Below are 41,146 nucleotides of genomic sequence, written 5' to 3'. Positions count from 1 at the left end.
CGGCGGCACTGTCAGCATTGATGGTGACTGACCCACCGCCATCGCAGCCTCGCCGGGGCTCGACAGCTCTCACCTTTGATCTTTGCTGCCTTGAGTAATGTGTCGGTTAGAACTCGATGCTCGCCGACAGCTTGGCCACCCGTGGGTCGCCCTGGGTCAGCTCAATGGCGCTTTACAAACTAGTGTGTGAGGTACGACGTATCTGAAGGCCAGAAATTTCTATTAAGGCCTGATGGCGGATGCCGAGTAGAATCACGCCCTGAAAGCGATTCCTGAGGTGCGGCAAGGTGGATTTACAGCAGGGTTTTGTCCTGACCCGGCATTGGCGCGACACCCCGGCGGGCACGCAGGTCAGCTTCTGGCTGGCGACCGACCAGGGGCCGCGGTATATCCGTCTTCCGGTGCAGCCTTCGGTGATGTTTATTCCGCTGGCCCATCGTGAGCACGCACAACGGGTGCTCAAAGGCGAGCGCGAGGTGGAACTGCGCCCGCTGCAACTGTGCGACTTCCATCACCGCCCGGTCCTGGGCCTCTATACCCGCCAGCATCGCCAGGCGATGGACCTGGAAAAGCGCCTGCGCCAGGCCGGTGTGGATGTCTACGAAGGCGATGTGCGTCCGCCCGAGCGCTATATGATGGAGCGCTTTATCACCGCGCCGGTGGCGTTTGGCGGCACGCCGGGCGAGGACGGGATGTTGCTGGAGGCGCAGATGAAACCGGCGCCCGACTACCGCCCGGCGTTGAAGCTGGTGTCCCTCGACATCGAAACCACCGCGCGCGGCGAACTGTATTCCATCGCCCTGGAAGGCTGCGGCGAGCGCCAGGTGTACATGCTCGGCCCGCCGAACAAAACCTGCGCGGTGGATTTCAAGCTCGACTACTGCGACAGCCGCGCCCAACTGCTGGAGCGCCTGAACCAGTGGCTGGCGCAACACGACCCCGACGCAATCATTGGCTGGAACCTGGTGCAGTTCGACCTGCGGGTCCTCCACGAGCATGCCCAACGCCTCAAGGTGCCATTGTTGCTTGGCCGTGGTGGCGAGGCCATGGCCTGGCGCGAACACGGCAGCCGCAACCATTACTTCGCCGCCGCTGCCGGGCGGCTGATCATCGATGGCATCGAAGCCCTGCGTTCGGCGACCTGGAGCTTTGAGTCATTCAGCCTGGAAAACGTCGCCCAGACCCTGCTTGGCGAAGGCAAGTCGATTTCCACACCCTACCAGCGCATGGATGAGATCAACCGCATGTTCGCCGAGGACAAGCCTGCCCTGGCGCGCTACAACCTCAAGGACTGCGAGCTGGTGACGCGGATTTTTGCAAAGACCGAACTGCTCAAGTTCCTGCTGGAGCGGGCCAGCGTCACCGGCCTGCCGGCGGATCGTAACGGCGGTTCGGTGGCGGCGTTCACCCATTTGTACATGCCGCTGATGCATCGCCAGGGCTTTGTCGCGCCCAACCTGGGGGACAAGCCGCCCCAGGCCAGCCCCGGCGGTTTTGTCATGGACTCGCGGCCGGGTTTGTACGAGTCGGTGCTGGTGCTGGACTACAAAAGTCTGTATCCGTCGATTATCCGCAGCTTCCTGATCGACCCCGTGGGCCTGATCGAAGGCCTGCGCCACCCTGACGACAGCGCGTCGGTGGAAGGCTTTCGCGGCGCGCGGTTTTCCCGCACCCGGCATTGCCTGCCGTCGATTGTGGCGCGGGTCTCCGAAGGCCGCGAGGTGGCCAAGCGCGAACATAACGCGCCGTTGTCCCAGGCCCTGAAAATCATCATGAATGCCTTCTACGGCGTGCTGGGCTCCAGCGGCTGCCGGTTCTTCGATACGCGGCTGGCCTCGTCCATCACGATGCGCGGCCACCAGATCATGCGCCAGACCCGCGAGCTGGTCGAAGCCCAGGGGTATGAGGTGATCTATGGCGATACCGACTCCACCTTTGTCTGGCTTGGCAGTGCCCATTCCCAGGAGGAGGCCACGCGCATCGGCCAGGGCCTGGTGCAGCACATCAACCACTGGTGGCGCGAACGCTTGCACAGCGAGTTCGGCCTGCAAAGCGCCCTGGAGCTGCAATACGAAACCCACTTCAGCCGCTTCCTGATGCCGACCATTCGCGGGGCGGAGGAGGGCAGCAAGAAGCGCTATGCCGGCCTGGTCAGCCATGCCGATGGCAGTGAAGAGATGATCTACAAAGGCCTGGAGACTGTGCGCAGCGACTGGTCGCCCCTGGCCCGCCAATTCCAGCAGGAGTTGTACCAGCGCATCTTCCACCGCCAGCCCCACCAGGATTATGTGCGTGACTACGTGCGCCGCACCCTCAGTGGCGAGTTCGATGAGCTTCTGATCTACCGCAAGCGCCTGCGCCGGCAACTGGGCGACTACGAACGCAACGTGCCGCCCCATGTACGGGCCGCGCGCCTGGCGGATGAATACAACGACCGCCAGGGCCGCCCACGCCAGTATCAGAACGGTGGCTGGATTCGCTACGTGATCACCGTCAACGGCCCCGAACCCCTGGAAGTACGCCAGGCGCCGATTGACTACGACCACTACGTCACCCGGCAATTGCAGCCAGTGGCCGATGCGATCCTGCCGTTTGTCGATGACGATTTCAGCACCCTGGTCGGTGGTCAGATGGGCTTGTTTTAACCTGTGGCTGACGCTTCACCCGGCCCCGGTGCCTGCCTGGCACTGGCCCAAGCCGTAAATCTTGGCAATCAGAAGAAACAATGAGCCCCGAAGCGCCTGAAGCCCTTGCGTCGAGGGCGTCCTGGCCTACTCTTTCTGAAGGTCGCGTAGGAATCATCCTTGAAATTGACTGTCGCAGACATGAAACTCAAACACTCTGCATGGAATTGGAAGGAGGTACGCATGCTTGTCCGGTCGCTGACCCTGGCTACCTTGATGGCGTTTACGGGGCCGTTGTTGGCTGCGGATAACCGAGGCCCGCTGGAACAGGATCAAGGCAAATTCCGCCCGCTGATCGTGATTGCACCCAGCTCCATCGACCCGACTCAGGTCAAGCTCAAGCAAGACCTTGAACAGCCTGAGAACAAACAGAAGTTCACCGAGCGCAACATGGTGCTCTACACCGTGAACTACACGAGCATCGGCACCGTCGGCCAGCGTGACGGCAAGGACCTTGGCGCCCAGGACACCAACGCGTTGATCCGCGCCTTGAAGCTGGGGGCCAGTGCCGGCACCAAAGTAATCCTGGTAGGCAAGGACGGCGAGAAGAAAGTCGAAAAGACCGTCCCCCCCGATACCCTTGACCTTGCAGAGTTCTTTGCGGCCGTCGACAAGATGCCGGCGGCAGAAAAAGAAGCCGCCGCTCCCGCCGAGCCGGAACCCGCCGCCCCGGCAGCGGGCAAACCTGGCGCCAAAGCCAAGCCTGGCAAGCACGCGCCGCAACCGCTGGAAGATTGATGCTCCTTGCTGGCGCCTACAGGGGAGGTGCCAGCGAACCCTACAAGCTGTATGCCACTTGCAGGCATTGCGCCATGAAGCATATGATAACCGTTATCATTTACGGCTTACCTTCTGCGCGCACCCTCCATGCCCCCGAACCCTGCGACAAGCCCTACTGACCTGGCCACCCTGTATCAGCAGCAACACCGCTGGCTGCAGCACTGGCTGTGGCGTCGCCTGAACTGTTCGCAGAGCGCCGCCGACCTGGCCCAGGACACGTTCCTGCGTCTGCTGGCCAAGAACCAACCCCTGGAAGTCCAGGTGCCTCGCAGCTTTCTGGCGAAGGTTGCACAGAGTGTGCTGTCCAATCACTTTCGGCGGCAGAAGCTAGAAAAGGCCTACCTGCAAGCCCTGGCGCTGTTGCCCGAAGAGGTGGCCCCCAGCGCTGAGACGCAATGGCTGCTCCTGGAAACCCTGATGGCCCTCGACGAAGTGCTCAGCCGCCTGGCATTGCCGGTGCGCCAGGCCTTCCTCTGGTCGCAGCTCGACGGCTTGGGCCACGGCGAAATTGCCGAGCGCCTGGGCACCAGCATCACCACGGTCAAGCGCTACATCGTCAAGGCCGGTGCGCAGTGCATTGTGCTCGACAGCCAGCGCCCATGAATCCCTCGCCCCTGACCCTGGACGCCGCCGAGCAAGCCATGCACTGGCAGTTGGAGTTACAGGCGCCGGACGTCACCGAACAGACCCGCGCGCAGTGGCTGGCCTGGCGCCAGCAGGACCCGCTCAACGAGCAGGCGTGGCAGCATGCCCAGCGATTTTTCCAGCGGATGCACGAGGTGCGCGACCCGGCGCACCAGGCGCTGGTCAGCGCCACCCTGTTGCCGGCGATGTCCCGGCGCCGGGTGCTGAAAAACCTGGCCCTGTTGCTGGCCGCCGGCAGCGTGGCGTGGACCGCCCGGGATAGCGGACTGTTGCAACCCTGGACCAGCGATTTCAGCACCCAGGTCGGTGAGCAATGGCGCATCGACCTGGCGGACAACAGCGAAATCCAGCTCAACACCGACACCGCTGTCGATGTGCACTACAGCCCCGCCCAGCGCCAGATCCACCTGTTGCGCGGGGAAATCCTGGTGCTGCCCAACCCGCTGGACAGCCGCCCGCTGTGGGTGAAAACCGCCGAAGGCCTGACCCAGGCCACGGGCGGTCGTTTCAGCGTGCGCCAGCGTGATGGCTTTACCCAATTGGGGGCCGACCAGCAGCCACTGGCGGCGCAGATTCCATCGCGCAACCTGAGCCTTGCGCCCGGCGAAATCATCAGCTTTGACCAACAGACCCTGCTGGCGCGACGCCCCCAGCGTGCCGGCGAGCTGGCCTGGAGCCGCGGCATGCTCGTCGCCGAAGGCCTGCGCCTGGAAGACTTCCTCAATGAACTGAGCCGCTACCGGCGCGGGCATCTGGATTGTGATCCGAGCGTGCGCGAGCTGCGGGTGTCCGGCACCTATCCGTTGGCCGACACCGACCGTATCCTCGCGGCGCTGCAACAGACCCTCACGTTGGATGTGCAGCATTTCACGCGGTTCTGGGTCACGTTGAAACCGCGTCGGGCGCAGGTCTGAATTTATTTTGCATGCAGGTGGTCCGTTTGCGAATCTCACGAGACTTATATCCCCAGACACTCACTTATCTGGGGAACAGGGCATGCACCCGCAACGCACCATCCGGGCAACACTGAAAAAATCACTGGCCGTGGCCGTCGTCCGCGGCATCGCCAGCTTCGGCGTGGCTGCGCCGTTGTTGCTGGCGCCGGCCTGGGTCATGGCCGCACCGCAGCAGGCCTTCGATATTGCCCCCGGCTCACTGGCCAGCGCGTTGAACCAGTTTGGCCAGGTTACGCAGATCCTGCTGTCCTACCCGGCCGCGCTGACAGAAGGGCAGACCAGCCCGGGCCTGCAAGGGCAGCATGACCTCGACAGCGGCCTGGCGATCCTGCTCAGCAACAGCTCGCTGCAAGCCGTGCGTGGCAGCGGCGATAACTACTCCCTGGAACCCCGTCCTACCGGCGGCGCGTTGCAACTGGGCACCGTGTCGATCTCCGGCAAGGCGCCGGGCTCGACCACCGAAGGCACCGGTTCCTACACCACGCAGTCGTCCAGCAGCTCCACGCGCTTGAACCTGACGCCCAGGGAAACCCCGCAATCGCTGACCGTCATGACCCGCCAGCGCCTGGATGACCAGCGCCTGACCAACCTGTCCGATACCCTGGATGCCACCCCCGGCATCATCGTATTGCGTGATGGCCTGGGTTCGGAAAGCGATAGCTATTTCTCCCGGGGTTTCCAGATCCAGAACTTCGAAATCGACGGCGTGCCCACCGTCACGCGCATGGACAACTACACCCAGAGCATGGCGATGTACGACCGGGTGGAAGTGGTGCGCGGCGCCACCGGCTTGATCAGCGGCATGGGCAACCCCTCGGCCACCATCAACCTGATCCGCAAGCGCCCGACGGCCGAGGCGCGGGCCAGCGTCACCGCTGAAGCGGGCAATTGGGACCGCTACGGCAGTGGCCTCGACGTGTCCGGCCCGCTGACCGAAACCGGCAATGTGCGCGGGCGCCTGGTGGCCGACTACAAGAGCGAACATGCCTGGGTTGACCGCTACAAGCAGCAGACCCAGCTGCTGTACGGCATCACTGAGTTCGACCTGACTGAAGACACCCTGCTGACCCTGGGCTTCAGCTACCTGCGTACCGATGTGGATGCCCCGGCGCGTTCCGGTTTGCCCACGCGCTTTACCGACGGTTCGCGCAGTAACCTCAGCCGTTCCCTGAATACCGCACCGGCCTGGTCCTATAACGACCATGAACAGACCAGTTTCTTTACCTCCATCGAACAGAAGTTCGACAGCGGCTGGAGCGCCAAGGCCGAGTTCACCCATTCGCAAAACAAGTTCGATGAGGTGTTCAACTACGTCAATGGCAGCCTCAACAGCGATGGCAGCGGCACCACGCAGTTGCCGGTGCGTTTCTCCGGTACGCCGCGCCAGGACAACCTCGACCTGTACGCCACCGGCCCGTTCAACCTGCTGGGCCGCGAGCACGAGTTGATCGCCGGCGTGACCCTGTCCAAGTACAAGGAAAACGTGCCCAGCCATGGTGGCTGGAACTATGCGTATTCCGGCTCTCCGGCGGGCGCCATCGACAACCTGTTCGACTGGGACGGGCACTCGGCCAAGCCGGACTTCCCGGTGACCGGCAAATCCTCGGTGGATGAAAGCCAGTACGCCGCCTACCTGAGCACGCGCCTGCGCATGACCGACGACCTGAGTGTGATCCTCGGCAGCCGGGTCATCGACTGGAAGCGCGAAACCGCAGACAGCCCCTATGGCGGCGTCGCCACCCGCACCGATGAATCGGAGACCGGCGTGTACATTCCCTACGCCGGTGTGGTCTACGACCTGACCGACAACTGGTCGGCCTACGCCAGCTACACCAAGATCTTCAATCCCCAGGCCAGTTGGGTGCGCGATATCAACAACAAGGCCCTGGAACCCATGGAAGGCAAGGGCTACGAGCTTGGCTTGAAGGGCAGCTTCTTCGACGAGCAGTTGAACACCAGCCTGGCGCTGTTCAAGCTGGAACAGGACAACCTGGCGATCTGGATCGACACCCCGGGCGGCAACACCTACCGCAACGAGAAGGGCACCACCACCGAGGGCGTCGAGCTGGAACTCAACGGTCAGTTGGCTGAAGGCTGGCAAGCGTCTGCGGGCTATGCCTATGCGGTCAGTACCGATGCCGACGACAAACGCATCGTCACCACCCTGCCGCGCCAGAGCCTGAAGACCTTCACCACCTACCGCCTGCCGGGCGCGTTGAACAAAGTGACCGTGGGGGGCGGGGTGAACTGGCAGAGCAAGGTCGGTGAAGACCTGCACACGTTCAGCCAGGGCAGCTACGCCATCACCAACCTGCTGTTGCGTTATGACGTGACACCGCAGTTGAGCACTTCGGTCAACCTCAACAACCTGTTTGACCGCGAGTACTTCAGCTATGCCGGCAACCACGGGATGTACGGCGCACCGCGTAACCTGATGACCAGCGTCAAATACGACTTCTAGACCCACCCACGACCCCCTGTGGGACCGGGCTTGCTCGCGATAGCGGTAGTTCAGGCACTATTTCTGCTAGCTGACACACCGCCATCGCCGGCAAGCCAGCTCCCACATTTGATTTGTGGCGTGGCACAAATCCTATGCCCAACAGAGCCCCCTTGTGGGAGCGGGCTTGCCCGCGATAGCGGTACTTCAGCCACTATTTCTGCTAGCTGACACACCGCCATCGCAGCTCACGCCTTCCACGGCTTGAACCACAGCCCCAACCCTGCCAATGCCACGATGCCCGCCAAGGTACTCAACCCCAACTGCCAGCCATCGTTGTGCAGCGGGTGCAGCACCAGCGCCGCCGCTGCCAGCAACACCACACTCAGCCCCCACTGCAACGGCCAGCCCAGTTGCCCGAGCAGGTGTTGGCGTTGCATCAGCAGCAGGTTGGTGACGATCACCCCGCCCAGGGCCGCCAAGGCAATCCCCGGCAAGCCCAGGAAGTACGGCAGCAAGACCAGCAGGCCGGCATTGACCAGGCTGCCCAGCAATTCACAGTTGAGCGGCAGGCGTGTGTCGCCGCTGGCGTAGGCATAGCGCGCGAGCATGGCGTTCCAGGCGCCGAACACCAGGGGCGTGGCGAACCAGGCGAGCAGGGCGGGCAGCGGGCCGTCGGCGCTTTGTGCGGGCATCAGCAGGTGAATCAGCACGGGGCTGGCGCCAATCAGGCCGAGGGCGGCGGGCAGGCTCAGCAGGGTGGCGGCGTCCAGGCCACGGCGCAGCAGGGCCAGGCGTTGTTGGCCTTGTTCACCGCTCATCATCCCCAGCAATACCTGGTTGAGGCTCATCAGCGCAATCAGCGGCAGGTTGATCAGCTTGCGCGCCAGGTTGACCCAGGTCACCGCGCCTTCGCCCAGGTAGCTGGCGATCAACCGTTCAAGAAAGGCCAGGCCCTGGCTGGCGAGATTGCTCGCCAGCAGCGGACCGATACGCCCCAGCAACTCGCGGCCGGCCAGGGCATCGCCCTTGACCTGCCAGGGGCGCCAGCCGAATGACCAGACCGGCGCCAGCAGCGGCAGGCACATCAACACGCTGCCGGCAAAAAAACACATCGCCAGTTCCGCGCTGTCGCTGTCCGTGCCGCGGATAAACAGGTACAGCACCGGCGGCAGGTTGAACAGCAACGAGCCCAGCCCCGGCAGCACAAAGCGCTGGCGCGCCTGCAACGGAATACTGAACAGGCCATGCATCACCAGCCCCGGCGCACAGGCGGCCAGCCAGCGCAGGTTGGCGGCGGCCTGGTCGTGGGCGGCAGCGTCCAGCCCCGGGCCGATCAGTCGGACCCACAATGGCGCGCCAAGGGCCAGCACGGCGAACAGCGCCAGGCCCACGCCAAGCAGGCGCGGCGACAGGCTGGCCAGCCAGGCTTGCTGGCGCTGCGCATCCCGTTGTTGATAGAGGGGCAGCGCCGCAGCGGCGAGCAAGCCGGCGGCCAGGGTCATGCGCAGCGCTTCGGGCAGAAACACCGCCACCAAAAACCCGTCGCTGCGGCTGCCCGCACCCCAGGCGGCCACCAGCAGCCATTCCCGGGCAAAGCCGGCCACCAGCCCGGCCAGCGTCGCCAGGGTCAGCCACAGGGTGCTGCCAAACATCAGTGGAACAGGGTGAACAGGCCCTTGCCACCCACCTTGTAGTTCAGCCCGCGAACGCGCTCGCCCATGACTTTGGCGCCGGTGCCACCGACAATTTTGTACGGCGCGACAGTCTTGGCCACCACCGTATTGGCCGCCACCACCGAGCCCTCGCACAGGTGGGTGCCGAAGCCGATCAGCGCACGGCTGCCGATCCACACATAGTCGTCGATATAAATCGCCCCGGAAATCGACCAGAACTCCGGCGCCTGCAAGTCATGGCTGCCGGCGATGATCAGCACATGGGAGGCAATCGCCACATGGTTGCCGATCACCAGGCCGGCGCGCGCATCCACCTGGCAATGCCAGCCGATCACTGTGTCGTCGCCGACGCTCAGGTTGTGGATGCCCAGCACTTCGGTGTTGCGCCACAGGCTCGAACCCTTGCCGATCTTGGCGCCGCCCAGGCGCAGCCAGCCGATACGGATATGGTGGCTGGGGATCTTGTTGATCAGGATGTTGTAGGCCATGTCCCAGGCGCTGCGCCAGCGGTCCTTGAGAGTTGCCCAGTTCTTGCCATAGAGCGGCAGGAGTTGCGTCGGCACATCCTGCTTCAGGCGATGGAACAAACGGCGTGCCACCGGATGCTCGATGGTCGGCTCCACATCGATGGCGCTTATCCAGAAGCGCTTGTTCTCGCCTTCGCCTTCTTCAAACACCACCTCGTTGGCCAGGCACCAGGCCAGGCCGTCTTGCAAGTCTTGCAGGCTCACGCCCAATTCGCTGGCCAGGGCGGGCAGGCGGTCACGCAGGTCGGGGGAGTGAATAGTGCGATGTTTCATGGTCGGTCATCCTTTGGTACGCAAACAGGAGCGGTCAGGGTCGGGCTCAGGCGTACCTGTTGCAGGCTGATGCCCATCAACAGCCAGAACAGCGCGATCAAGACAAAGGTGAAGCTGAAGTAGTGGTCGAAAATCCCGGTCAGCAGCGCCGCCAGCACGCCGCACACGCAGCCCAGCCACAGGGCATTGTCGGCGGTGACCTTGCGCACCGAGCCCAGCGGCCGCACTTCGCGCCACCACAACACGGTGACGGTGATAAACAACAGCATCCCGGGGATGCCGATCTTGTAGATGAAGTTCAGCCACAGGTTGGAAATCCCCAGCAGGTTGCTGCCCGGCACCGGAGGGTCGACCTTGAAGCCGATGCCCAGCGGGTACTTGGCCATTACCTCGGGGAACCCGGCGTACTCGTCGAAGCGAATCTCGGTACTGGCGTTGGTGGTCGAGAATATCGTCATCAAACGGTCCTGCAACGGAGGATAGAACAGCACCAGGGCGACCACCAAGGCCACGCCGATGCCGATGATCCGCCCGCTGTGGGGCACGCGCTTGTAGGTCAGCCAGATCAGGATCAGCGCCAGGGCCACAATCGCGCCCCGGGAGATACTCAACAGCAGGCCGGCGCAACCGAGCACCGCCACCGCCAGGCCCAGGGCGCGGCGCCAGCCGCTGCGGGTCCAGCCGTAGAACAGCGCCAGCGGGATAAACAGCACCAGCACGCCACCGGTCAGGTTCGGGTGGACCCAGGGCGAGGCCATGCGCTTGTAGTTGGCCGAGAAGATGTCCTTCACCGCCTCGGGGTGGGCGTACTTGAGGTCGGTGAGAATGTCGATCATCGACATCGCGTTGCGCGTCTTGAGGAACATGAAGATCGACAGCAACAGCATCGCCAGGTTGCCCAGCAGCAGGGCGACCACCACTTTGTCGCGGTCGGCATCGGTGCGCAGCAGCAGCGGCACGATAAACAGCAGCGACAGGTTCATCAGCCAACGCACCCAGTTCACCGGGCCGTTGCCCTCGGCGTGGATGATGAGCATGCCCCAGATAAACGGGATGGCGCTGAACAGCATCAGCCACATCAATACCCGCTCGGTGGGGCGCCAAAGCAGCAAGCCACGGGTCTTGCCGATAAACGATTGCCAGAACACCCCGGCCCAGGTCAGGCCCAGCACCGCCTCGCTGACGGTGGTGCGGATCCCCAGCTGCAAGGTGGTGTAGGGAATGCTGGTGGCCAGTACGGCAAAGATCAGCAAGCCCCACAACGGTTTGCGGATCAGGGTCAGCGCCACGCCCAGGCCGACCACGATCATCAAGACCTTCATCGGCGGCAGTGCCAGTAGCAAGCCACCGAAGACCAGGCCCAGGAGCAGACTAACGAGTTTTCCTGGCAGCATTAGCGGTTCAATTCCTTGAGCAGTTTATCCAGGTGCAGGCGATAGGCCGGTTCGGCAAACTGCCGGGCCCATGTGCGTTGCAGTTCGCGGTCGGCCGTGGCCCCGGGGGGCGCCAGTAAGAGCATCAAGGTTTGCAGTTGCTCGGCGTCGTCGGGCGCAAAGCGCGGTGCGGTGGGCGGCGCCACTTCATCCAGGGCCGAGCCACGGGCCACCGCGACCGGCGTGCCGACACTCAGCGCTTCCACCACTGGCAAACCAAACCCTTCAGCATAGGACGGCTGCCACAGGTACGCGGCATGCCGATAGAGCGCCTGCAACTGGCCGTCGGACAAGCCGCTGCACCAATGCAGGCCCGGCAATTCGCCCAGGGTGGCCGGCACATCGCTGGCATGGCCGACCAGTACTAGGTCCGGCACGTTCGGGTCCTGGGCGCGGCTGGCCTGCCATTGCGCCAGGAAAAACGCCATGTTCTTGCGCGGCTCACGGGTGCCCACCACCAGCCAGTAGCGCGCTGGCAAGCCTTCGGGCAGCGGCTCGGGGGCTGCGCTGAACTCCGGCACCAGGTTGTTCAACACGCGGAACTTGGCCCGCGCCCAGGGGAACAGGCGCGCCGCTTCATCGCACGAAAACTGCGACGGGCACCACACCCGGTCCGCCTGCCACACCGACCAGGCAATCGACGCCCCATCGATCAGGCGGTAGGCCAGGGCCTTGAGCCGGGAGCGATGGAAATTGCGCTGGGTCAGTTGAAACAGATCGTGCAGCACCAGCACATAACGGGTGCCGGCGGGCTTGCGGCACAGGGGCAAGCCCATGTTGGCCGTGGCGATGTACAGGTCGATCTGCTGTTGGTGGATTTCCCGGGGCAGGAAACCGCGCTCAAAGCGCCAGCGCACCTGGGGCCGTTGCAGGCCTTCGAGGGGGCTGGCCCAGGGTGGGCACACCGCCGTGTCGCGCTGGGGATGATCCAGCGGCGCTTCGGTAAACAGCACCACTTGCGTCGTGTCCCGTGCGCGCAAGGCGTGCTCCAGGGCCAGCACCTGGCGGGCGATGCCCGACGAGGGTGCGACCGTGGCCGGGCGGTAATCCAGGGCTACGCGCATGCTTGGGGCTCCTGTTGGGTGGGCAAGGTGCGGTAGATCTGCTCCAGTTCATTCGCGGCCACCGCCCAGTCGTGATGGTTGCGCGCATACTCCCGTGCAGCTTCCGCCAGTTGGCTGGCCAGCGCCGGTTCGTCCAGCAGGCGCACAATTCCCTCGGCCAGAGCCTCGGCGCTTTCACCGGCCAGGTAGTGCGCCTGCGCCTCGACCGCCAGCCCGGACACGCCCTGGGCGGTGCTCACCAGCGGCAGGCCGGCGGCCATGGCTTCCAGCACTTTGAGTTTGGAGCCGCCGCCATGGCGCAGCGCGGCGACAAAACCTGCGCAACGGCGCTGCAAGGCGCTCAGGTCGGGGACAAAACCCTGCCAGTCAATACGTTCGTCCGGCCAGCGCTCGCGCCAGTGTGCGGGCAAGCCGAAGCCGGCCACCGCCAGGCGGGCAGTGGGGCACTGCAACCAGACCCGGGGGAAGATATCGTCGAGCAGCCACTGCACCGCATCGAGGTTCGGCGCGTATTCGTAGTTACCGACAAACAGCAGGCGCTGGCTCTGCGGGTCGGCGCTGACGGCGCTGAACGCGCGGCTGTCGACCCCATTGACCACCACGCTTACCGGTGTGGCGGTCAGTTGGCCGATGGCCTGGGCATCGGCTTGGGTCACGGCCACCACATGGCAGGCTGCATCAAACGCTTTGCGTTCCCACTGCTGGCAACGCCATTGGTCGTAGCGCACGAACAGTCCGGCCCATTTGGGGAAGCGGTCATAGGTGGCACCGCCCAGGCTCGATTCCAGGTTGTGCTCGGTGAGCACGAAACCCTGCGATTGCTGGCGCAGGATAGTGAGGTACGGTTGCAGGCTGTAGCTGTGCTCGACCTGGATCACATCCCAGGTTTCGTCCAGCAGTTCGCGAAAGCGCGCCTGCAACGCCGGGGACAGGCCATTGACCGTGGTCAGCAGCGGCCAGGGCGCAAACACCCCGGCAAGCAGGGTCATGGGGTGTTTCAGCGGCCGGCGCGGCACTACGACCAGGCGTTCGAGCAAGGGCTCAAGGGCGGCGTGCACGGCAGCATCGGCCGGAGTTTTCGATTGCACCAGCAAAGTGATGCGATGCCCGCGCTCACTCAAGGTGCGCAGCAAATGGTACTGCCGGGTCTTGCCGCCGCTGGTCATCGGCCACGGCAGATAGGGCACAATCCACAGGATTCTCACGTGCAGCTCTCCATGCCTGGGCGTGCTACCACACCACTATCTGTAACGTCGGTTTCACCGGGGGGCGAATGCCGTTGTAGTCGTTAAGGGTCTGCCTAGCGCCGGTCAGCGGGTCCAGCAGTTCGGCGCGCTGGATCTCGGGCAAGTGCAGGCTGGTGCCTTTGGCGCTCCAGTACATCAACAGGCGTTTGCCGTCGTCGCGGGTCCAGGCCACGCTGTACAAGGTGTTTGGCACATCCTTGAGCCGCGGCGTGGCGCCGGGCTTGAGGCGCGGGCCGGTGATGTCGAGGAAGCGGGCGAGGGCGTTGTAGACCGGCTTCGGTTCGCCGTTGAGGTCCAGCAGGCCGTAGTGCTGGTCACGCACGGAGGCGCGCGCATCCAGGTCGGACAGGGCAAACAGGAAGATCTTCTGGTAGTCCTGGGACGCCATCAGCGCCAGGCGGCGCAAGGTGAAATCGGCCTGGCCGTCGACGCCGATCAGGTCCTGCATCTCCTTGGGCCCGGCATAGCTGGACCAGCCCCATTCGGTAGCCCAGACATCCTTGACCCCGGCACCGTGCAGCATCGCATTGAGTTGGTCACCGCGCAGCAGCACTTCATTCTTGCCCGGCTCGTCGGTTTCCGGGGTCATCGAGTACGGGTGATAGGCCGCCACCATGCCCAGGCTTTGCACGCCGAGCGCGCCGAGCGCTTCAAACATCAGGGTCTTGCCACGCGGCGGCATCTGGCTGTAGTAGGCCATGCCGCCCATCACCTGGATCTTGTCCGGTGCGGCGATATTCAGTGCCTGATGACTGGCCAGCAGCAAGCGCCCGTATTCTTCGGCGTTGACCTTGGGGCGCCAGTTATTGGGCAGGTTCTGTTCGTTCCACACCTGCCAGGCGTTGATATTCGGGTAGCGCTTGGCCAACAGGGCCAAGCGCAGGGCATACACGCTGGAATCCCGGGGCCGGTACTGGTCCTGGAACTCCGCGCCCGGGGGGGCCGTGGTGATAAACGGCGCCGAGCCCACCAGGTAGAACACCGAGCGGATCTTCTCGGCGGTCAGGGTGCGGTCCAGTTCGTCGAAGGTGCTCAGTTGGTAATCTTCTTCCTTGGGTTCCAGGCGGTCCCAGTGCAGGTCGACGCGCACCCAGTCCAGCCCCAGCTTCTGGTATTGGCGGATCTGCTTTTGGTACTGCTCGGGCTTGAACCACAGAAAATGCGCGTTCACCCCCAAGAACTCGCGCCAGACCACGGTGCGCTGGGGCGCCAGGTTGACCGGCTCCGCGTCGACCTTTTCACTAAGCAGTAGCGCGCCGCCCACGGCCAGGGCGAGGACCAGTGGCAGGTAGCGCCACATTGGGCGAGTAGACGAAGGGTTCATCACAAAGGCTCCTTGACTGCGGCCTGGAACATCTCGGCAAAGCGTTGGGCGGTGCTGGCCCACTGACGCTGCCGGCCGATGTCGGCAGCGTGGTCGGCCCACTGGCGGGCCTGTTGCGGGTCGAGGATCAGGCGGTTCAGGGCATCGCTCAACGAGGCGATATCCCCCTGTTGATAGGTGATGCCATTGCCAGCGGCGACTTCTTCGGCAAAGGCGCGGGCATTGGAGGTAATCACCCCGCGCCCGCAGGCATTGGCCCAGGACAGTGCGCCACTGGTGCCACGCATCTGCCCCAGGAAACCGAGTTTTTTCGATTCGCGGTACGGCAGCACCAGCACATGGTGGGCCTGGAGGGTGTGGGGAATGTCCGCCGAAGGCAGGTCCAGTTGCCAGTCCACCACATCGCCCAGGTGCAGGGTGGCGATCAGTTGGCGCAGGCCATCGAGGTAATTGCCGGCCGGGTCGAAGGTCATTTCCGGCGCGGTGCCACCGGCCAGGGTCAGGCGCACCTGGCCACGGCATTGCGGGTGGGCGGCCAGGGAGCGGGCCAGGGCCTGCAGCAGGTCCTCGATGCCCTTGCCACGGTAGATAAAGCCGAAATACAGCAGGCGCAACGGTTGCAACGGCGGCAAGGCCACGGGGGCGATGGGCAGGTTGCCGTGGGCAATCACCGCCACTTGCTCAGGCCTGAGCCCCATGCGCTGGCGCAGGCAATCGCCACCCAGGCGGGTGAGGGTGATCAGGCGGCGCAGGCTTTTGGCCAGGCGCCGCTCTTCGTACAGGGTCAATGGGTCAGCCAGCAACGCCGCGGCCTGGGGCAGCGGGTGGGGCAGGCGTTCAAGCAGGGTCAGCGGGAAAAACAGCTTGGCCCGGCGCCAGATCAGGCGCTCCGGGTCGTGTACGGTGGCAGTCAACGGCAACTGCGGCTGGGCCCGGCGCAGGTAGTCCAGGGCCTGGAACTCGGCAAAGCGCCCGCCGCCCAGCTCGGCATGCACCAGGTCCACGCCGCGCCAGTCAAAGGCATGCAGGCGCTGCAACTGTTGCGCCAGGTCCAGGCAACCTTCCAGGGGCGTCAGCACCTCCAGGCCCCGTTCGCGCAACGCGCTGCGCAAGTGCGCAGCGTAGTCGGCGATCCCGGTCTGCTCGGGGGGCAGTGGCGCCAGTAACACAATGCGCATCAGGCCGCACCGCGCCAGCTGTTGAGCCGCGCCAGGACAGTGGCCGGCACTTCAAAACGGCGGCGGTTGAGGATCATCCCGTCGACTTTGCCGAATGCGGTGGTCAGCAGCGACAGAGCGTTCTCGATGGTCGGCACGGTGCTGGTGCGGGCTTCAATCACCAGCACAATCTGCTCAGCGCGGCGCAGGGTAAGGAACGCCTGCGGGTTGGACGACAGGGCCGAGGCATCCAGCAGCAGCACTTCACCCGGCTTTGCCGCTTCAGTGCCGTTGACCGAGACCCGGTGGCCGCGCTCTTCGAGCAGGCGCTTGAGTTGCTCGATGATAAAACTCACGCCTTCGCCATGCCGTGCCGAGGTCAGGCCCAGGGCAAAGCCCTCGCTGGCGATGCGCTCGGCGGGCAGCAGGCTGTACAGGCGATAGATGCTGGCGGTGAGGGCGGCCGGCGTGGCGTGTTGCGCATCGGGGATGCTGCTCCACAGCGGTACACCGAACATTTCCTGCAGGCGCGCGCCATCGTGGATGCGCTGGTCCAGCAGGTACAGCACGTAGATGGTCAGCAAGCCGACGGCCAGGCCGGCAGGAAGGGTGAACAGCAGAATCAGCAGGCTCTTGGGAAACACGCGCGCCGGGTTGAGGGTGGCGTGCTCGATCAGGGCGATATTGCTGATCTGGCTGCTGTCCAGCTCGTGGTCAATGCGCGCCTGCTCAAGGTTTTCCGAGTACAGCGCGTAGCTTTTCTCGGCGGTGCGCAGTTGCTGGGACAGCTTGTTCAACTCAGGTTCATCGGTCATCGCCTGGTCACGCTGGGCGCGCAGTTCGGCAAGGGTCTTCTCGTAGTTCTCGATTTCCCCGGCCAGTTTGCGCTCCTGCAACTGGGCGTCGATGATCTGTTGCTTGACGTTGATCACCAGGCTGTTGGGCGCGGTGTTTTGCGAGCGCTCCAGGCGTGTGGCTTCCTGGGCGCTGAGGGCTTCGAGGTCGCGGATGTTCTGCTCGATCTGGTTGACCTGCGGCGTGTTCGGCAGATAGGTGCGCAGCAGGCGCGCCCGTTCCACTTGCAGGGTATTGAGCTGGCGCTTGAGGTCCAGCTGGGTCGGGTTGAGGCTGGTTTCCCGGCCCGTGACCACTTCGGCCGGCTGGTTCTTGATCTGCTGGCTGGCGTTGGCCAGGAAGCTGCGGATCCCGGCGATCTGGTTTTGCGCGGTGACCTTGGCGTCGGTGATGCGGTCGATCTGGTTGGTCAGGTTTTTCAGGCGCGCGTCCACGCTGATCGAGTCGATCTGCTTCAGGCGGCCCTGCAGTTCATCCTTGAGCCCCTGGATATTGGTCGCGACCTTGCTGCGTTCGGTTTCATAGAAGGTATGCAGGCTCTTGCGCCCGAGAATCCGCGCGCGCTCTTCCAGGTAGGCATCGACCCAGGTCTCGACGACTTTTTGCGCGATGGCCGGATCGTCCCAGGTAAAGGAAATCTCGATCACCGAGGAGCCCGGTTCGTGGCCGGCTTCAAAGTTCTTTTCCAGCTTGGTCGCCAGGCGTTCCAGCGGGCTTTGCTTCTCGACCAGGCCGACGAATTGCAGGACGCTGCGCACCGCATTGAGCACGTCGCCGACGGCTTTCTTGACGTAGAACTTGGTGACTTTCCAGAAGCCCTGTGGCGGCTCTGAAGTCATTGCCAGGTAGCGCTCGGCCACGATATGCACAATGGGCCGGCCGGTGAGCATCTTCTCCTCATCGACAATCGGGTCGTGCTGGGTGCTGGGGGCAATCAGCGTCTGGCGGTTGGCGGCTTCGATCGGCAAGGTGGTGTTGTCCCGCCCTGGCTTGACCAGCAAGCGCGCGTCGGACTCGTAGCGCGCCGGCAATAGGAAGGCACCCAGCACGGCCACCACAATCGTGGTGATCACGGCCAGTTTGAATTCGCGGCGGAAGATGAAAAACAGCCGCAAAAGGTCGCGTAGAGAGCGGATTTCGATCACAGGATCACTCCATTGAGGGGAATGTGAAAACTCATTAGAGATTTAGGGTGCGTTTGGATAAGCGCTAAAAACTGCATACCGCACCATTCCCACATGTATTGCCGCTGTTTTTTACACCCGTGTCGTTGAGCTGATAGTTCAAGCCCAGGCCAACCCCTTTGCTAACCGGAAACAACTTGGTGAAGTACATGTCCACCGCTTCCACCGTGGCACCAATCGTTGACTGCGGTACGTAAATCAAATCGCCACGTTGCAAGGCGACTCGTGGGTGATTCGGGTTAGTCAACATGCTCTCCAAGTTGATGAAGTACATATTGTATTTGCCGTTGGGACCGGTACGGAGTAGCGCAATGTTGGAGCTGTCCGCCGACGGCAACACCCCCCCTGAACTGAGCAACGCCTGCTCCACACTGACATTACCCGCCAGGTCGAAAAACGCCGGGCTAGGCACCGCACCGCCGATAAACACCTTGTTGCTCGGGGCGCTGGCGATGTTCACGGTCACCGCCGGTTCACGGTAGATGCGCTTGTACTTGTCGGTGATTTCCTTGCCCAGGTCTTCCGGGGTGCGCAAGGCCGCCTTGACCCGACCGATGTTGGGAATAGAGATCACGCCGTCGGGGCGCACGACGAACACGCTCATGTCGTCGGTCGCCGCCGGCTCCTGGGCATCGCGCACGATGCGCAGCAAGTCGCCGCTCTGGATCAGCACCTGCGGGGGCGGCAGGTCGGCCAGGGACAGCGCCGCCTGGTGGCCGGCCTTGAGCGTGTTGTTATCAGGAAGCGGCACCCGCGCAGGGGTCGAACAACCCGCCAGCCAGATCGAGGCACTCAACAGGCTGAACAAGGTAAGACGGGAACGTCGGTTGGTAGTCTTCATGACGGCTCAAGTCCAGTAGGTGGAAAACATGCCCAGGCGCTGCTTGAGCGATTTAGGCAGGTAGCGTTCAAGGTGGCCGAGGCGATAGCCCAGCCATTTAAAGGCACTACGCACCACCACTTCGGGGGCGCGGTGCAAGGCGTTGGCCTCGCGCAAGGCTCGCAATTCGGCCAGTACATAGCGTTTACCTTCACCGCCGGCATCGCCGAAGGCCTGGCGGATCCACGGCTCGCGGCCATAGAACACACCAATGTCGAAGTAGCGGTGAAACTCATCCATGAGTCGGTAATCGTGGGAGTGGTAGACCTGGGCGCTGGCGGCGTACTGCACCTTCCAGCCCGCCAGCAACAGGCGCGCGGCGACGTAGGCGTCCTCGCTGCCGATCACATCGGCCGGGAAGCCGCCCACCGCTTGCAGGGCGCTGCGCCGGTACACGGAAAACGAGTCGGAGCTAAAGCAGGTCTTGATCCCCAGTTGCGGCGCATCGGCCAGGCTTTTGCTGCGGCTGTGGGCCGGGTAGTTGAAGTGCCGCGACTGCGCGCCCAGCACGCCCGCGCCGGGGTGCGGCAGTTGCCGGCCATAGGCGACGCCGTTGAGCGGGTCCTGTTGCAGCTCGGCGAGCAGCTTGGCGAAGGTCTCGGGCTCGGCCGGGATCGCGTCCTGGGTCATCACGATCAGCGCGTCGCCGCCCACCTGCTCGCTGGCCCAGCGCCGGGTGCCGCCGTGGTTGAAGTCGCGCGCGGCGATCACTTCGACACGCGCGCCAAACGCGCGAAAGCGCGCCACCGTGTCATCGCTCGAGGCGCTGTCCACGACCAGCATTTCGTCGGGTTGCAGGGTCTGCATGCGCAGCGCCGGCAGCAGCCGGTCGAGGTGGCCGGCGGCGTTGCGGGTCGGGATGATCAGGGACGTACGCATCAGGGCTTGGGCTCGCTGGCGGGCGCACGGCCGTAGATGTCGTCGAAGCGCACGATGTCGTCTTCGCCCAGGTATTCGCCGCTCTGCACCTCGATCATCACCAGGTCGATGATGCCGGGGTTGGTCAGGCGGTGTTTGTGCCCGGCGGGAATATAAGTGGACTCGTTCATGTTGAGCAGGATCTCGCGCTCGCCATTGGTAATCATGGCTGCGCCGCTGACCACCACCCAGTGTTCGCTGCGGTGGTGGTGCATTTGCAACGACAGCGAGGCCTTGGGCTTGACCACGATGCGCTTGATCTTGAAGCGGGTGCTTTCCTCCAGCACGGTGTAGGTGCCCCAGGGCCGGGTGACGGTGCGGTGCAGGCTGAAGGCCGGATGGTTCTGGCGCTTGAGCTCGGCAACGATATGGCGCACATCCTGGCTGCGGTTGGCGTCGGCGATCAGGAGCGCGTCGGGGGTGTCGACGATAATCAGGTCGCGCACCCCGACCGCGCCCAGCACGCGCTTGGGCGAATCGATATAGCAGTTGTGCACATCGTGCAAGATCGCTTCGCCATTGATCTGGTTGCCGTTGCCGTCACTGGGGGTCAACTGGCGCAGGGCTTCCCAGGAGCCGATATCGCTCCAGCCGATATCACAGGGCACCACGGCGACCTGGGTGGATTTCTCCATCAGGGCCACATCAATGGCGATGTCCGGCGCGCTGCCAAAGCCTTGCGGGTTCAGCTCGCGCTGGCGGCTGCTGCTGTTCTGCAGGCTGGTGCTGTGTTCCAGCGCCGCCCTGGCCGCGTCCAGCACGGCCGGGGCGTGGGTCGCCAGCTCTTCGAGCACGGTGGCGGCCTTGAAGCAGAACATCCCGGCATTCCACAGGTGCTTGCCGCCGTCCAGGTAGGCTTGGGCGGTGGCCAGGTCGGGTTTTTCCACGAAACGCTGGACACTAAAGCCCTGGGCCAGGGCCGGGCCTTGTTCGATATAGCCAAAGCCGGTCTCGGGGCGGTCGGGCTGGATGCCGAAGGTCACCAGGTAGCCGGCGTCGGCCAAGGCGCGGGCCTGGGCCACGGCCTTGGCGAAGGCACTTTCATCGAGGATCAGGTGGTCGGCCGGCATCACCAGCAACTGCGCGTCACCACCGAAAAACTCCTGCACGTGCAGGGCGGCGACCGCGATGGCGGCGGCGGTGTTGCGGCCGAACGGTTCGAGCAGCAGATCCAGGCCCAATTGGGCGGTGTTGACCGCGCGGTAATCGTCGAGGGTGCGGAACAGCAGGTCGCGGTTGGTCACCGTCAATACGCTGTCGACACCTGGCAGGTGGCTGGCGCGCAGAAAGGTTTTCTGCAACAGGCTCTGGTCGTCGCGCATGCGCATGAACGGCTTGGGCATGTTCTGCCGCGAAACCGGCCACAGCCGCGTGCCCGAGCCACCGGAAATAATGCAGGGAATCAATCCGTTGAGGGGGTTCATCAATAGACTTCCTTGGTAGAAAGGACGGCCGGGATCGTCAAGAAAACGATGTACAGGTCAAACCACACCGACCATTTGGCGATGTATTCCAGGTCGTATTCGACCCGTTTCTGGATCTTGAACAGGGTGTCGGTTTCACCGCGGTAGCCATTGATCTGCGCCCAGCCGGTGATGCCCGGCTTGACCCGGTGCCGCGAGCTGTATTCGCTGACCGCTTCCTCGAACGGAATCCCGGCGGCCTTGGTGGCGGTGGCATGAGGGCGCGGACCGACCATCGACATATTGCCCAGCAGCACGTTGAACAACTGCGGCAGCTCGTCGATGCTGGTCTTGCGGATGACGCGCCCGACGCGGGTGATGCGCGGGTCGCGGCGGGTGGTCTGGCTCTCGGCATTGAAGTCGGTCTGCTCCACGTACATCGAACGGAACTTGAACACCCGGATCAGGTTGTCGTTGTAGCCATAGCGCTTCTGGCGAAACAGCACCGGGCCCTTGGAGTCGAGTTTGATGGCCAGGGCGGTCACCAGCATGATCGGTGAAAACAGCAGCAGGCTGACGCTGGCCAGCAACAAGTCTTCGCAGCGCTTGATAAAGGGCGACCAGCCGCGCAGCGGCAATTGCGATGTGTTGAACATCAGGATGCCGCCGACATCGGTGATGCGGTTATGGCCATAGCGCAGGGCGGCCATGTCCGGCACCAGCATGACGTTGACCGACATCTGCCGCAGGCGCTTGACCAGCCCGTTGACGCGCTGTTCGGCAGCCCAGGGCAGGGTGATCATCACCTGGTTGACCTGCTCGGAGCGGATCAGCTTTTCCAGGTCGCGGGTATTGCCCAGCAACGGCAGGCTGCTCAATTCCTTGGGAATGCGTTCGGTGCGGTCGTCGATAAAACCGATCAGGCCGGAGCGGATATCACTGTTGCGCGACAGGTGTTCGGCCACATGGAGGGCGGTGTCGGTAAAGCCGAGGATCACCGTGCGCTGCAGGAACTTGCCGTTCTTCATCAGGTTGCGGTACAGGCGCAGCATCAGGATGCGTTCCACGCCAAACAGCACCAGGCTCAGGGAAAACCAGAACATCAGGTTGCGCGGGCTCAACTGCGGGAACAGCAGCAGGATCTGGTACATGAACAACAGGATGCAAAACGCCGAGATCCACGCGACCAACATCACGCGAAAACGCAGGCGATTGCTGAACAGATCCTCGGAGTACACCCCCAGGGCCTGGAACAGAATGATGGTCAGGATCGCAAAAAACAGCAGCAGGCCGAGGTAGTGGTTACGCATTTGCGGGTCGACCGGATCCGGGTAGAACAACAGGATCATTGCCGGCAGGACCGCTGTCAGGCCGTGGAGTAATTTGACGAAAACCACAAAGAATTCAACAAAACCGGTACGAGTCAGAAACAGACTGTCGACTGACGACTTCTCACGCATAAATCATCCCTCAATACAACCACCAGGACTTCCCTGTTCTATTTGCTCATCCATAAGGCAGTTCTGCTTTATAAGTGGCGCAAGGCGAACGACTGCTTTCGCTGGGTCACGGGCAATTACCTGTCTGGGTGCAGGTATTTGCTAAGTAATGTCTAAATGATGGCTTCCTTCGAATATGTCGTCAAGGTTTTGACTTTATTTAAAGGTCGGTGCCATCGAGTTTCATAAGATACTCTTGTGGTGACGGTTTGTTGACATTCTTTGTCGGTTTTCTCAGATTTATCGAGAATGAGTAATGGCTTTTTGGGGTGTAGGAATAAAGGCGGGAATCACCCTGACGGGCAGGAAGCCCTTTCTTGACGGGGGAAGGAGCCAGCAAACCGGCCCCTACAGGGGGGGATCAGAAGTCGCCCTTGAGGCTCACCGTGAAATTACGCGGCTCACCATAGAAGTTACCCCAGGACGCGGTGCCTTCGCTGGCGGCGTATTGGGTGTCTTGCAGGTTGCGGCTGTGTTGGCGATGTCCATGTATGAACCCCGGTTCTGCTGGCTGACCACTGCCCGGCGGCGTGCGTATAGGCTGGTATCCGTGGCTGGGGTAGGACTAATCTACGGTTTTCCCTGGCGGATGAGTTGAGCATGATCGATCTCGCAACCCTGGCGGTTTTCTCTGGTTCCGTGCTGCTGTTGCTATTGTCACCCGGACCGAACATGGCCTTTGTCATCAGTCATGGGGTGAGCTATGGCTGGCGTGGCGGGGTGGCGGCCGGCCTGGGGATCGGGGTGGCGGACCTGCTGTTGACCGCATTGACCGCCACCGGCGTCACGGCCCTGGTGGCCAGTTGGCCGCCGGCCTTTGACCTGATCCGTTATGCCGGCGTGGTCTACCTGCTGTGGCTGGCGTTCAAGACCCTGCAGAAAAAGCCATCCCTGGACACCGCCCAGGTTGAGCGGGTCCGTCTGGGCGGGGTGTTTATGCGCGCCATGCTCAACAGCCTGCTCAACCCCAAGGCGCTGCTGTTTTTCATGGTATTCCTGCCGCAGTTCGTCAAGCCCGAGGCCGGTCCCATTGCCTTGCAATTGGTGCAACTGGGCCTGGTCCTGACCTTGATTGCCGGGGTGTTTCACGCGGTGCTGGGGATTTTTGGCGGGGCGATCAGCCGGTATTTTGCCGGCAGTGCCAGGACCGCCGGCTTGCAGAAGTGGGGCCTGGCTACGGTGTTGACGGTGCTGGCCGTGCGCCTGGCGTTGATGCCACGTACCTTGTAGACGACAAGCCCGCTCCCACAGGGGAAAATAGTTCGGCCTTCAGCCCAGCCGCGCCGCCGCCCGCGCGGTAATTTCGCCCCGGGTCTTGCGTGATTCAGTCGTGCGCTTATTGGCCTCGTCCAGCACAGACCGTGGTGCGGTGTCCGGCTGGCCGGCATTGAAGGGCGGGGCCGGCGCATATTCCAGCTGCAACTGCACCAACTGCGCCGCTGCTTCGCTGTACAACTCGGCGGCCAGGGTCAGGGCAAAGTCGATCCCTGCCGTGATGCCGCCGCCGGTAAATAGATTGCCATCTCGCACCACACGTTCCTGGACCGGGATCGCGCCAAGGGTGGCCAGCATGTCGTGATAGGCCCAGTGCGTGGTGGCCCGCCGCCCGCGCAGCAAGCCCGCCGCGCCCAGCACCAGCGCGCCGGTGCACACCGACGTCACATAACCTGCAGTCCGGGACTGCGCCCGCAGAAAGTCCAGGGTCGGCTCATCCTCCATCAACGGCCCAACCCCCGAGCCGCCCGGCACGCAGATCACATCCAGGGCCGGGCAGTCGTCGTAGGTGATGGTCGGCGCCAGCACCAACCCGCTGCTGGAGGTGATCGGCGCCAGGTCTTTGCAGATCAGGTGCAGCGCCACATCCGGCAAGGACGCCAGCACGTCGTAAGGGCCGGTGAGGTCCAGTTGCTGGATGCCGGGGAACAACACAAAGCCGATCTGCAAGGTCATGGTCAAACTCCAGGAAAGGGATGGACGGCTTCACTCTAGTGGCCTAGGCTTTGGCGTATACGCCATTGAGCCCACGAATCGCGCCAATCATGCCGAAAATCATCCATGTGCTCGCCTTTGCCAATGTGCAAGTGCTCGACGTCACCGGGCCCTTGCAAGTGTTTGCCTCGGCCAACGACCTGGCGCGCCAGCAAGGCTTGCCGCTGCCCTATGCGGTCAACGTGATTGCCGCCCAGGCCGAGCCGGTGATGACCTCTGCTGGCCTGGCCCTGGTGGCCGAGCCATTGCCTGGCGCCGAGACGCCCTGCGACACCCTGGTGATCGCCGGCGGCTGGGGCGTGTATGGGGCGGCCGAGGACCCGCAACTGGTGGCGTGGGTGCGGCAGAAAGCCACGCAGTCGCGGCGCATGGCCTCGGTGTGCACCGGCGCCTTCCTGCTGGCCGCCAGTGGCCTGTTGGACGGCTGCCGTGTCGCCACCCACTGGACGCGCTGCGAGGAACTGGCGCGCAAATACCCCAGGCTGCAGGTCGAGGCCAACCCGATTTTTATCCAGCAGGGCTCGCTCTGGACCTCGGCGGGGGTCACGGCCGGTATCGATTTGTGCCTGGCCCTGGTGGAAGAGGACCTGGGCCGCGCAGTGGCCCTGGACGTGGCGCGGCACCTGGTGGTGTTTCTCAAGCGCCCCGGTGGGCAGGCGCAGTTCAGCGTTACCCTGTCCCTGCAAAAGGGCGGCAGCCGTTTCAGCGAATTGCACGCCTGGATGGCCGAACACCTGCACCTGGACTTGAGCATCCCGACCCTGGCGGCTGCGTGCGGCATGAGCGAGCGCAGCTTTGTGCGTCACTACCGCGCCGACACCGGCCAGACCCCGGCACGGGCGGTGGAACTGCTCCGCGTGGAAACCGCACGCCGGCAACTGGCCGACAGCGCCGTGGCAATCAAGCGCATCGCCGCGCAATGTGGCTTTGGCAGCGAAGAAACCATGCGCCGCAGTTTTATCCGCGCCTTGTCGATCACCCCGCAGCTTTACCGCGAGCGGTTTTCGGCACCGGCCTGAGTCTGTTCCAGCAATTCAAACAGGGCTTCCAGCGTGGCTTGCGGTGCTTCCTGGGGAATATTGTGGCCGACCCCGGCGAGTACCCGGCGCCGATAAAACCCGCTGAAATTGCCCACGTCGTCATCCACCTCGGGCGCCGGGCCGACCCCGTCGTCGGCGCCGCACAGCGAAATGCTTGGCACCGCAATCGGCGGCGGCTGCACCAGCGCCTGTTCAATCCCTTCCAGCGCCGGATCACCCTCGGCATACATAAAGCGATGGCGATAGGAGTGGATCACCACCTCGACAAAATCCGGGTTATCAAATGAGGGTGCCGTTTGCGGGTAAAGGCTTGGCCCCTCGGCCCAGGAGGGCGACCAGAGTGACCACAACAGCTCACACAACTCGCGGCGGTTAGCGGTCAGGCCATCGACGCCCCGTTGGGTGTGGAAGTAGAACTGGTACCACAACCGATGCTCGGTGACCGGCGCGCGTGGCTGGATGGACTGGGCAATATCTTGAATGTTGTAGCCATCGCCCGTGACCAGGCAGCGCACACGCTCGGGCCAAAGCGCCGCGACAATGCACGCGGCGCGCCCACCCCAGTCATACCCGGCGAGGGCGGCCTGCTCGATGGACAGGGCGTCCATGAAATCCAGCAGGTCCTTGGCCAGCGCCGCCTGTTGGCCGGAGCGCGGCACCTGGGCGTGGGCAAAACGGGTCGGGCCATAGCCGCGCAGGTAAGGCACCAGCACGCGGTAGCCAGCCTCGGCCAGCACCGGCGCAATGGCATCGTAGCTGCGGGGGTCATAGGGAAAACCATGCAGCAGGATCACCACCTCACCCCCGGCCGGGCCATGGGCTTCGTAGGCGATGTCGAGCATGGGCGTGCGGATAGACAGCAGCGCGATCGAGGGGCTCATCGGGACTCCTTTCGGGTCACAGCAGTGAGCCTGGACTTTAGCGCGAAACCGCGATGTGTTCACGGGCCCAGCGCGGGTTCTTGAATAGAGGAGGGACAGCTCCCACAAGGGTTTTGCTGCGCTGCTCGATTCTTAAGGCTGCCACACGTTTTTCTGCCCACTCAACTTGCGATCCAGAAACGTCGCCGCGCTGATCAACGCCAAATGGCTCAAGGCCTGCGGGGTGTTGCCCAGGTGCCGTGCCTGGCTGTCGAATTCCTCGGCATATAACCCCAGCGGGTTGGCATAGCGCAACAGTTGCTCGAACTCCAGATGGGCCTTTTCCACTTGCCCCGCGCGCGCCAGGCATTCGACATACCAGAATGAACAGGCGGTAAACGCACCTTCGGTGCCTTGCAAGCCGTCGATCTGGCTGTCGTCATTGCGGTAGCGGTACACCATGCCGTCGCGCACCAGGCTTTTCTGGATCGCCTCCAGGGTCGACAACCAGCGCGGGTCGGTGGCCGCGACGAAGCGCACCAGCGGCATCAACAGCATCGAGCCATCCAGGGCCGTGCTGCCGATATGCTGCACGAAATGCCCGCGTTCCTCGTTCCAGAAGTTGCTCCAGATGTCTTCATAAATCGCCTGGCGGGTCTGGTCCCAGCGGGCGAAGGGCGCCGGCAATGAGCGTTTGGAGGCCAGGCGGATGGCGCGGTCGAGCGCCACCCAGCACATCAGCCGCGAGTGCAGGAAGTGATGCTGTTCGCCGCGCATTTCCCAGATGCCGACGTCTTTCTGGTTCCAGGTCTCGCACACCTGGTCCACCACTTCCCGGGTGTGTTTCCAGCCCTCATGGGAGATGGCCTCGCCGTACTTGTTGACCAGGTACACCGCGTCCATCAGTTCGCCAAAAATGTCCAGTTGCACCTGGTCAACGGCCCCGTTGCCAATGCGCACCGGCTGCGCGCCGCCGTGGCCGCGAAGGTGAGGCAACTCGGTTTCCGGCAACTGTTGGCGGCCGTCGATGCCATACAGGATGTTGATTTTCATCGGCCGCCCCTGGCAGTCGCTGACGCGTCCGCGCAGCCAGCGCATGTAGTCATTGGCTTCCTGGACAAAACCCAGGCGCATAAAGGCGTAGACGGTGAATGAGGCGTCGCGGATCCAGGTGTAGCGGTAGTCCCAGTTGCGTTCGCCGCCGGGGGCTTCCGGCAGGCCGAAGGTGGCCGCTGCGAGAATCGCGCCGTGTTTGCGCGAGGTCAGCAGTTTCAGGGCCAGGGCCGAGCGATTGACCATTTCGCGCCAGCGCCCGCGGTAGTTGGACTGGGCCAGCCAGCCCCGCCAGAAGGCCAGGGTGCGCTGCAGGCACAGGTCGGTGCCGCGGCTGTCGACGCGTACATCGTCGAGGGCGCCGAGAACAAATTCGGCGCCCTGGTCCTGGTCCAGGGTAAAGCAGGCGACGGCGGCATCGTCCTCGATCTGCACGGGCAGGCTGCTGGCCAGGCGCAGGCCGGGCAGGCCCGGGGCTTTAAAGCACACGTCGGCGTTATCCGCCGTGGCCCGGGTGGGGGCCCGGGCATAGTCATGGCGTACCGCGCAGCGCATATGCACGGTGGCCTTGCCGCTGATCACCCGCACCCGGCGGATCAGCAGGGGCAGGTCATCGACGTCATCGCTGATGCTCAGCAGGTCGGTGATTTCCACCACCGCCTCATCACTCAGCCAGCGGGTTTGCAGGACGTTGGTGTCCGGCAGGTAGATCTGTTCCCGGCGCGCCCCGGGCAGGTCCGGGGTGAGCTGGAAGATCCCGGCGGCGGGGGCGTCCAGGAGCGAGCAGAAGATCGACGGGCTGTCGAATTCCGGCCAGCAGAAAAAGTCGATGCTGCCCTGGTCGTTGATCAGCGCCGCACTGCGCATGTCGCCGATGATGCCGTGGGCATCGATGGCACTTTGAGGTTCGTTGTTCAGATCGCGCATTGTCCACCCAACTTTTCTTCCAGGAGTCCCTTGAGCTGACTGACGGCGTGCGGCACAAGTTCAGCGGCTTGTCTGGAATGCGACGATGGCTGTCTATATCTATCGTTTTCGCCATGGGGCTTTTGGTTAGAATCTCCGGCTTAACGACGTGAGACGCTGCCCATGACAACTGCGCACCGGCCTTGGCTTGAGGCTTATGCTGACAATTACCGTAACGATGAAGTGGTGCATCCCCATTGTCATACCCAGGCGCAATTGATTCACGGTGTCTCCGGGGTGATGGTGGTCAGCACGGCCCAGGGCAGTTGGCTGGTGCCGTCCGGGCATGCGTTGTGGGTACCTGCCGGCACGCCCCACGAGATCCGCATGGCCGGCGAGGTGCATATGCGCACCTTGTTCCTGCTGCCCGAGGTGGAGCCGAGCCTGGGCCGGACCTGCCAGGTGATCGAGGTCTCGGCGTTGCTGCGCGAGCTGATCGTGGCGGCTACGCTGATTGCCGGCGAAGTCAACAGCCCGCGCTTGCAGGCCATGGTGGAGGTGATCCGCATGGAGCTGCTGGCCGCGCCGGTGGTGGCCATGCATGTGCCGGTGCCCGGCGAAGCACGGCTGGCCAAATTGTGTACCCGGTTTATCGGCAACCCGGCCGATGACAGCAGCCTGGAATCCTGGGCCGACACCCTGAATATGAGCGCGCGCACCCTGAGCCGGATCTTCCAGCGGGAACTGGGCATGAGCTTTGGCGAGTGGCGTAAACGCGCACGCCTGGCCTTGAGCCTGAAGTTGCTGGCCCAGGGCGCCTCGATCCTGGAAGTGGCGCTGGAACATGGTTACCAGAGCCCGAGTGCGTTCAGCGCAATGTTCCGGCGCTCGCTGGGTTATCCGCCGAGTCATTTCCGCCCCCGGGCCTGATGTTGCTTCATGTAACCCAATTGTCCATTTGGCGACGATACATGGCCTTGGCGCGGGCGAATCCGCCAGGGCGCGTGCCTACTCTGCAAAGCTCATTCTTCAGCGAGCTTTGTGATGCCCAGCCTTGTCGTTCATCCCCCCACTAGCAATCGATCCCCGGCAGCCCTGGCCCTGCTTCTGCTGGGCACGCTGGCCGGATGCAGTGGCCTGCCCGACGAGCCAGCAGCGCAGTTGACAGCCCAGGCGACGCCGCCTTTGTCCAGCGGGCCGGCGACCCAGGCGCTGCCCGCGCACTGGTGGCAGCTTTACCGTGACCCGCAATTGGATCTGTTGGTCGAGCAGGCCTTGAGCCACAACCAAGACCTTGAGGCCGCCGCCGCCCATGTCGACGCGTTATTGGCGCGCCTGGAGCAGGTTGAGGGCGAACGCCAACCCTCGACCCGCCTGGCCTACGGCGTAGGCTACGGCCGCAGCCGGGATGACCAGACCCTGGCCCAGGCCAGCGGGGAGCAGGCCGATGCCGAGTGGAGCCACGCCCCCGGGTTCTCCCTGAGCTACACCCTGGACCTGTGGGGTGAGATGCGTTACCGCCTGGCCGCCGCCCGCGCGGATGCGCAGGCGGCGCGGGCGCTGGAGGATGAATGGCGGGTGACGGTGGCCGCGCAGACCACACGGGCCTACGGCCAGGCCTGTGTCTATGCGTTCAGCCGCCAGGTGCAGCGCCATTCGGTGCAGGTGCTGGAGCGCAGTGTCGACGTCACTCGCCGGCTGCAGAAGGCCGGCGCGGCGACAGCGCTGGACCTGGCGCGCCTCAATGGCCTGCTGGAAGAAACCCGTGCGCCGCTGCCCCTGTTGGCTGCCCGCCATCAGGCGGCGCTGTATGAACTGGCGGTGCTCAGTGGCCTGCCGCCGTTGGCGGTGGCCCGGCAAACCTGTGCCCAGCGTCCGCAATTACAGGCGCCGCTGCCCGTGGGGGATGGCTGGGCGCTGGTGCAGCGGCGTGCCGATATCCGGCGTGCCGAGCGCCAGCTGCAATCGGCCACGCTGGCCATCGGCATCGCCCGCGCCGCACTGTATCCACGGGTGACGTTCGGTGCCGCGCTGGCGTCTTCCGCCAGCAGCCTGGGCAAGCTGGGGGACAATGAGGCGCTGGTGTATTCCGTGGGGCCGTTGCTGTCCTGGCGCTTTCCCCAGCGCGGCGTGGCCCGGGCCCAAGTGGGGCAACGCCGGGCCCAGGCGCGGGAGGCCCAGGCGCGTTTCGACGGCACGGTCCTCAGCGCCTTGAAACAGGTCGAGCAAGCCCTGGTGCTGTACCAGGCCGAACAGCAGCGCCGCCAGGCTCTGCAAGCCGCGCTGGACCACCGCCAGCAGGCGTTCGAGCTGGCCACCCGCAGTTATCGGGCCGGTGCCCTCGATGCCCTGCACCTGCTGGACAGCGAGCGCAGCCTGGTCACCCTGCAGGCCACCCTGGCCCGGGCCGACCTGCGCTTGATCAACCGTCAGATCGACCTGTTCCAGGCGCTCGGTGGCGGCTGGCAACGCGACGATCAACCTCAACCCTTACCCCTTGCTGCCCTTGGAGCCAAGCCATGAACCAGGCTGTTGAACCCGCGACCCTGCCATCCACCTCCGGCTTGATGGCGCGCCATCGCCGCGTACTGCTGACGGGCGCATCACTGGTGACGTTGTTGGGGGTGGGGTTGTTTGCCGGGTATTGGTGGCAGGTGGGGCGCTTCCTTGAAGAAACCGACGATGCCTATGTACGCGCCGATTGGGTGGCGGTCAGCCCGCGTATTGCCGGCTACGTGGCCCAGGTCCTGGTGGAGGACAACCAGCCGGTCAAGGCCGGGGATGTCCTGGTGCGTCTGGATGACCGCGACTTTATCGAGCAGTTGCGCAGCACCCAGGCCCGGTTGCAGCAGGCCCGGGCGGCGGCGACGGCCCGTCAGTCGAGCCTGCATACCCTCGATGCGCGTCTCGATGAGCAGCAGCAACGCATCGCCCAGGCCGAGGCGGCCTTGCATAGCAGCGAGGCCGAGGCCCAGCGCGCGCGCCTGGACTTTCTGCGCTACCGCGATCTGGTGGACCAGCAGATTGCTACCCGTGAGCGCCTGGAAACTGCCAGCGCCGGCCAGGCCAAGGCCCTGGCCGCCGTGACCCAGGCCCGTGCCCAAGTGGCCCGGCAGCAGGCCCAGTGCCAGGTGTTGCAGGCGCGCCGCCAACAGGCCCAGGCGCGGATTGCCGAATCCCAGGCCCGGGTGGGCGAGGCCCAGGCCAACCTGGCCCTGGCCCAGAATGCCTTGAATGACACGGCGATCCGCGCGCCGTTCGACGGGGTCGTGGGCCAGCGCAAGGTGCGTCGCCAGCAATATGTGATGCCAGGCCTGCCATTGCTGGCCGTGGTGCCGGTGGAGCAGGCCTATGTGATTGCCAACTACAAGGAAACCCAGTTGCAGCACATGGCCCCGGGGCAATCGGTGGATATTGCGGTGGACAGTTTTGCCGGCCAGCGCTGGCGCGGCCAGGTGGAAAGTATCGCCCCCGGTTCCGGCGCGGTGTTCGCCTTGTTGCCGCCGGACAACGCCACCGGCAATTTCACCAAGATCGTCCAGCGCTTCCCGGTGAAAATCCGCCTGGTCGAGGACGAGGCCAATGCGCCCGCCATCTTGCCGGGGATGTCGGTGATTGCCACGGTGGACACCCGTCCGGCCAGCCAGCAGGACCGGGCCCATGGTGGTTGATGCGCGCCCCGCGACCGTCTCGTTTCGCGCCTGGGTCGCGGTGATCGGTGGCTTGTTCGGGTGCTTCATGGCCGGCATGAACGTGCATGTCACCAGCGCCGCGCTGCCGGAAATCGAAGGCGCCCTGGGGGCCACGTTCGAGGAGGGCTCGTGGATTTCCACGGCTTACCTGGTGGCCGAAATCATCATGATCCCGCTGACGGCGTGGCTGGTGCAGGTGTTCTCGTTGCGGTGGGTGATGCTGTGGGGCTCCGGGGTATTTCTGGTGGCCTCGGTGGCGTGTTCGATGGCGCCGAACCTGCCGGTGATGATCATCATCCGGGTCATCCAGGGCGCGGCGGGGGCGGTGCTGATCCCGTTGTCGTTCCAGTTGATCATCACCGAACTGCCCGCCAGCAAGATCCCCCTGGGCATGGCCCTGTTCAGCCTGGCCAACAGTGTGGCCCAGGCGGCGGGGCCGTCCATGGGCGGCTGGTTGACCGATGTCTATTCGTGGCGCTGGATCTTCTACCTGCAACTGTTCCCCGGCGTTGCCCTGTTGGCAGCCGTGGCCTGGTCCATCGAGCGCCAGCCGATGAACCTGGGGTTGTTGCGCCAGGGCGACTGGCTGGGCATCGCCTGCATGGTGCTGGGGCTGGGGGCCTTGCAGATCGTGCTGGAGGAGGGCGGGCGCAAGGACTGGTTCGGCTCGGCCTTTATTGTGTGGATGAGCCTGGCGGCGGCGCTGGGCCTGGTGGTTTTTGTCGGCCGGCAAGTGTGGGGCGGCAAACGCTTTATCAACCTGCGGCTGCTGGCGCACTACAACTTTGGCGTGGCCAGCTTGGCGATGTTTATCTTTGGCGCCAGCACCTATGGCCTGGTGTTCCTAGTGCCCAACTACCTGTCACAGATGCAGGGCTATAACGCTAGCGAAATTGGCCTCAGCCTGATCGCCTATGGCCTGGTGCAACTGGTGCTGGCACCGTTCCTGCCACACCTGATGAAGTGGCTGAGCGCCAAGATCCTGGTGGCCTCGGGTTTCGCGATCATGGCCCTGGGCTGCTGGATGGGCGCGCATTTGTCGGCAGACAGCGCCAGTAACGTGATCATCCCGTCGATCGTGGTGCGGGGCATTGGCCAGCCGCTGATCATGGTGGCGCTGTCGGTGCTGGCGGTGCATGGGCTGGCCAAGGCCGAGTCCGGTTCGGCCTCGGCGGTGTTCTCGATGTTGCGCAACCTGGGCGGCGCGGTGGGCACGGCCTTGCTGGCGCAACTGGTGGTGGTGCGCGAGCAGGTGCATTCGGCGCGTATCGGTGAGTCGCTGAGCATCTTTGAACCGGCCTTGCAGCAACGCTTGCCGGGCGGCGGCCTGCTGCAGGAGCAATGGCCGGATCAGCAGCAAGTGCTGGGCTTGCTCGACCAGGGGGTGCGGCAGCAGGCCTTCTTGATGGCTTACAGCGATGCGTTCTACCTGGCGTGTGTGGCGTTGACGTTGTGTGCGGTGGCGGCGTTGTTGCTTCGGCGCACCTGATGGCTGTCGCGGGCTGTCAGCGCTGGGGTTTCAACCCCCGCAGCAGCAACTCCAGCCCTTGCAGCGCTTGCTCCAGGCATTCATCCGGGCGTTCGGCATGGGCAATCCATTGCGCCGTATCCACCAGGCTGCCATTGATCAAACGGGCCAGCGCCAGGCTGGGAGCCTGTTCAATCAACCCGGCGTGCATCAACCCCTCCAGCAGCCCGCGCAATGATTGGATGCATTGCTGCTGGGCTGCGGTATTTTCGCCAAGTACCGCCGGTGCATCTTGCAGCACGATGCGCTGGATCTCGGGGTCCTGGGCCATGCGCAGATAGGCGCGACAGCGTTCGCAAAAACCATTCCAGGGGTTGGCGGCCTGGGCGCTGATCTGCTGTAGACGCTCGTCCATTTCGTTGTCGAGTTGCGCAACCACCGCAGCCAATAGCCCTTTTTTATCGCCAAAGTGATGGTACAGCGCCCCACGCGTAAGGCCGGCGCGGGCGGTGAAATCATCCATCGAGGTATTGGCAAAGCCTTGGCTGGCAAAGGCCTGGCGGGCACTGGCCAGCAGGCGGGCGCGGGTTTGTTCGATCATCTCGGCGCGGGCTCGGCTCATGGGAAAACGCTCGCTATCGGCGGGTGAGTGGTTGACATACGCTGCGTATGTTACTCATTATTTGTCACATACGCAGCGTATATCTTTTCCCCGGATGGCATTGAATGGCACGCTCCAGGGTTCCCAGCAAGAGGTCACGCACCATGGCAAACCCCTACGCCGAGTTGTTCCAGGCGCCAGGTTCCAGGGCTTTTGTATCGGCCGGCATGCTCGCCCGCATGCCGATTTCCATGACCGGTATCGGCTTGATCACCATGTTGTCCCAGCTGCGCGGCGGCTATGGGTTGGCGGGCGCGGTGGCGGCGACGTTTGCCCTGGCCACGGCCTTTTGCGCGCCGCAGGTTTCACGGCTGGTAGACCGTTACGGCCAGGGCCGTGTATTGCCGGTGGCGGCCATGATCGGTGGTACTGCGCTGCTGTTGCTGTTGCTGTGCACCCGTTTGCAGGCACCGGACTGGACCCTGTTTATCTTTGCCGCCCTGGCCGGTTGCATGCCCAATATGTCGGCCATGGTGCGGGCGCGCTGGACCGCGATCTACCGTGGCCAGCCCCGGCTGCAAACGGCCTTTGCCCTGGAATCGGTGCTCGACGAGGTGTGCTTTATCCTCGGCCCGCCGCTGTCGGTGGGGTTGTGCGTGCTGCTGTTTCCCGAAGCCGGGCCCCTGGCGGCGGCGCTCTTGCTGGCAGTCGGCGTGACCAGTTTCGTCCTGCAAAAACAGACCGAGCCTGCGATCCATGCGCATCATGGCCCTCAGGGGCGCTGGTTGATCGCCTCCCCCAAAGTGTTGGTGCTGATGCTGCTGTTAATGGCCATGGGCACCATCGTCGGCGTGGTGGATGTGGTCAGCGTGGCGTTTGCCGAGCATCAGGGCCAACCGGCGGCCGCCAGTATTGTGCTGTCGGTGTATGCCATTGGCTCGTGCCTGGCCGGGTTGGCCTTCGGAGCCCTGCGCTTGACGATGCCATTGCACCGCCAGTTCCTGTTCTGCGGCCTGGCCACGGCCCTTACCACCCTGCCGTTGCTGTGGGTGGGGGATATTCTCGGGCTGGCGCTGGCGATCTTCGTTTCCGGGCTGTTCTTCGCCCCCACACTGATTGTGTCCATGGCCCTGGTGGAAAAAGTCGTGCCGGCCAGCCGCCTGACCGAAGGCATGACGTGGTTGATCACCGGCCTGAGCATTGGCGTGGCACTGGGGGCGGCGAGTACTGGCTGGATGATCGACCGCTTCGGTGCACCCAGCGGGTTCTGGGTGGCGCTGGTGGCGGGGGCGGTGGTGCTGGTGTCGGCGCTGCTGGGCGCGCGCTGCTTGGGCCCGGGCATGGGCCGTCAACCCTGCACGGGGTGATGCATGAGGGGAAACCCGGACAGGCAAGGTGCCTGCCCGGGGGGCGCGCTTAGAAGTTGGTGCGCATGGTGAACATCATGTTGCGCGGGTTGCCGTAGTAGCTGTTGCTCTCGATGGTGCCCGTCTGGGAGTAATACGTGCGGTCAAAGATGTTTTCGATATTGACCGACAGATTGACGTTCTTGTTTACGTCGTAGCCAATGCGTGCGTTGTAGATGGCATAGCCACCTGTCTCATTCTTGATCCCTTTGCCGACGTTGCCCCCCACATGGCGGCCATAAACACCACTTTGGATGGTGCTGCCTGCGCCGATCTGCCACTTCGAGTACTCACCTTGCAACTGATAGTTGGCCCAGGTGCGCAGCATATGTTCGGGCATGGAGGTCTGGAATGTGGTGCCTTCCAGGTCCGGGTTGTTCGGGTTATTGACGTACTCGCTGGTGTTGTAGGTGTAGCCAGCGGTCAGGTCCAGGCCAGGCATGACCCTGCCTGTGATCTCGGCTTCAAAGCCTTGGGAGCGCACTTTGCCGCCTGCCACATAGCAATTGCAGGTGGTTGGCTGGTTCGGATCGCGCTGGGCGAGCCCGGTGTAGGTGGTGCGGAAGATGGCGAAGTTGGTGTTCAGCGTACCGTCGTAGAACTCGCCCTTGAGGCCCAGTTCGTAGGTATCCCCCGAGCGCGGTGTCAGGGCACTGCCGTCAACGGTTTCGACGTTGAGTTGCGGGGTGAAGATCTCCGCGTAGCTGACATACGTCGACCAGTTGGGGTTCAGCGCATAGACCAGGCCATAGAACGGCACCACCTTGGCGTTGGTCTGCATGTCGCTCTTGATGTGCCGGCCGTTCGTTTCGTCGAGCTGGTCCTGCTTGTAATCGAACCAGCTGGCACGCGCGCCGACGATCACGTCCAGCGGCTCGAACACATTGACCCGCAGGGAGCCGTACAGGCCTTGCTGGTCGAGGGTCGAGGTGGTGGTGCGGTACTTTTTGGTCCGCGCATATTTGGGGGGAGTGAAATTCAGGATATCCGGGATGAAGTCGTAGGCCCTGTTGTAGTCGGTGACTTCGTAACGTGCGGCAACCCGTTTGCTGTGGGAGAGGTTGGCACCCAGGATCACTTCGCTGCGCCGGCCCAGCATGTCGAAGTTGCCGTTGACGAACAGATCGGTGTTGTACTGGTAGTTGTTTTCGCCACGGCCCTCGGCCCAGTTGTAGGCCCCGGAATTGTCGATCGGGTCGATCTGGCCGCCGGTGTTGCTGTACAGGGCATCCAGGTTGAAACGGGTGTAGTTGGTGGCCAGGGTGGCTTTCCAGTCTTCATTGAGCTGATGTTTGGCTTCGAAGAAATACTGGGTCGACTCGACGTCGTTATAGTCCGATGGCGAACTGAGGTTGGTCGAGCGTTTGAAGTCGATCTTCGAGCCGTCCTTGTAGCCCGGCAGGCCCCAGTCCATGGTCGAGCGGTTATCGGCATTCTGATAAGTGAAGCCGGCACTGAGCAAGGTATCCGGGTTGAGGTCGAACTCCAGGACGCCGTAGGTCGATGCCCGTTTGCTCTTGCCACCGTCATAGAAATAACTACGCGTGTTGTAGGAGGTCGCCAGACGACCGCGCAGGGTTTTTTCTTCGTTGAGGGCACCCTGAACATCGACTTCCTGGCGATAGTTGTCCCACGTCCCGGCCTGGGTCACGGTGCTCAGCTTGAAGTCGCCGCTGGCGCGCTTGCGCACCAGGTTGATCGCACCGCCTGGGGAACCGGCGCCCTGGAACAGTCCGGCCGAGCCCTTGAGGACTTCCACGCGCTCATAGGAGATCAGGTCTGACCAGTTCAGCGAGGTGATGCCGGTGCTGGTGCCGGCCGGGATCGGAATGCCATTGATCTGGAAATTGTCGATCTCAAAGCCACGGGCATACGGTTGGTTGTCGCCGTTGAGGGCACCGTAGGTGACCACCCCTGGCACGAGGCCGTAGACGTCGTTGAGGGTGGTGATGTTTTGATCCTTGATCCGTTGGGCCGTCAGCACCGTAACGGTTTGCGGAATCTCTTTGAGGCTGCGTTCGCTCTTGCCGATGGTCACCGCGCCGGTGGTGTAGGAACGGGTGTTTTCAGTGTTGACGCCCAGGCCGGCTTGCCCGACGACACTGGTTGCAGCCAGTTCCAGGGCATCCCCGGATTTGCGGCTGATGCTCGCGGCATTGCCCTGGAAGCTGTAATTGACGCCGGTCTCTTGCAACAGCTTCGCCAGCCCCTCCTGTGCACTGAACGTACCGTTGAGGCGTGTGCTGTGTAAGCCCTGAATATCATTCGGGCTGTACAGCACTTGCACGCCCGACTGCTGGCCGAAGGCTTGCAGGGCATTGGCCAGTGGCTGTTCCGGGATATTGAAGTTCACCGCCTGCTCCTGCGCATGTGCCACCAGAGGCAGCGCCATGGCCATGGCCAGGCTCAGGGTGGTGAGGGAGAAGTGCTTGCTCAGGGCGTGAGACATCGCAACGGCTTTGACATAAGGGTTGAGTTGTCGGAGAGCGGGCCTTGTCATTTGTTTTACCTGGTCTGTAAGAGGCAGAAAGTTATTTTTTAGTTGTGGGGTGAAGCAAATCGTCAGTCGTACACACGTTCTGTCAGGCGGGTTGCGCCTGAGTCATCACCCGGCCGCTCTCCATGCGCACCAGTTGGTCGGCGATATCGAAATAACGGTCGTCGTGGGAGATCACGATGATCGTCTTGCCCAGGCGCTTGAGGTCCGGCAGCAGTTCGGTGTAGAAAATCCGGCGGAAGGTCGGGTCCTGATCAGCCGCCCATTCGTCGAACACCAGAACCGGACGCTCTTCCATCCAGGCGTTGACCAGCGCCAAGCGTTTGCGCTGGCCGGTGGAAAGATCGGTGGTGGTGAAGTTGCCGTCGCGCACGCTGACCTTGTGCGCGATTTCCAGGCGTTCCAGGTAACGGTTGGCGTCGTCCGGGATGTGTTGGTCGCCTTGGACAATGTCATCGAACAGGTAATAGTCGGCAAAAATCGTGGTGAACAGTTGCCGGTAGTCATCGCGGTTGGTCGCGTCAATCGCGGCGCCATTGAGGCTGATCTCCCCCTGTTGCGGGGCATACAGCCCCAGCAGCAACTTGATCAGGGTGGTTTTGCCACAGCCATTCTCGCCGACGATAAAGGTGATATCGCCCTGGTTGATCTTCAGGTTCACCGGGCCCAGCCGGAAGGGTGCGCTGCCTTCGACGGCCGGGAAGGTGTAGCTGACATTGTGCAGTTCCAGGGTCTGCACGGGCGTGGCCGGTGCGCCCGTGTCGCTGAGCAGCAAGTGCGGTTCGGGTGAGGAGAACTGCTCGCCCAGTTCGGCGATACGCCGGAAGGCGATCTGTGCACGGCTGATGATAGGCAAGGTGCCGATCAGGTGCTCCAGTGGGCCTTTCATGTACAGCAGCACCAGGACAAAGCCGCTCATCACCGTCTTATCGGCGCTTGGCCATTGCGATTGCAGGGTCAAGGCCAGGCCGATGACCACGAAGAACAGCATCGAGCCGAAGCTCTTGGCGATGATAAAGGTGTTGATCGAGCTGATCTGGGTGTCGCGAATGGCGTCGGCGGTACGCTGGATCCCCAGGGTGAACATGCGCTGGCGGCGGGGACGATGAATGCGCAGTTCCTTGGCCCCTTCGGCAATCGCGTTGTAATGCTTCTGCAGTTCGTCTTCGGCTTCGCGTGCGGCGATGAAGCCCTTGATACCGCGGGCCCGGGCAATCGACTGGACCACACTGCCGATGCCGATCGCCACCAGGATCATCAGGAACATCGGCCACGACAACATCGCCAGGTAACCCAGGCAACCGAGGATCACCGTCAGGGAAATCGCCAGTGGGGCGAAGGCAAAGGCAAAGTCGCTGATGGTGTCGACGTCATGGGTCAGTACCGGAATCAGGCGGTGCGTGCGATAGCGCTCAATCTGCTCGATGGGGGTCGACAAGACCTTTTCTCCCAGCTCTTTACGCAACCGGGCAATGATGTGCTGGCCTACATAATTGGTACCGATGTCCGAGAGGATTGAACTGGCCAGGGCCAGCAGGCAGAGGCCGGCGAACACGGCGATGACGGTCTGGGTCAGGCCTTCTGGGGCGTGCAGGGCATTGTTGATAGTGGCCAGCAACACGGTCACGCTCAGGCCCCCGATCATGCCGAGCACGATGGAGACACAGACGATCAGGCGGAAGGGCTTGAGCAGGGCGAGCAATTCTTTGATTGCCCCGCGTGTTGGCTTGTTCATGGAAGTTTCCTGCCAGGAGAAGAAAAAAGGGCCGCTAATAACCAAAACGAATGGCCTGGCGGTTTATTTAAAGGACCGCAACGGGTTGCGGTCCGGTGGCAGGATCAAAGGTCGCGTTCTACGCGAAAGCCCAGCCAGTCGCCGCTCTCGTTGGGGTACATGTTGTTGCGGTTGCCGGAGCGCGAGAAGACGGGGGCTTCGAGGTAGTCATTGCCACGGATGCTTTGCAGCTCACAGCTTTTTTCGACCCAGGCACTGCCGTCAGCCGGGGCGCCGACGTAGTTGGGGTGATAGCAATCGGCAACCCATTCGGAGACGTTGCCGTGCATGTTGTAAACACCAAAGGCATTGGGGGTAAAGGCCTTGGCCGGGTTTGTGTAGGTATAGCCATCGGTCGGGCCGTAGGTGTTGGCGTGCTTGGAGATCTGATACTGCGTGCCTTCATCGAAGGGGAACGGGAACGGGCCTGGGTTACCACCACGGGCGGCGTACTCGCGTACGGCTTCGCTGACCAGGCGGTACTGCTTGCCGGTCTTGTTCGACAGCCAGGCAATATAAGCCTGGGCTTCGGCCAGGTTCATGCACACAGCCGGTTGTTGTGATTGCTGGGGGTAGCTCGGCTTGCCGTTGGTGCAGCGGCGACCGGGGCGTACATCGAAGTCATTGAGGCGGGCGCCGGTTTCACTCTGGTAGGCCTTGAACTCACCGGCCAGTACCTGGAAACGGCTGATGGCAAAGGGTTTGGCAAAGGTCACTGGGTGCTGCGGGCTCTCGTCAGGCTCGTGGCCGATTTCATCGTCCGGGGTGCCCATGGTGAAGGTGCCGGCCGGCAACACAACCATTTCCGGGCAGTCCTTGCAGTCCTTGAAGACCTTGCCTGGCTGCTGCGCGGTGGTGGCGGCTGCGGCCAGGCCTGGCAGCAAACAGAGGGCGGTGGCCAGGGCCGCCAGGGTC

At 63.4% G+C, this 41,146-nt stretch carries 31 protein-coding genes (1 of these 31 running past the window's edge); 12 read left to right on the top strand and 19 right to left on the bottom strand.

From position 1 onward, the window contains the following. The first annotated feature begins 287 nt into the window (after positions 1–287). From AC07W7_RS17980 to AC07W7_RS17960, 5 genes are all read left to right on the top strand, one after another. Positions 288–2,645, top strand: a complete 2,358-nt coding sequence (locus AC07W7_RS17980; RefSeq protein ID WP_495039819.1) for a DNA polymerase II — start codon at positions 288–290, stop codon at positions 2,643–2,645. A 222-nt stretch (positions 2,646–2,867) separates the two neighbouring features. Beyond that, positions 2,868–3,422, top strand: coding sequence for a DUF4174 domain-containing protein (locus AC07W7_RS17975; RefSeq protein WP_495039818.1), 555 nt, complete (start codon positions 2,868–2,870; stop codon positions 3,420–3,422). Between the two features lie 129 nt (positions 3,423–3,551). Continuing rightward, the gene (locus AC07W7_RS17970; RefSeq protein WP_495039817.1) at positions 3,552–4,067 is read left to right on the top strand and encodes a sigma-70 family RNA polymerase sigma factor; all 516 of its coding nucleotides are present in this window, start codon (positions 3,552–3,554) and stop codon (positions 4,065–4,067) included. Next, positions 4,064–5,023 carry a FecR domain-containing protein gene (locus AC07W7_RS17965; protein WP_495039816.1) on the top strand — a complete coding sequence of 320 codons (960 nt, stop codon included), beginning with the start codon at positions 4,064–4,066 and terminating at the stop codon, positions 5,021–5,023. Before AC07W7_RS17970 ends, AC07W7_RS17965 begins: the two co-directional genes overlap by 4 nt. Before the next feature lie 82 nt (positions 5,024–5,105). Next, a complete protein-coding gene (locus AC07W7_RS17960; RefSeq protein ID WP_495039815.1) occupies positions 5,106–7,526 on the top strand; it encodes a TonB-dependent siderophore receptor in 2,421 nt (806 codons plus the stop codon). Positions 7,527–7,753: 227 nt separating this feature from the next. Here AC07W7_RS17960 and AC07W7_RS17955 read toward each other — a convergent pair whose 3' ends face one another. The 12 genes from AC07W7_RS17955 to AC07W7_RS17900 form a co-directional block, all read right to left on the bottom strand. Continuing rightward, entirely contained in the window at positions 7,754–9,160 is a 1,407-nt protein-coding gene (locus AC07W7_RS17955) for a lipid II flippase MurJ (RefSeq protein WP_495039814.1), read from the bottom strand. After that, positions 9,160–9,981 (bottom strand): acyltransferase, encoded by an 822-nt coding sequence (locus AC07W7_RS17950; protein ID WP_495039813.1) that lies wholly within the window; start codon positions 9,979–9,981, stop codon positions 9,160–9,162. The genes AC07W7_RS17955 and AC07W7_RS17950 overlap by 1 nt, the downstream gene beginning before the upstream one ends. Next, complete coding sequence (locus tag AC07W7_RS17945; RefSeq protein ID WP_495039812.1) at positions 9,978–11,375, bottom strand: O-antigen ligase family protein; 1,398 nt, start codon at positions 11,373–11,375, stop codon at positions 9,978–9,980. The genes AC07W7_RS17950 and AC07W7_RS17945 overlap by 4 nt, the downstream gene beginning before the upstream one ends. Then, the gene (locus AC07W7_RS17940) at positions 11,375–12,478 is read right to left on the bottom strand and encodes a glycosyltransferase family 4 protein (protein ID WP_099170432.1); all 1,104 of its coding nucleotides are present in this window, start codon (positions 12,476–12,478) and stop codon (positions 11,375–11,377) included. Before AC07W7_RS17940 ends, AC07W7_RS17945 begins: the two co-directional genes overlap by 1 nt. Further along, complete coding sequence (locus AC07W7_RS17935; RefSeq protein ID WP_495039811.1) at positions 12,469–13,683, bottom strand: glycosyltransferase family 4 protein; 1,215 nt, start codon at positions 13,681–13,683, stop codon at positions 12,469–12,471. The genes AC07W7_RS17940 and AC07W7_RS17935 overlap by 10 nt, the downstream gene beginning before the upstream one ends. Positions 13,684–13,708: 25 nt before the next feature. Further along, positions 13,709–15,049 (bottom strand): beta-xylosidase, encoded by a 1,341-nt coding sequence (locus AC07W7_RS17930; protein WP_495039810.1) that lies wholly within the window; start codon positions 15,047–15,049, stop codon positions 13,709–13,711. Next, on the bottom strand, positions 15,049–16,227 hold the full coding sequence (locus tag AC07W7_RS17925) for a glycosyltransferase (protein WP_495039809.1): 1,179 nt from the start codon (positions 16,225–16,227) through the stop codon (positions 15,049–15,051). Before AC07W7_RS17925 ends, AC07W7_RS17930 begins: the two co-directional genes overlap by 1 nt. Beyond that, the gene (locus AC07W7_RS17920; protein WP_495039808.1) at positions 16,227–18,206 is read right to left on the bottom strand and encodes a GumC family protein; all 1,980 of its coding nucleotides are present in this window, start codon (positions 18,204–18,206) and stop codon (positions 16,227–16,229) included. The genes AC07W7_RS17925 and AC07W7_RS17920 overlap by 1 nt, the downstream gene beginning before the upstream one ends. A 64-nt stretch (positions 18,207–18,270) precedes the next feature. Further along, positions 18,271–19,086 carry a polysaccharide biosynthesis/export family protein gene (locus AC07W7_RS17915; protein WP_495039807.1) on the bottom strand — a complete coding sequence of 272 codons (816 nt, stop codon included), beginning with the start codon at positions 19,084–19,086 and terminating at the stop codon, positions 18,271–18,273. Positions 19,087–19,092: 6 nt separating this feature from the next. Continuing rightward, the gene (locus AC07W7_RS17910) at positions 19,093–20,004 is read right to left on the bottom strand and encodes a glycosyltransferase family 2 protein (RefSeq protein WP_495039806.1); all 912 of its coding nucleotides are present in this window, start codon (positions 20,002–20,004) and stop codon (positions 19,093–19,095) included. After that, a complete protein-coding gene (locus AC07W7_RS17905; protein WP_495039805.1) occupies positions 20,004–21,467 on the bottom strand; it encodes a mannose-1-phosphate guanylyltransferase/mannose-6-phosphate isomerase in 1,464 nt (487 codons plus the stop codon). Before AC07W7_RS17905 ends, AC07W7_RS17910 begins: the two co-directional genes overlap by 1 nt. After that, on the bottom strand, positions 21,467–22,906 hold the full coding sequence (locus tag AC07W7_RS17900; protein ID WP_495039804.1) for an undecaprenyl-phosphate glucose phosphotransferase: 1,440 nt from the start codon (positions 22,904–22,906) through the stop codon (positions 21,467–21,469). The genes AC07W7_RS17905 and AC07W7_RS17900 overlap by 1 nt, the downstream gene beginning before the upstream one ends. A 639-nt stretch (positions 22,907–23,545) precedes the next feature. Between AC07W7_RS17900 and AC07W7_RS17895 the strand changes: the two genes are divergently transcribed. Beyond that, positions 23,546–24,175, top strand: a complete 630-nt coding sequence (locus tag AC07W7_RS17895; RefSeq protein WP_495039803.1) for a LysE family translocator — start codon at positions 23,546–23,548, stop codon at positions 24,173–24,175. 39 nt (positions 24,176–24,214) lie between these two features. Here the strand turns inward: AC07W7_RS17895 and inhA are convergent, their stop codons facing one another. Next, positions 24,215–24,895, bottom strand: coding sequence for an isonitrile hydratase (inhA, locus tag AC07W7_RS17890; RefSeq protein ID WP_495039802.1), 681 nt, complete (start codon positions 24,893–24,895; stop codon positions 24,215–24,217). An 89-nt stretch (positions 24,896–24,984) separates the two neighbouring features. Between inhA and AC07W7_RS17885 the strand changes: the two genes are divergently transcribed. Then, a complete protein-coding gene (locus tag AC07W7_RS17885) occupies positions 24,985–25,953 on the top strand; it encodes a GlxA family transcriptional regulator (protein ID WP_495039801.1) in 969 nt (322 codons plus the stop codon). On the opposite strand, the gene AC07W7_RS17880 is transcribed toward AC07W7_RS17885, so the two are convergent. Continuing rightward, a complete protein-coding gene (locus AC07W7_RS17880; protein ID WP_495039800.1) occupies positions 25,923–26,855 on the bottom strand; it encodes an alpha/beta fold hydrolase in 933 nt (310 codons plus the stop codon). The two genes, AC07W7_RS17885 and AC07W7_RS17880, sit on opposite strands and share 31 nt — an antisense overlap. A gap of 132 nt (positions 26,856–26,987) precedes the next feature. Next, positions 26,988–28,814 (bottom strand): glycoside hydrolase family 15 protein, encoded by a 1,827-nt coding sequence (locus AC07W7_RS17875; RefSeq protein WP_099170419.1) that lies wholly within the window; start codon positions 28,812–28,814, stop codon positions 26,988–26,990. Positions 28,815–28,976: 162 nt separating this feature from the next. Here AC07W7_RS17875 and AC07W7_RS17870 point away from each other — a divergent pair, with 162 nt between their 5' ends. The 4 genes from AC07W7_RS17870 (at position 28,977) to AC07W7_RS17855 (ending at position 33,974) form a co-directional block, all read left to right on the top strand. Next, the gene (locus AC07W7_RS17870; RefSeq protein ID WP_076963959.1) at positions 28,977–29,723 is read left to right on the top strand and encodes an AraC family transcriptional regulator; all 747 of its coding nucleotides are present in this window, start codon (positions 28,977–28,979) and stop codon (positions 29,721–29,723) included. A 114-nt stretch (positions 29,724–29,837) separates the two neighbouring features. Continuing rightward, positions 29,838–31,316, top strand: a complete 1,479-nt coding sequence (locus AC07W7_RS17865; RefSeq protein WP_495039799.1) for an efflux transporter outer membrane subunit — start codon at positions 29,838–29,840, stop codon at positions 31,314–31,316. Beyond that, positions 31,313–32,464, top strand: coding sequence for an HlyD family secretion protein (locus tag AC07W7_RS17860; protein WP_495039798.1), 1,152 nt, complete (start codon positions 31,313–31,315; stop codon positions 32,462–32,464). Before AC07W7_RS17865 ends, AC07W7_RS17860 begins: the two co-directional genes overlap by 4 nt. Further along, a complete protein-coding gene (locus tag AC07W7_RS17855; protein WP_495039797.1) occupies positions 32,454–33,974 on the top strand; it encodes an MDR family MFS transporter in 1,521 nt (506 codons plus the stop codon). Before AC07W7_RS17860 ends, AC07W7_RS17855 begins: the two co-directional genes overlap by 11 nt. A 16-nt stretch (positions 33,975–33,990) precedes the next feature. Here AC07W7_RS17855 and AC07W7_RS17850 read toward each other — a convergent pair whose 3' ends face one another. Beyond that, a complete protein-coding gene (locus tag AC07W7_RS17850) occupies positions 33,991–34,575 on the bottom strand; it encodes a TetR/AcrR family transcriptional regulator (RefSeq protein ID WP_076963955.1) in 585 nt (194 codons plus the stop codon). Between the two features lie 143 nt (positions 34,576–34,718). Here AC07W7_RS17850 and AC07W7_RS17845 point away from each other — a divergent pair, with 143 nt between their 5' ends. Next, the gene (locus AC07W7_RS17845) at positions 34,719–35,921 is read left to right on the top strand and encodes an MFS transporter (protein ID WP_495039796.1); all 1,203 of its coding nucleotides are present in this window, start codon (positions 34,719–34,721) and stop codon (positions 35,919–35,921) included. Positions 35,922–35,970: 49 nt separating this feature from the next. On the opposite strand, the gene AC07W7_RS17840 is transcribed toward AC07W7_RS17845, so the two are convergent. From AC07W7_RS17840 to AC07W7_RS17830, 3 genes are all read right to left on the bottom strand, one after another. Then, a complete protein-coding gene (locus AC07W7_RS17840) occupies positions 35,971–38,409 on the bottom strand; it encodes a TonB-dependent siderophore receptor (protein ID WP_197881458.1) in 2,439 nt (812 codons plus the stop codon). Between the two features lie 133 nt (positions 38,410–38,542). Continuing rightward, positions 38,543–40,192 carry a cyclic peptide export ABC transporter gene (locus AC07W7_RS17835; RefSeq protein ID WP_169865280.1) on the bottom strand — a complete coding sequence of 550 codons (1,650 nt, stop codon included), beginning with the start codon at positions 40,190–40,192 and terminating at the stop codon, positions 38,543–38,545. Between the two features lie 104 nt (positions 40,193–40,296). Then, positions 40,297–41,146 carry the 3' portion of a formylglycine-generating enzyme family protein gene (locus AC07W7_RS17830; protein WP_076963951.1) on the bottom strand. It continues 38 nt past the right edge of the window, so only the last 850 of its 888 coding nucleotides appear in the window; its start codon lies beyond the right edge, outside the window — the gene reads right to left on this strand; the stop codon is at positions 40,297–40,299.

The sequence above is a fragment of the Pseudomonas sp. GW821-FHT01D09 genome (assembly GCF_059422465.1).
Note: the sequence above shows the minus strand (reverse complement) of the source record. Positions and strands in the feature narration are given on the sequence as shown.

Coding starts and splice junctions, on each gene's coding strand:
- AC07W7_RS17975 (WP_495039818.1), top strand. CDS start 2,868: ATGCTTGTCCGGTCGCTGACCCTGGCTACCTTGATGGCGTTTACGGGG.
- AC07W7_RS17970 (WP_495039817.1), top strand. CDS start 3,552: ATGCCCCCGAACCCTGCGACAAGCCCTACTGACCTGGCCACCCTGTAT.
- AC07W7_RS17965 (WP_495039816.1), top strand. CDS start 4,064: ATGAATCCCTCGCCCCTGACCCTGGACGCCGCCGAGCAAGCCATGCAC.
- AC07W7_RS17960 (WP_495039815.1), top strand. CDS start 5,106: ATGCACCCGCAACGCACCATCCGGGCAACACTGAAAAAATCACTGGCC.
- AC07W7_RS17955 (WP_495039814.1), bottom strand. CDS start 9,160: ATGTTTGGCAGCACCCTGTGGCTGACCCTGGCGACGCTGGCCGGGCTG.
- AC07W7_RS17950 (WP_495039813.1), bottom strand. CDS start 9,981: ATGAAACATCGCACTATTCACTCCCCCGACCTGCGTGACCGCCTGCCC.
- AC07W7_RS17945 (WP_495039812.1), bottom strand. CDS start 11,375: ATGCTGCCAGGAAAACTCGTTAGTCTGCTCCTGGGCCTGGTCTTCGGT.
- AC07W7_RS17940 (WP_099170432.1), bottom strand. CDS start 12,478: ATGCGCGTAGCCCTGGATTACCGCCCGGCCACGGTCGCACCCTCGTCG.
- AC07W7_RS17930 (WP_495039810.1), bottom strand. CDS start 15,049: ATGAACCCTTCGTCTACTCGCCCAATGTGGCGCTACCTGCCACTGGTC.
- AC07W7_RS17925 (WP_495039809.1), bottom strand. CDS start 16,227: ATGCGCATTGTGTTACTGGCGCCACTGCCCCCCGAGCAGACCGGGATC.
- AC07W7_RS17915 (WP_495039807.1), bottom strand. CDS start 19,086: ATGAAGACTACCAACCGACGTTCCCGTCTTACCTTGTTCAGCCTGTTG.
- AC07W7_RS17910 (WP_495039806.1), bottom strand. CDS start 20,004: ATGCGTACGTCCCTGATCATCCCGACCCGCAACGCCGCCGGCCACCTC.
- AC07W7_RS17905 (WP_495039805.1), bottom strand. CDS start 21,467: ATGAACCCCCTCAACGGATTGATTCCCTGCATTATTTCCGGTGGCTCG.
- AC07W7_RS17900 (WP_495039804.1), bottom strand. CDS start 22,906: ATGCGTGAGAAGTCGTCAGTCGACAGTCTGTTTCTGACTCGTACCGGT.
- AC07W7_RS17895 (WP_495039803.1), top strand. CDS start 23,546: ATGATCGATCTCGCAACCCTGGCGGTTTTCTCTGGTTCCGTGCTGCTG.
- inhA (WP_495039802.1), bottom strand. CDS start 24,895: ATGACCTTGCAGATCGGCTTTGTGTTGTTCCCCGGCATCCAGCAACTG.
- AC07W7_RS17885 (WP_495039801.1), top strand. CDS start 24,985: ATGCCGAAAATCATCCATGTGCTCGCCTTTGCCAATGTGCAAGTGCTC.
- AC07W7_RS17880 (WP_495039800.1), bottom strand. CDS start 26,855: ATGAGCCCCTCGATCGCGCTGCTGTCTATCCGCACGCCCATGCTCGAC.
- AC07W7_RS17875 (WP_099170419.1), bottom strand. CDS start 28,814: ATGCGCGATCTGAACAACGAACCTCAAAGTGCCATCGATGCCCACGGC.
- AC07W7_RS17870 (WP_076963959.1), top strand. CDS start 28,977: ATGACAACTGCGCACCGGCCTTGGCTTGAGGCTTATGCTGACAATTAC.
- AC07W7_RS17865 (WP_495039799.1), top strand. CDS start 29,838: ATGCCCAGCCTTGTCGTTCATCCCCCCACTAGCAATCGATCCCCGGCA.
- AC07W7_RS17860 (WP_495039798.1), top strand. CDS start 31,313: ATGAACCAGGCTGTTGAACCCGCGACCCTGCCATCCACCTCCGGCTTG.
- AC07W7_RS17855 (WP_495039797.1), top strand. CDS start 32,454: ATGGTGGTTGATGCGCGCCCCGCGACCGTCTCGTTTCGCGCCTGGGTC.
- AC07W7_RS17850 (WP_076963955.1), bottom strand. CDS start 34,575: ATGAGCCGAGCCCGCGCCGAGATGATCGAACAAACCCGCGCCCGCCTG.
- AC07W7_RS17845 (WP_495039796.1), top strand. CDS start 34,719: ATGGCAAACCCCTACGCCGAGTTGTTCCAGGCGCCAGGTTCCAGGGCT.
- AC07W7_RS17840 (WP_197881458.1), bottom strand. CDS start 38,409: ATGTCTCACGCCCTGAGCAAGCACTTCTCCCTCACCACCCTGAGCCTG.
- AC07W7_RS17835 (WP_169865280.1), bottom strand. CDS start 40,192: ATGAACAAGCCAACACGCGGGGCAATCAAAGAATTGCTCGCCCTGCTC.